The organism is Verrucomicrobiota bacterium, from assembly GCA_016871495.1.
Taxonomy (GTDB): Bacteria; Verrucomicrobiota; Verrucomicrobiia; order Limisphaerales; family VHDF01; genus VHDF01.
Genome location: VHDF01000036.1, coordinates 1 through 43,365, shown reverse-complemented (window position 1 = coordinate 43,365; position 43,365 = coordinate 1). Strand labels below are relative to the sequence as shown.

Genomic DNA, 43,365 nt, shown 5'->3' with positions numbered 1-43,365 from the left:
GTGATCGCTCCGGCGCTGAGCCTCCGCAAATTCCTCCGTCGCGGACGGGCGATTGCGCGCGCGTTGCGGGTGATCCGTCCAAACCGCCTGATGCAGATGAGTCGCATGGCAACTATCCTTGCCAGCCCTTAGGTTAATGCTTATGGCCGCGTGCCCTCACGCGGCGTACGGTCGCGGATTCAAGCTCAGTATGAAATACCCGGGCTAGAGCCCCCAGAAAGCTCACCGGGTCTGAACCTTCCTTAAAACGTCGCACCTTCATTGACGCCAACGACTTGCACGCCTAAAACGCCTCAATGGAGGTTGGGGACTCCAACCCAGCCGTTCGCGCAACACGGGCATCAGACCGTTTTCTCTCTCGCCCCGCGAGGCACCAGTGGGGCGAGAGCCGGAGAGAGGGGCATCCTCAGCCTCAGACATCCTGACCTGGGGTGGAATACCCCTTGAACCGCATTCCCGAAACGGAACTCACCACCTCCCAGTCGATCACGAAGCCCGGGGCGGGACTGTTCTGGGCGAACAGGCGGGTGATGCCTTGTTCAATGGGTGCGGCCCTTCCGGCCACGGCGATGGAATCGCGCTCGGGCGCGGGCGGGATTTGGGCGCGGAGTTGGGGTGAGGGGGTTCGGTCCAAGGATCGCCGCTGCCAAAACGCTTGCACCAGAGGGAGTTTCTCCAGTTCTTCCCGGGCGGACTCGATCTCGACGGCTTCGAAGAGAATGGTTCTGCCCTCAATATTGACCAAGCGCTTTGCAACTGGGATGGATCCCGCCAGACGAGGCGCACCCAAGGCAAACGCGCGTCCGGGTCCCATGCTCATCTCGCCAAAGTCGAGGTGTTCATCTTCCAGATCGGGTTCGACTATGGCGGCGCGTTTTTGCGCGTCTTTCTCTTCCTTCAATTTCTGCACCGTCTTCTGGACCGGCGGCAGCTCCAGCCACTCGGTCATCACCTCGATTCGGCATCCCGGTTCTTGGAAATCGATCGGAATGGAAGGCTGTTCATGGAAGATGATGTCCTGCTCAAGTCCTGAGGATTTGTAAGTGTATCTTATCGACGCGTCGATCGTATCAAAGGCGCGATGAAACTGAACTTGGTTGGGAGAGATCAATTCTCCGACGCAATCCTGGACCTCGGCGATGAGTTCACTGGCACCGGTGGTGGGGTTGTAAAGGCTGAGGCCCAGCACATGTCCGCGCAAGCGATGGCCGTCGGGCGTGAGCAGATCGACCGCGCCGGGTTGCTTGGGGTTGTTGGAAAGGATGACTTGGTGAGGGCCGGAGGCAGCCACGGCGTGGCCGTTGACGATCTGAAACTCCTCCATTGTAGGAAGCCATTGGCCTTGGCCGGTGCGAAAATTCAAGCCCGACGCGATTTCCACATAGCCACCCATGAATTCCTGCCCGGTGACAGGATCCTGGATGGGATTGGGATGGAAGCGGTGGTGAGGTCCGGCCGGAGTGCTGGCGTCGTAAGGGACTCGCTGGGGTGGAGATTCGGTGGTTGTGGGGGCGGCAAAAGCCGGTAGGGAAACGGAGAGGAAAGCGAGGAGAGCGAGGGATTTCATAGGAAGAAAGCGGGAAGGCGAGGATCCGAGGCGGAGGGGCGAAGCAGCGTAACGACCAGTCCGATCCGAGCCAGCCGGGCCGGTTAAGCACGGCCCGGGCCGGACAAATTTTGAGCGCTGCAGGCGCACGCCAGTTTTCGTCTGAAGACCTCCCTCTTCCATCTTTCCTTAAGAGTTCCTGCGGGAGGATTAGTGAATGCGGACCCCACCCCCCGCAGAGGATTGCAAGATATTTGATGAAGAAATGCAGCCATTCTCATTTTGACAGGTAGGGCGCGCACTCCGCTGCGCGCCGCTCTTGGACACAGCCGGTCTCGGCGCGCAGCGGAGTGCGCGCCAAACTTTGCTCCAGGCAAAATGAGAACGGCCGCAAAACGCATGAGTTGCGCCCTTCCCAACGGCTCCGGTAGTCTGCCGCCCATGGCTGTGCCTCCCGATTATCACATGCACACCCCGCTTTGCCATCACGCGGTGGGCGAGCCCACCGAGTACGCCGCGAGCGCCAAACGGGCCGGCCTGGAGGAAATCGGAATCTCCGACCACAGCCCCATGATGCGGGATGATTTCGACGATTGGCGCATGAGCCGGGACGATCTCGACCCCTACGTCGAAAAAGTCCGCCGCGCTCAGCGCGATCATCCCGATTTCCGGATCCGCCTCGGCCTCGAAGTCGATTATCTGCCGGGTCACGAGGATTGGATTCGCGAAATCGCCGCCCGTCATCCGTGGGATTACCTGATCGGTTCGGTCCATTACGTTTCCGATTCTTGGGACCTGGACAACCCGAAAAAGCTCTCGGAATGGAAGAAGCGCCCGCCGTTCGAGGTTTGGAGCGCCTACATCAACCGGCTGACGCAGGCCGCCGCGTCCGGCCTGTTCGACTTCATCGGCCACGCCGATTTGTGCAAAAAGTTTTGTTATTACCCGGAGCAGGATTGCACCCCGCTCTTCCGGCATTTCCTGGAAACCGCCAAGCGAGCCGGCGTGGCCATCGAAATCAACACCGCCGGCCTGCGGAAGGATTGCAAAGAGATGTACCCCAGCCCCGCCATCCTGGCCATGGCCGCCGAAATCGGGGTCGGATTGGTTTTTGGATCGGACGCCCACGCGCCCGGGGAAGTGGGCATGGATTGGGCCGCCGCGGTGGAGTTGGCCAGACGGTCGGGCTTCACCCACGCGCTTCGATTTCAGGGACGACGGTCCGAACCCTACGCCCTGTAGCGGAACGCTTGTGCAGGAGGACGCTCCATTTGACGCCGTCGTGATCGGCGGGGGGCCTGCGGGCTCGACGGCCGCTCACTACCTCTCCAAAGCGGGCAAACGAGTCGTGTTGCTGGAGAAAGACCCGTTCCCGCGCTTCCACATCGGGGAATCGCTCCTGCCCTACAACCGCCGCATTTTCGACGAACTGGGTGTTTGGGACACGCTGGTGGCCTCCGGCTTCCCCAGGAAGTGGGGCGCCCAGTTCCACACCTCCAATGGCGCCCAGAAAGCGGCTTTCGATTTTCGGGCCGGACGTTTCAACCGCTATCAGGATGCGCTTCAGGTTGAGAGGTCGCGATTCGACCATCTCCTCCTCCAGGCTTCCGAACGCGCCGGAACCTCCGTGAGACAAGGCTGGCAGGTCACTCGTCTGTCGGAGACCAAGGGTGGCTTCGGGGTCGAATGCCGCCGTCCTGATCAAACGATGGAATCCCTCCGGGCGCGCTTCGTCGTCGATGCCAGCGGCCGCTCGAATTTCTCGGGCAACCAGGAAGGCGCAAAGATTCCCCACCCCCGGCTTCGCAAGCTCTCGATCTTCGGACATTTTTGCGGTGTCCGCCTCGACGAGGGCGAGCGCGCGGGCGACACGGTGATCATCCGGCTTCCTGAGGGCTGGTTTTGGATCATTCCCATCGGCGGGGAGAAGGTCAGCGTGGGCTGTGTTTTCGAGAAGGCAGCCTTCGTCCCGGGATCCCACGCTCCGGCGGAAGCATTCTGGAAACGGGTCGAATCCAGTTCGGTGCTCAAGGAACGGCTGGCCCGCGCGGAGCTTTTAGGCGAGCTCCAGGTGACGACGGACTTTTCGTATCGCAACCGCGGCTTGGTCCGCGGCCGGCTCGTCCGGGTGGGTGACGCGGCGGGCTTCATCGATCCCATTTTTCCTCGGGAGTTTTTCTCGCCATGGATTCCGCTCGCGCCGCGGCTCTCGGCCTCCTCGAGGCGCTGGATCGACCGGATGGATCCCCGGGTCCCGTCTTGCAGCAGTACGAGAAGCGGTTGGGGCAGGCGATGGATTTCTATCTGAAGATGGTGGAGGGGTTCTACACGGTGCCGTTTATGGAAGTGCTGCTGCATCCGCATCCGCGCTGGGGTCTGGCTGCCGCGGTCAATGCGATGCTTGCAGGAGATGTCGAAGCGGGCTGGCCCATTCGCTGGCGGCTCTCGATCTTTTTGCTGCTCGTCCGGCTCCAGCGGCACATACCCATCGCTCCCAAGCTCCAGTTCTGATGGACTCGCAAATCCGTTCTTTCGCTCGTTCAAACCCTCCCGGTTTGCTGGCGATGATCTTGCTCGTTCTGATGTGTCAGACAAATGGGTGCTTCCACGCTCGCCCGTCACCGGCTCGCGCTTCGCCACAATCTTGACCCCTCCGCTTGTTTGGCCAAGCCGCCTGGATGCCGCCCGGCAACACGGAATGGTGGGCGGGCGATCTGGTGGTTTATCTCGACTCGGCAACGGACCGTTCCCTGATCGTCTTCTCGAAGGGCCCGGTAGTCCTCTTCCGTTTTGAAGGCGAGGGCTCGCAGGGACGTTATGTCGTCCCGGCGCGGGGAGTGGTGCGAAGTGCCTCCGGTGCCGCCCTGGATTCCATCCTGCCCTGCCAACTCGCCGCCGCCTGGAAGGACGGCACGCCCGCCGCCGGGTGGACTTGGAGAAAGCCTGGTCCAGACACCTTCGAGCTCGAACGCGCCGCCACGGGTGAAAAACTGCATGGCTATCTCGCTTCGCCATGAGCCGGCGCGCCTCCGCATGTTCTTTGGCGGGTTTGCTCCTGCTGTGCTGGTGGGCGTGGACTCGGGGCCGGCTGGATACCGAGGTGCTTGGGCTCTTGCCCCCGGATTTGGCTTCGGTTCAAGGATTGCGTCTTCACCAGCAACACTTTCAAGCGGACGGGGAAGTGCTGATTCTGCTGGAGCACGAGGACGCCGATCAACTGGAAGCCGCCGCCGAATCGCTCGCGAATCACTTGCGAGCCCGGCCCCGGCTCATCTCGGCCGCCTCCTGGCGTCCCGTGTGGGCTGAGTCCCCTGATCAATGGGCCTCTTGGATCGCTTACGGCTGGTACAATGGACCGCCGGAACCATTACAGACCTTGTTCGACCGGCTGCAGTCACCGCGGTTGGAGGAGTCACTGGCCACGGCACTGAACCGACTCCGCGAATCGGCTTCTCCGGAGGAACTGGCTCGTTTGGGATACGACCCATTGGGACTCGCCCCGTTGACCCGGGAGCAGACGGAGCACCGGCCACGCGGATTGGATGCGTTCTCCGCTTCCGCCGGACAAGTGCGTTGGATTCGCGTGCGAGCGCGGGACGCGTCGCGTGATTACAATTCCGCCGCGTTATGGATCCGGGAACTCCGGGCCGAGATCGAGGATTGGCGCCAGCGGACCGCGGAGTTCGGCGGCATCCGCACTTCGATGACGGGAACCCCGGTGTTCACCGCTGAGATTTCCGAAGTGATGAGGCGCGACATGGCTGGATCCGTCGCCGGCACCACGTTCATCATCGTCCTGCTCTTCGGTTTGGCGCATCGCCGTTGGAAACCCCTGTTGCGATTGGTCGCCCTGCTCGTCCTGACCATGGTGCTCGCCGGAACGGCCGGCGCGATCTGGTTTCAATCTTTGAACGTGGTCAGCCTCGGATTCGCGGCGATTTTGGCCGGCCTGGTTGTGGATTACGGAGTGGTTTTGCAACAGGATTTGGAGCGAGGTTCAACGTCCGCCGAGGCGCGCCGCCGGGTTGGGCCGGGGATCCTTTGGGGCGCGCTGACCACGGCGGTCGCATTTTTCTGCCTGCATTTGAGCGGACTGCCGGGTCTGGGCCAGTTGGGCACGCTGGTGGGCTTCGGAGTTCTCATCGGCGCCGGCGTCATGATCGGGCTCTTTCCCGAAGCCACGCCTCGATGCTTCCAGACCAACTCGAGCGTGAACTTGGCCACCGCCTCGAAGGAGACCGTGCCCGTCAAAGACGCGGGTCAGACCATGAGGGAATGGAGATGGCAAACGATTTCGACGATCCTCTCCGTCGGAGCGCTGCTGGGTTTGCTGGGCGTTCTCGTGGCGCGCGGCTGGCCGCGATTCGATCCATCCACTGACGCCCTGCGCCCATCCGAAGGCGAGGCTTATCGAACCTGGGACCGACTCCGCCAGGCCGCCGCCACGAACATGGCGGAGCCGTATCTCCTCATCGCCCGAGGCGCATCCGATGCGGAAGTTCGGGTGGCGCTGGAAAAAATGTCGGTGGCATTGAAACAAAGCGGTGCGGAAGCTCCAGCCGACACCGTGTTCCCCATCGATTTCTGGCCGAATCCAGCTCACCAAGCTGCGAATCGTGAACGCGTCCGGATGCTTGTTCAACAGAAGGAAGCCCTCGCGGATCTCATCCGCGCCGCCGGATTCACCGAGAAAGCAATTCTGCTGCAGCAGAGCGTCTTTGCCGCCTGGAGCCAGGCGCTGCAAGAGCCACGCTATCATGTGCCGCACGATTCCGTCAGTCAGGAGATCATGTCCCGATTTCGTTCGGCCCCGGACCATGAATCCGTGGCTCTGGCCGTGGCCTGGCCTGCGTCCAAGGTCCACGTGGGGGCTCGCCCCGCTTGGGTAGGCGAGCTCCTGAAGATCCCCGGCTGTCACGTCACGCGTTGGTCGATGCTCGCGGAAGATCTGGCAGGACTCCTTCGTGAAGAACTTTGGCCGGTGCTGACACCGGTCCTGATTTGCGTCCTCGCCGCATTGGGTCTGACGTTTCGTTCCGTGCTTGAGTGGATCCTGAGTGTGATGGCCCTGGCTCTCTCGGTCTTGGCCCTCTTGGGCATGATGCAGGTTGCGGGTTGGTCCTGGAACCTGATGAATTTCATGGCGATTCCTGTGCTGCTCGGTGCGGGAGTCGATTATTCCATCCACATGCTGCTGGCCTTGCGACGTGATGAGGAGCAAGCCGTTTCCGGGTCCGGGAGCCCGGGAGCGGCATCGGAGGGGCCCGATCAGGCGCACGCGCGATCTATGACGAAGGCCGTCTGGTTGTGTGCCGCGACGACCATGGCGGGTTTCGGTTCACTGGCGTGGGCGGAGAATCGCGGACTGGCCAGTCTGGGCAAGCTGTGCTCAGTCGGCATCCTCGGGGCGGCTTCAATCTCCACCCTCTTGATACCTCGCGTCCGGGTTCAGCTTCGCCGCCGCTTCCCCCTGGCCAAGCAGAAGGTCAGACCGCCTTGCTATTATTCAGGATGGGTATGGATCCAGGCCGCACGACTGGCGGCGCGGCTTCCGCGCGTCCTAACCTCGACGGTTCTGAGATCGTTTTGTCGGCTGGATCGAACATGGAACCGGCAAAGATTTGAGAGGGTCCGCCACAATCTCGAACCGCTCTGTGCCGGCGATTTGCGGGAGGCGGAACATCAGGCACGCGCGCTTTACGACCAATTCGCCGAGAAACTGGCGGACCTCCTGCGCTTGGAGGGTGGGCGGGAAAGCATTCCCGCCGCGAGTTGGCATGGCCGGGAACGTTTCGAGGCATCCCTGGCTCAGGGCCGGGGGGTGTTGTTGGTGACGATGCACCTGGGTAATTGGGAGCTGGGAGCGGCATGGCTGGCCGCGGCCGGCCGGGAGGTTTGGGTGGTCACCGCGCCCGAACCGGATCCTCTGTTGACGGCTTGGAGGGAGGCGGCCCGGGCTCGCCGCGGTGTTCGCACTTTCGTTTTAGGGCGGGGCGACTTTGCATTTCTGGAACTGATCGAGAAACTTCGACAAGGCCACTGCGTGGCGCTCTTGCTCGACCGCACGGAGGTCAAGGGCAACAGTGTCGTGACCTGCTGCGGTTCGTCCTTGGCGATTTCTCCGGCCCCAGCGTTGCTTGCGCAAGCCTCGGGATGCGTTGTGTTGCCTGTGGCCGTGGTGCGTGAGGCTTCAGGTTACGCGGTCCATCTCCTTGAATCTCCCGGGATCCATGGCGATGCGTTGGCGTCTCCCTCGGGCCGCCATGGTTTTCTCCAGCAGTTGACGCATTCGTTCGAGCCCCTGCTCAAGCGTTATGCTTCCCAATGGTTCCAATTCGTTCCCGTGTGGGAACGCCAAACTCCCTCCAGCTTGAACTCGCAGGGGGGATCGGACAACCCTTGAGGCGTCACGTGCAAGCCACAACATCACCCGTGGCGCCTTCTGCAGACAGGCGGTCTCCATGGTGGGGCGTGGGGCGGGTTCGCCAACCCAGTGCCTCGCCCACCTCCATGCTCGGCCGCGGGTTCCCGATCCTCGGCCCCCTCGCGAGAGGATTCTATCGGCAATGCATCGTGGTCGTCTTGACCGCATGGCTCGCGCCTTCGACCTTCGCGGCTGCTGCCGTCGAGGCGGCGGAGAAGGTGCGTTGGGAAGAGTGGTGGCAGGCGCAGTCTCAGATCCGCACATGGCAGGCGGAGTTCGTGCAGGTCCGAACATTGGCAACCGTGAGCGTGCCCTTGGAGACGACGGGGCGGGTATGGTACCAGGCGCCTGACTTTTTCAGATGGGAACTGGGAGAACCGGCGAAGACCATTGCCCTGCGGTCGTCCAACACGGTCTGGATCATCTATCCCAAACTGAAACGCGCCGAGCGATATGGCCTTGGTGCCGGCGGTGGATCGGCGTGGGCGCAATTGTCCGCCTTGTTTGAAGCGGGCTTCCCGCAGTCCAAAGCGGACTTGGAAAAGCGATTCCGCCCGATTTCCATGACGCGATCCAACGAACTCAGCCTACTGTTGCTGGCGCCCCGGGCCGCCAGCGCGCGCCGATTCCTGCCGGAACTGCGCTTGGGCTTGGCGGGTGATCCACCCACCCTTTTGTTGACCCTCCTGCGCTTGTCCGACGGCTCCACCATGGAAAACAGATTCCAAAGGCAAACCGTCAACACGGGCTTGCCGCCGTCCGTGCTGGAGTTTCCCTCCCTGGAAGGTTATGCCATTCGGGCCGCCGGCGCCGCGACCTCCGTCCCATGAGATCGCCCCTCGAATCTGCACTGGACGCGCTTCCTCACGGTCCTGAATTCCGATTTGTGGATCGATTGCTCGAATGGGTTCCGGGCCACTCGGGGGTTGGTGCTTACCGGATTCCTGAGACGGCTCCCTATCTGGCGGGGTATTTTCCGAACCGTCCGCTCATGCCCGGCGTGCTGCTCGTGGAATGCGGCGCGCAAGTGGCAGGCGTGGTGGCGCAGCATGATCCTCAGCAGGCTCGGATTCCCAATCTGAAGCTGGCCTCGATCCGTGCCGCCAAGTTTTTAGCCCCTGCTCGGCCCGGAGATTTGCTCCACATTCACGCGGTTGTGCGTGTTCGCATGGGATCTTTGGTGCAAGCCTCCATCCGCATCTGCGTGGGGGAACTCGCCGTGATGGAGGCCGAGTTGGTTCTTGGGGGTGAAGAGATCGGCTCGACGCCATGAGGTGGATGGGGAAGTTCTTCGCCGCTTTGACGAGGCTCACCCGTTTCAGTTCCGAGCCCGTCGCGCGCATCAAAGTCATTGTCACCGGCCCCGCGCCCCTGGGAGCATGGCGGGCGCATTGCTATGGGCCTGCGTGACACACCCGCCCCTGCCTGCACGAGACCTTGGCGAATCATCCACTCGGAAGCCTCGCTGGGCTGGGGTGGAGAGGAAAGGCGCATTTGGGCGGAGTTGGCCGGATTCCGGAAGCGCGGCCATCACGTGGGTATCCTCGCCCCGGAGCAAGCCCGGATCTTCAGCGAAGCAGCTCAGGACGCCATGACGCGTGAGCGGCTGTCCGAGAGGAAGTGGATTTTCCCGTTTGACGTGCTTCGCGCCGCGCGGTTTTTGACGCGTTTCCAAGCCGACATCGTCAATACGCACAGTTCCCGTGACGGCTGGATCGTGGGATTAGCCGCGCGATGGGCGCGCACGCCCCTCGTCATTCGTTCCCGTCACTTTGACGTGCCCGTGCGAAATCCCTGGCTCAGTCAGTATGTTTATCGCACCTTGGCCGATCATCTCATCACCACGAGCCCCAAAGTCGCCGACGATTTCCGGCGGCTTTTCCACCTCCCGCCGGATCGCGTGGATGCCTTGCCGACCGGCGTGGATTTGGCTCGATTTTCCGCGACAGGACCCAAAGCCAGCTTCGATTTCCCCACTTCCGAACGCGGCCCCACCGTGGGCATCATTGGAATCATCCGCCGGGCCAAAGGTCACACCTTTCTCTTCGACGCTTTGAAGCAACTGGCGGACAAGGGACGGGCGATGAACTGCGTGGTGGTTGGGGAAGGCCCGAACCAGCCAGCCGTCGAGGCCCGGGCGCGGGAGTTGAGATTGAGAGACCGGATTCGATTTCTGGGCACCCGGGACGATGTGCCGGAGATCTTGAGAGGGTTGGATGTGCTCGCGATCCCGTCCTTACACGAGGCGATTCCCCAAGTCGGGTTGCAAGCGCTGGCGGTGGGAACACCGGTGGTGGCGAGCCGGGTCGGCGGCCTTCCCTCGATCATTCGAGAAAACGAAACGGGCCGGCTTTGTCCTCCGGGAAACGCGACGGCCTTGGCCGAGATGTTGCAAGCCACCTTCGATCGTCCCGAAGAAACACGCACCTTCAGCGCGAAGGGTCAGCAGATGGTGATGCGCGAGCACACTGTGGAGGTCATGTTGGATCGTTTGGGGCGCATTTATCACCGCTATCTCGACGGGCCTCTCGGACGTTGAGGGTGCATTGCGCGAAGTGGCGGAGCGGACGGGTGCCGGGGATGGCGCCCCCCCAGCAGCCTTCCATACCACCGGACGTTCAGGGTCGCAGCTTGAGCCGGTTCTTGCGGATGCTTGCGGCCAAAAATGAAAATTGCCGCGCTTGCCAACGAGTCCATCCCCCGGGAGACTTCATCTCAACAACGTACTCGGGGTGTATTGAACTGAAAGCGGCGGGTTCCAAATCAAGCACGACCGGCAAGGCGCGCGACGCTCGCAAGTCGGACGCCTCCCAGTCCCCTTTCTCGGAGGTCGAAGCCTGGAGATCGGCCGGACCCGGCTGGCAGCCGATTTACGGCAGTTTCCATGGCACCGGATTCAGCTTCGAATGGCACGATTTCACCCCGAAATCCGATTTCGATTGGGCGGCGACCTTCCATCCCGGTTCGCTGGAACTTTGCCTGAACTTCTCTGGCACAGGGGTCGTTTTCACCTCCGGCGGAGAGTGCCGGTTCGATCCTCCATCCGCCGGATTCTATCGCACGGCGGGGCAGAAATCGAGAGCCACGCGGCTGGGAGGCCAGCACCATCAGTTTCTCACCATTGAATACTCGAGACCCTTCCTCAACCAATCCCTGCCAGGATTAAGCGCCTCCCTTCACCCCATCGCGAGAGATCTGATGGAGGACCGGCCCGCCGGCGAACCTTGCGTGGCAGTGACCCGGCTGGCGCAACCCGCCCGCCTGATGGTCGAATCCCTGCGGCATCCGCCCGTGTCCGCCTCGGTCCATCCGATCTGGTATCAATGCAAGGCGATCGAATTGGCGGTCACCTTTCTGGTTCAACCCCCGGAGGGAGAAGAATTCTTTTGCACCCGCCAGCAACGACTGGCCCAGGAACGCGTGGAACTCGTCGCTTTTTTGCTCAAACAGAACCTCGTGGAACCGCCGCCCCTGGAGGAACTCGGGCGCAAAATCGGATGCAGCCACTTTTACCTGAGCCGGATATTCTCGGCGCAAACCGGCCAGACCATCTCGCAGTATCTGCGCGATTTGCGTTTGGAGAAGGCGGCGGAACTGTTGCGCCAAGGGGAACACAATGTCACCGAAGCGGCGATGGAAGTCGGCTACTCAAGCCTCAGCCATTTCAGCCAGGCCTTTCACGAGAAATTCGGATGCTGCCCCGGTCTCTATCCGGTCCGCACCTCATCTCAAAAATGAACCGAGCCGCGAAGCGCGGATCGAAACCCCCGCCCCGCCCGTCTCGAACTTCCGAAATTCATCGAGTGGTGCTCAAGCGATAGACCCGGGCTGGCGAGGCCACTTGATCCACGATCACGAAATGGTTTCGAAATGGAAAGGCCGGCAGCTCGAACAAACTGAACCATGTCGCCTCCGACCGATCGGGGCGGAATCGCAGTGCGTCATCCGAATACTGCAGGGCGTAATTCAAGTCCGGGAGGGTGTCGAAGTGAATGGTCACCGCGTCCGGACCCAACCGCTCAATCTTGTCGATGCGCGGAACCTCATCCGACCCCAGGGCGAGACCCAGCACCGCAAGGCTGAGAGCTGCCGCCGCACGGAGTGACGCGCTGCGAACTCGCCAGGATCGCGTGGCGGTCTTCCCGGAGTGAGTTTGAATCTGCCTGGACTGTGGAAAATGCATGATCACCACGGAGCGGGAGCTTAGGAATCGAGCCCACGAAAAGCAAAGTCCGAAGCGTTCATTTGGGATTGGCCGCCGCGATCGCCCGGGCTTCAATGGCGGCATGAAATTCCCAGCCTGCTTCTATTCCTTTCCTTTGGCCGCATCATTGATCCTGTCAGGCCGGGCTGGGAACATGACCTTCGCCGAAGCAACGCCGGGGACCGCGACATCCGCCCCGCCTCCCGCGCGCAAGCTGCCTCCGCCGCGATTGGAACTGCCCCGGGTGGATTTGACGATCGACGGACGACCCGCCTTTCTTTTCCTTCCCCCGGAGTCCCAGCGGCGCAGCCCGCAGCCTTGGATTTTTTACGCCCCGACATTACCGGCTTATCCCGACGAAGCGGAACGTTGGATGCACGAACAATTCCTGGCCGCCGGGGTCGCCGTGGCCGGCGTGGACGTGGGCGAGGCCTACGGAAGTCCCGCCAGCCATCGCGCCTTCGACGCGCTTTACGATGAACTCACTCTCCGGCGTGGATTTGCACGCAAGTCTTGCCTCTTCGGGCGAAGCCGCGGAGGACTTTGGGTGAGCAGCTGGGCGTTGCATCGGCCCGACCGTGTGGCGGGCATCATCGGGATCTATCCGGTTTACGATTTCCGCACTTATCCGGGCGTCACGAATGCCGCACCCGCCTACGGCTTCACTCCAGCCGAACTCACGCGTCGGGTGGCGGAGTTCAATCCCATCGCCCGGGCTGGAGTGCTGGCGCGCGCCCGCATCCCTTTTGCTCTGATTCATGGCGACGATGACAAGGTGGTACCTCTGCGGGATAACTCGGAAGCCCTGCGGGAGGCTTACCAACAGCTTGGCGTGGGTGAACTGGTGCGCCTCATCGTCCTGCCCGGGCAGGGGCACAGCTTCCACGAACCTTACTTTCGCTCCCGCGAACTGGTCGATTTCGCCATCGAACGTTCGAAAGCAGGCGCTCGCTAGTGGGCTGTTCATGAATTGGGTGGGCATTTGTTGCGCCGCTTGGGCGGTTCTGGCTCGGCGCGACGAGGGAGCATACCCGCCAGCGGTCTGTGACCGAGGAGCAGCAACGCCAGAACCGCCCAAGCGGCGTGAACGCCCCGGCGCTGGTGCGCGTATCACCGGGAATCAAGGCTTCCCATTTTCCGGGCGGATACGATAAAGTCCCCCCATGAGCCCTCAACTTGGATACCGATTTTCCCGCCGCACCTTTCTGCGTGGGGTGGGCGTGACGATGGCCTTGCCGTGGATGGAGTCGCTGCCGGTGTGGGGCGACGTGACGGCAGGATCCCGCGCCGCCAGCGGGCCGCCCACGCGGCTGGCGGTCCTTTTCGCGGGGAACGGATTCCACTCCAAGGAATGGTGGGCCCGCGGCTCCGGAGAAACCATGGAACTGGGCGCGGTGTTGAAACCGCTCGAGCCGTTTAAGAGAAAATCGCTGCTCGTCACCGGCCTCTACAACGAGGAAGCGCTCAAGGGAAACATCCACAGCTCGCAAACGGGGAATCTGCTCTCTGGCGCGCCCCTGGCCTCCGGCGGAGAAATCAAGTCGGGTACGAGTTTCGACCAGGTATTGGCCCAAAAGATCGGGCATCAAACCAAGGTTCCCAGCCTCGTCCTGGCTTGTGAGAAAGCCAATTCCTCGGTTCACAAGAACTATTCGATGATTTACAGCTCCCACATTTCGTGGAGCTCGCCGACCACGCCCACGCCGCTTGAATTGTATCCCGCCCTCGCTTTTGACCGCCTGTTCCGCTCGGGATCGAGCCAGGGCGACAAAAGCGTGTTGGACGCGGTCTTGACCGAAGCTTCCAGCTTGCGCGGCAAACTGGGTTATTCCGATCGGGGCAAACTCGACGAATACCTGGCCTCCGTCCGTGAGGTGGAACAGCGCATCGAAACCGCCGGCAAGGAACGCAAATTGCAGGGATGGCGTCCCGCATCGGCCGAGCCCAACATCCCGCGTCCGCCCGATGGCATTCCCCAGGATATCGACGAGCACATGCGGTTGATGTGCGATATCCTGGTCTTGGCCTTTCAGACCGACACCACGCGGTTCTGCAGCTTGAAACTCAACAACGACCATTCCTCGCTGCGTTTCCCAAAACTGGGGGTGGACTACATGATTCACCACTTGCTTTCGCACAGCGACACGGCGGATTGGCTCAAGGTCAATCAATTCTTCGTGGAACAGATGGCCTACATCGCTCGGAAGTTGGACTCGATCCAGGAAGGGGAGCGAACCGCTCTGGACAATACGCTGCTCATGATGTGTTCCAGCATGCTCACCGGAAGCCACGACGCGACGCAACTCCCCGTCATGATGGTGGGAGGAGCGGGTGGAAGATTGCAGACCGGGCGCGTTCTCGATTACCGGGGCAAACCCAACCGCAAAATGTGCAGCCTGTTCCTATCGCTCATGGACAAATTCGAGGTTCGTCTCGATCGTTTTGGCGATTCGGAAGCGCGGCTGGCCGAGATCTGACCGATCCTGTTACCCGGGATATTGGCCCGAGATGTAGTGCTCCAACTGGTCGATGGCGCTCCCCTGCGCGTTAATCAGCCAGTTGACGAGGTCGCCGATGGAAACCACGCCGAGCACTTCGTCCCCGGCGAGAACCGGCAAGTGTCGAACCTTGTGCGCGGTCATCAAGCGCATGCATTCCTCCACAGTGTGCTCCGGCGAGGCGTGGATCACGGGCGAGCTCACGATTTCGCGCACGGACGGTTGCCGGGACGGATCACGGCGCAGTGGGTCACCTGGGTGGGCGCGAAGTGGTGTCCGTGGCCTTGATGACTCCCGTGCCCCGCAGCACGCCTCCAGTCAATTCCAGCATACCCGCGCCACTCGCACGTGTTTCCGAGTGGGAAGAGCGTCCGTGGAAAGGCTATTTCTTCTTGGAAGCCTGTTGGCTGGCGATGGCCTGGTTTTTCTTTTGCGTCGCAACGTTGGCCTTCACCTGCTTTTGCGAGGCTTTCTTCTGATTCGATTTCGGAGATTTATCGCCCAGGAGCTTGATGCGGTTTCGGAATTGTGACGCCCCGCCATGTTCGTTTCGCCGGGGCGGACCGCAACCTGACGTCTCCGGACGTTTTTGGAAATCAAAGGCTGGATCTTTCCCAAGCACGCCGGCTCCCAAAATCGCCAAGTCCTCGGCGATCCAATGCGGACGAACTTGATCCAAAAGATCCGCGCGGCGGCCATGTTCCCACGCGGCAAAAGCCGCCAGCTTGAACAAATCGCCGCGGGCTTCCCGTTGCGCCAGCAATCCGCCCGCCATGCCCGCCAGCACGTCTCCCGTGCCGCCTTGAGCCATCGAGGGCGATCCAGTTCCATTGATGCCCAGGCTGCCGGTGGTTCGCCCGATCAAAGTGTGGCGGCCTTTGAGGATCACCCAACTTTGGCCAAAAGTTTTTGAAACCTCTCGCAAAGTTTCAGGCCTCCCTCCCTGCACCTCCCCAGCCGTGATGCCGATCAACCGCCCTGCTTCACCAGGATGGGGAGTGAGAAGGCGGGGCTCGCGGCTCTCGACCCTCCCCTGCGGCAGCCAGGCAAGAGCGCTGGCATCCACCACCATGGGCAAATCAAGGCGCTGCCAACAGCGCGCAATCGCTTCCTGAAGAATCTCACACTCGGGCGCAGCCAGCCCCGGTCCCACAACCAAACTCGTCGCCGAGGCAGGGATGGAGTCCACCCCCTTCCACAGACCCACCAGCGGCGCAGCCATCTGCGCCGCCACGGCGGAGTAGACGGATGGAAGCGTCAGCACAGTCACCAACCCTGGTCGCATCGAAAGGGCACCACGCGCCGCCAACACGGCGGCACCATGGTATCCCAGGCTCCCGGCCAAGATGACCGCATGCCCGTGGCTGCCCTTGTGCGAAGAAGAGGCCCTTTGCGGAGGATATCCCGCGAAATCTCTTTCCTCCAGCCAGACGGGCGCGCCCGTCGCAGGCACGGGCGGCTCGATCAATCCCACACCATTGAGCACTTCAAGCCGTCCGACCCACGGCGAAGCAGCCTCCACGATCAAACCCGGCTTCGGCGCGCCCACCGTCAGTGTGTGCGTCGCGTGAATGGCCTCTCCCAGCGGTTGACCGCTGTCAGCATCCAATCCCGAGGGGACGTCCATCGCGGCCACCGGCCATTCGCAGGCGTTGACCGCCTCGATGATCCGCCGCCAAGCGCCGTCCAGCGGACGGTTCAACCCGATGCCGAAGAGACCATCGACAACCCAGCGGCGGGGCGAGCGCAAAGCCAAGCGGACGCAATCGAAGACCGCGGAGGGATCACGAACGGTGATGATTTCCACATCGCGATCGGCCAGCACCGGCACGGCGGCACGGACGTCGTCCCCGTTGTGGCCGGGCCCGGCCAGGAGCAGAATGGAATCTCTGGCGCGGCTGTGTTCCGCGAGCCAGCGCGCCAGGCGCCAGCCCACTCGTTGAATGACGGATTGAACGTTGCGGCCCGCGGCCCAGGAGTCGCGCTCCCATGCGCGCATCGCATCCCGGCTCAATACCGGCAGGCTCACGCCTTGGAGTACAGCTTGGCGACGTGGGAGCCGTAGCCGTTGTAAAGCTGGGTTTTTACACGGTCGCCCGAATCGATCATCCGTTCGGTGGCTTGAGACCAGCGCGGATGTGGCACCCCGGGATCGACGTTCGACTCGAACGGATACTCCTCCGGGGCCAGGGATTCCCAGAGGGTCTTGGGCTGTTGCGCGGTGAATTCGATTTTGACGATCGATTTCCCGCTCTTGAATCCATACTTCCAAGGCACCACGAGCCGAATCGGAGCTCCATGCTGTTTGGGCATCGGTTTGCCATAGATGCCGGTGGCCATGATCGTCAGAGGATGCATGGCCTCATCGAGACGCAACCCCTCGGTGTAAGGCCAAGGATACTGGGGCATGTTCAGGAACCCCGGGGCCTGATCCGGTTTCATGAAGGTCACGAACTTGACAAACTTGGCCTCCGGCTTCGGCTTGGCCTTCTCGATGAGTTTGGAAAGCTGGAACCCCGTCCAGGGCACAATCATGGCCCAGGCTTCCACGCAGCGGAACCGGTAAATTCGCTCCTCAACGCCATGCAAGCTCGCCCATTCCATGGCGTCCATTTTCATGGGGTTCTCGCAGAGCCCCGTGACTTCAAGCGGCCATGGCTCCGTGACAAACTTGCCGACCAGCCGGTGAACGCGATCCTTGGAAGTGGTGAATTCGTAGAAGTTGTTGTAGGTCGCCGCCACCTTCTCGTCGGTGAGGGTCCACTTGGGATTGAAGTCCGGATTGCGCGTCGCGGGATACTTCAACCCGCCTCCCGCCGGCTGGGCGGCCCATCCCTGGGCACCAAGGCCGAGGACCGCGAGCCCGCCCCCAGCGAAGCCGAACTGACGGAGAAACTCGCGGCGCTTGGTGTAAGTTCCTTCGGGCGTGACCAGTCTTTCCGGAAGATTAAAGGCGGAACGCTTGAGGATCTGGAACATGCCCTTAAGAAAGGCGAAGGACGCCTCACGCGCAAGGGCAATTCTTCATCCAAGCGCCTTCATGGTGTCGTCCAGCGCCGCATAAAGCGGTTCCATGGACGCGTCGGTTTCATCGCCCATGCTGGAAATGCGAAAAGTCGTGCCCTTGATCTTTCCGTATCCCCCGTCGATCAGGAATCCGCGATCCTTCACCAACTTCTGGAGTTTGGCCACGTCCACTTCGCGCCCGCCCGTTCCCGGACGCGCGCCATTGTTCACACAAGTCAGCGTCAAAGACTCGAATCCCTTTTCGGGAAACAGCGTGAAGCCATGCTTCTCCGCCCAGGAACGCGTTTTCAGCGCCAGCCTTTCGTGACGCGCGAACCGGTTGGGCACTCCCTCCGCGAAGATGTCCTCCAGTTTCGACGCCAGCGCATAGACATGCCCAATGCTGGGCGTGCTGGGCGTCATGTGTTGCTCGGCATTTTTTTGAAACTCCACAAAATCGAAGTAGTAGCCCCGATCCTTGACCGTGGCCGACTTGGCCAGGGCGGCGGGCGAGCAGGCGAAGACGGCCAGGCCAGGAGGAAGCGCGAAGGCTTTCTGGGTGCCCGCCAAAAGCACATCGATACCCAAGGCATCGAAATCGACTTTCACCGCGCTCAACGAGCTGACGGCATCCACGATAAACATGACGTCGGGATACTTTTTCTTGAGCGCCGCGATCTCGGCGAGCGGGCTCATGACGCCGGTGGAGGTTTCGTTGTGAATCAGGGTCAAGGCATCGAACTGGCCGGTGGCCAGTTTGGCGTCGATGAGCTCGGCGCGAATCGGCGATCCCCAGGGCACCTGCAGCCCTTCCGCCGACTTGCCGCAACGCTGGGAAACGTCGAGCCACTTGTCGGAGAACGCGCCGCACATGCAATTCAACACCTTGCGGGTGGTCAAATTGCGAATGGCCCCCTCCATGACGCCCCAGGCGGAAGAGGTGCTGAGATAGACGAGCTGCCGCGTGTGGAAAAGAGCCTGGAGCTGAGGCTGAATCCTGGCGTATAAATCCTTAAACCCTTGGCCGCGATGACCGATCATCGGCGATCGAAAAGCATGGAATGTCTTGTCACTGACCTCGACGGGCCCGGGGATGTGGAGCTTGACGTGTGCCATAGAGAATAAACTACAGGGCCGGGACTGTTCCACATCCACCGGCATGCGGGCAAGAATGCGTTTTGGAAGCCACATCGGAACGATGCATCCCGAAGTTGCCGGACCGCGCCTTTCACGCCGCTTCCGCTCGCGCCAGCCCGCCGCGGCGATCTTCTCCCGCTCGATGGCCCGCCAGGGATCGATGCGCCGTTGCCTTTGGAAAACATGTGAGCCTAGCCAGCATATTTCACACTCGGCTTGAATGTGAAGCGCTCACCATCGAGTTTCTGCAATGCGGGTTAGATCAAACCGCGCTCCGGCGCAGCCGCGCGCATCACCGACAACCTGTGGATGCACGGACGTCTGAACGGTTACGCCCTCGAATCCGACACACGAAATGATTAGTCCCAGCCTTTGACCTATATGAATGCTCTCCTCCATGCCAGCCTTACCGGACTCGCCGTTCTGATCCAGGCCGCGGCCGCAACCAACTACGACGAATCCAAAGTCCCGCCCTATCGTTTGCCCGAACTCCTCGCCGCGGAGGACGGCACCCGCGTCACCCATGAAGCCGATTGGCGAAACCGCCGGCGGCCCGAGCTGTTGTCGCTTTTCGAAAAGCACATCTATGGAACCGCCCCCGGACGGCCCGCCACACTCTCCTGGAAAACCGGGCTTACAGACACCAACGCACTCGGCGGCCTCGCCACACGCAAAGAAATCGCCGTCTTCCTGGACGGGCGTCCGGACGGACCGCGTCTGGATCTCTTGCTTTACCTCCCCAATGGTGCCGTCTCTCCCGCACCCGCCTTTCTCGGACTCAATTATTATGGGAATCAGAGCGTGCATTCCGACCCCCGCATCACCGCTTCCTCACGATGGATGAGGCCCGCCCGGAAAATGGGCATTGAAAATCATCGCGCGACCGAAGCCACGCGTGGAAAACACGCTTCGCGCTGGCCTCTCGAACGGGCACTCAGCCGGGGCTACGCCGTAGCCACGTACTATTATGGGGACATCGAACCGGACCACCGCGACGGGTGGAAGGACGGTATCCGCGGGTTCTATGCCAGCAAGTCGGGGCGCGATCCCGGACCGGAAGACTGGGGCGCCATCGCGGCTTGGGCCTGGGGGTTGAGTCGGTCGCTCGACGTGCTGGAATCCGAACCCCGAATCGATTCCAAGAAAGTCGTGGTTTTCGGACATTCCCGCCACGGTAAGACGGCACTTTGGGCGGGAGCGCGGGACGAGCGATTCGCGATCACGATCTCGAACGACTCGGGTGAGGGCGGCGCCTCTCTGGCCCGCCGTGAGTACGGGGAACGCGTGCGCGACTTGGTGCGCGCAGTGCCCTATTGGTTCTGCGGCAACTACGCTCGCTTCACGGATCAGGAGCACCAGATGCCGGTGGACGCGCACCAACTGATCGCGCTGACGGCGCCGCGTCCAGCCTATGTGGCCAGCGCGACGGAGGATCGCTGGGCGGATCCCTTGGGCGAGTTCCTCGCCGCCGTGCATGCTTCGCCGGCATGGCGGCTCTTCGGAAAAACGGGACTGGTGGAGACAAACCCACCCGCGCCGGACCAGTCCGTGGGGGCAAGCGTGGGCTACCACCAGCGCACGGGCGCCCATGACATCACCGCCTTCGACTGGAAACTGTTCCTCGACTTCGCCGACCGGCATTTCGGGCGAACATCGAAGTAACCGAGGGTGCGTTTCGCCGTGAACCCCGAAGTGGTCTGTCGTGTGGCGCAGGCTGCCGTATCGCCGAATGTCAGTCGGCCCGGCGGGTGAAGAACGAGGCGCTTCCATGCTCTCCACACGCCGGGTTCCCTTCGTCGCCCCGCAGGCTGGGCAGCCTGCGAAAAAGCAGACAATGCTGTCTGCATTACCACGACAACCCAGTCACCGACAATCTCTTGATGCACCGTGCGTTTCGCACCCGTGCATCCCGATGTTGTTGGTAGGGCGGGCCTGTCCCAGCCCGCCGCCCACGGGATGCAAAACATCATGCTCCGGCGGCGCGCCGGGACGGACGCGCCCTACCTGCATCACCGGCAACATCGGGATGCACCGGTTTCGCACTCCACAGCGAAAGCCTTCCATCGCATCATCACGACGCGATAGATTCGGGCGGACCCGCTCCGCGAGCATCGACCAGATCCGTCAACCTGGAATCCTCCATTCTGCAGCGTCGAGATGCGCAAAAACTTGAGCGTCAAAGGCCTGCCGAAAGGAGAGGGGTTCTTCGGTGTTTTCGGTGGAATCAAGGGAGCGCGGATGTGTCGGAGACCAGCCGCAGCGTGCGGACAGGTCGGAAGACTCCAGATTTTCAACGTGCGGCGACGGGATGTCATCACGGTCGCGGTTCGAGTGTTCGAGCCGGAGCCAGAGACTCCGCACCTTTCGCAAGCTGGACAACGACCCACCCCGCACACCAGGATCCCTCCATGGCTCGGCAAGATGGAATGAGCGCTGAGGTCCTCATGCCTCCTCTCGAAACCGCCGGGTCCCGAATCCGGGACACCGCACCAACGGCCATCCCGTGGTTCATTTACCTCGCCGCCATCGGAGTCACCGGCATACCCGTGGGAGTGCTGTGGGACATTTCGTGGCATTCCACCATCGGACGAGACACGTTCTGGACGCCAGCCCATCTCTGCATTCACGCGGGTGGACTGATTCCCGGCCTCACCTGCATCGCACTCATCCTGCGGCTGACTTTTTGGGGCACGGACCGTGAAAAGGCGGGAGCCGTTCGGATCTGGGGTTTCCACGGTCCCTTGGGAGCTTGGGTGGTAGTCTGGGGAAACCTCGCCATGCTCACTTCCGCGCCTTTCGACGACTGGTGGCACGACGCCTATGGCCTGGACGTGGAAATCATCAGTCCACCGCATTCCGTTCTCGCTTTGGGCATGTTTGGAGTCGCGCTCGGAGTTCTGCTCCTGGTTCTCGCCTGCCAAAACAACATCGAGGAGTCCAAGCAAGCACGGGCCAGTCTCCTTTTCAATGATGTCGCCGGGGTCCTCATCACCATGCTCGCCATCATGATGACCGAGGAGACTTTTCCCAATCAGCAGCATAGCGGACTCTTCTACGGGATCATCGCCAGCACCTTTCCGGTTTATCTGGCTCTCATCTCCCGCGCTTCCAAGGGGAATTGGGGTGCCACTCGCTCCGCCGCCATTTACATGGGCATCATGGCCGGCGCCCTCTGGATCCTCCCCCTCTTCCGCGGACAGCCCATGCTCGCGCCCATCTACTCGCCGGTCACTCACATGGTGCCGCCCGCGTTTCCGCTCTTGCTCATCTTGCCGGCTGCGCTGTTCGACCTCCTCATTCAACGCTTTGGTAAAGGGAGAATTCCCTGGTGGCGAGTCCTCCTGCTCGCCATTCCGCTCGGAGCACTTTTCGTGGGCACGATGCTCCCGGCCCAATGGCATTTCTCGAAATTCTTGATCTCCGATTCGGCGCAAAATCGGTTCTTTGCCGGCCGCGCGTTCTATCCCTACTTCTCCAGACCTGGTCCCTATCAGAAAGAATTCTGGTTGCGCAACCGCTCCGCTGCCCAGCCCAAAGACATCGCCCTCGCGGCAGGCCTCGGCATAGCCGCCTCCGCCGTGGGGCTCGGAATCGGAGGCTGGATGACTCGCGTCCGGCGATGAATAAAGTGCGAGACAGAGTGGCGTTGTGGTCCACCATCCTTCTCCTCGGCCTGGCTTGGCCCGCGCTCGCCCATGTCGGCAGCCCCAATGTTTTTTTTGAAGGAGAAGCCGGACCCCACCCCATCCGCGTCGTCATCCGCCCGCCCCCCGTCGTCCCCGGTTTGGCCCAGATTTCGGTCCGGGTTAAGAACACGGGACCCCATCAGGTCCAAGTCCTCCCTGTGAAGTGGGATGCCGGACGCAAGGGGGCGCCTCCTCCCGACTCAGCCACGCTCGTCCGAGGCGAAACCAACCTCTACAGCGCCGAACTCTGGTTCATGACCACCGGCGCGTACGGCGTACTCGTCCGCGTCGAATCCTCGGCTGGAAAAGGCGAAGCCATCGTGCCCATCACGGCACTGGCCACCCGGAGGCTGGTCATGACTCCTCTCATGACTGGAGTATTGTCCGGGCTCGGCCTCCTCCTCGTCGCGCTCCTGGCCTCCATTGCACGCGCGGCCTTGAGTGAAAGTCTGCTCGAACCTGGAAGCCTTCCCACCCGCCGCCGCCTCCGGGGCGGACGCCTCGCGGCCCTCGCGGCTATGATCTTCATCACGGGCGCACTCTATGGAGGCTACCGTTGGTGGGGTGCGGTGGATCGCCATTTCGTATCCAACCGGCTCTACCGGTCGCCCCAAACCACTCTCACCTTGAGCGAACGCGACGGCCACCGCGCTCTTCGCCTTGCCATCGATGATCCCCGGTGGGAAAGGCACCAGCGCTCGCCGTTGATTCCGGACCACGGCAAGCTCATGCACCTTTTCCTCGTCCGGCAACCTGGCCTCGACGTCTTCGCCCACCTGCATCCCTCCGGAAGAGATGACCGGCTCTTTGATACCGCGTTGCCGCCTCTGCCGGAGGGTGAATACCTCACTTTCGCCGACATCACCCACGAAACCGGAGCGTCCCAAACCCTCACCGGTCGAGTCCGAATCGGTCCCGGCGCCTCCCCAGCCTCGTGGCATCACAGCGAAATAAGTCCGGATCCGACTGATGCCTGGCACGCCTCTCATCCCGTTGGAACCGGCGCGGCTCCTTCCCCTTCAGTGCCCTCCCAACCCTATCAGGTGCGATGGGAGGCATTGTCTTCGGTCGTGGCGGGAGTTGATCTTAGCTTGAGCTTCCAAGTCGTCGATGCGAACGGCCAGCCCGCCCCACTGGAACTGTACATGGGCATGCCGGGACATGCCGTGATTCTGCACGAGGACAGCTCGGTGTTCACTCACTTGCACCCTCAAGGCACGGCTTCCATGGCCTCACTTATGACCTTTGCCAAACGCGAACTCGACATCAACGCCGTCCGGCGCCTCGACGATCTCATCTGCGGTGTGGACACCCAAGAATCACGGGTCCATTTCCCCTACGCGTTTCCCAAGCCGGGCCGGTATCGCGTCTGGTTCCAAGCCAAAGCCAGAGGCCAGATCGTCACGGGCGCTTTCGAAGTGACGGTCGCCGCGCCTTCTTGAAGCGGAAGGCTCCGATTTGACTCAACCTGCCAGAAGCTCCCGCGCTTTCGCCTCCATGTCGGGACTCTTGACCAAGGATTCCCCGACCAAGATCGCTCCCACTCCGGCGGCTTCCAATCGCGCCACGTCAGCCCGCGAATGGACGCCGCTTTCTCCCACCAAGAAGGTTTGCCGCATGCGACCGGACTGGACCAGGCGCGCGGACAGTCGCTCCGTCGTCGCCAGATCCACCTTGAAGGTCTTCAAGTCGCGATTGTTCACGCCGATCAACGTCGCGCCAATTCCGAGCGCGCGCTGCAGTTCCGCCTCGTCATGCACTTCCACGAGAGCGGCCAACCCCGCGCCCGTCGCCAAGCGGTGAAGTTCCCGCAAACACGCGTCATCCAGAATCGCCACAATCAACAGGATCGCGTCAGCCCCGGCCCGAATGGCTTCCGCGACTTGCCGCGGGTCGATCAGGAAATCCTTGCGCAACAACGGCAGACTCACCGCGCTCCGAATGGCTCTCAAATACTCCAGCGATCCCTGAAAAAACTGTTCATCGGTGAGAACCGAAAGACACGACGCCCCCGCCGCCTCGTAGCGCCTCGCAATGCGCACCGGATCGAAATCCGGACAAATCACCCCAGCCGATGGCGAGGCCTTCTTCACCTCCGCGATGAGGGAAACCCGGCCCATCAGTGGACGCCGCAACGCTCCCTCGAAATCACGGATCCCGCCTCGCGAATCCGCCAGTTCTTTCAAGAAAGGAACGGAGATCTTCTCCTCCGGAAGCCTCGCGATCTCCACCCTTTTCCGCTCCACGATCTGGTCGAGAATCGTGGCCGTTCCGCCAGTGCCTGAACCGCTCACTCGCCCTCCTCGTCGTCCCGGACTCCAGCCATCCGCTTGGCCGGGCCACCCGCGCGCAGCCAGGCATTCACAAAACCGTCCAAGTCACCATCCATCACGGCCTGCACGTTGCTGGATTCGTAGCCCGTGCGCAAATCCTTCACCATGCGATAAGGCTGGAACACATAGCTCCGGATCTGATTGCCCCAGGAAACACTGCCTTTTTCCCCGTAAAACCGCTCCATCTCCGCCTTTTGCGCGTCCACGCGCTGCGCGTACAATTTCGACAGCAGCATCTTCATGGCCGTGGCGCGGTTCTGATGCTGCGAGCGCTGAGTCTGGGAAGCCGCCACAATGCCGGTCGGAAGATGCGTAATCCGCACCGCCGTCTCGACCTTGTTGACGTTTTGCCCCCCCTTGCCGCCGGAACGGAAAGTGTCCACCTGAATCTCGCTCGGCGGCACCACGATGTCGCCGCCTTCCTCGATTTCCGCAATCACATCGACACTCGCGAAACTGGTGTGCCGGCGCTTGTTCGAGTCGAAGGGCGAGATGCGCACCAAACGATGCACCCCGCGCTCGGCCTTGCAAAAGCCATAGGCATTCTCCCCGCTCACCAACAACGTGGCGCTCTTGATTCCGGCCACGTCACCCGCCAGCGCGTCGGTCACTTCGACCTCCCAGCCGCGCGATTCGCTCCATCGTTGGTACATGCGCAAAAGCATGTTCGCCCAGTCGCAGGACTCCGTGCCGCCCGCGCCCGCATTGATGCTCAAGATGCAGTTGCGTTTATCGTGCGGCCCCGTCAGCAAGACCCTCAACTCCAGAACTTCGAGGCCCGCCTGAAACCGCGCGGCCTCCGCCTCGACTTCCGGCAACTGCCGGGCCTGCTCCTCCAATGATTCCGCCTGGCAGAGTTCCACCAGCACTTTCAAATCTTCAAACTGCTTCTCGATTTGAGCCAGCGGCTCGATCTTCTTCCGCAGCCCGTTCGCCTCTTCGATCAGTTTCTGAGCCTGTTCCCGATGGTTCCAAAACTGGTCGCCCCCCATGACGGTTTCCAACTCGCCCAACCGCTGTTGCAATCCGGGCACGTCAAAGAAACCTCCGCAAATGCCTCAGTTTGTCGCCGGCCGCATTCAGGGTCTCCAGGGTCGCTTCGAACATGGACCCAGCGTAGAAACTTCCCCGCCCGGTTGCACAGGAAAAAGACACACCCGTTCCACGGCATGACGATCCCGCCCCGCCGGATTCTAAGCTGGCTCAAGATCTGATTCCTCCTAATCTCTCTCCATGAAACAACACCTTCTGGTGGTCGATGATGAGGAATCCATCCGGGAACTCCTCTCCTCCTACTTCAAGAAGCACGGATACAACGTCACCACCGCCGCCACTCCGGCCGAAGCCATCGAGATCGCCAACCAACGCCAAATCCATCTCATTGTGCTCGACCTCGCGCTCGCCGACGCGGACGGACTTGAACTGCTGGAGTTACTCAAGAAGAACCATCCGAACCTGCCCATCGTCATCCTGACCGGCATGGGCTTCGATGAGGAATTGTTTCAAGAGGCCCGCGAAAAAGGGGCCAGCGCTTACATCAGCAAGAATCTTCCCATCGACCAACTGCTGATGGAAGTGGTCCGGAATCTCAAATACCAGGGCAAACAACCCCAGTCTTGACCAAGCTACCGACGTCCGCCCGCCGCGCCACGGCGGCGTAACAGCCGCACGCGGTGGTTTTCGCTGTCCCCAATCACCACTCTTCCCTCGATTTCCGCAAACACGCCGTGGGGCCGATCCAAACGGCACGCCAGCGGTTCCCCGTCCACCCCAGCCCCGCGCTGACCATCACCCACCACACATTCGATCCGCCCGGATTCCCGGCGGATGACCCGGATGGTGTGGCTTTCCGTGTCAGCCAAAAAGACATCCCCGGCGGGACTCACGCTGAGGCCCTTGGGTCCGGAGAGCTCGGCCAGGCGGGCTTCTCCTCCGTTCCCCCAAAATCCCTTCTTCCCCGTTCCGGCCGCGTGTTTCCAGGTCCAGAAGGGCGCCGAACCTTCGGCCCGATAAACCGCATTACCTTCCCGCAAGGCCAGCCACAAATTTCCGCGCCGGTCGAAATCCACCGCCCGCGGACCATGCAGCGGAGAGGCCGCCAGGGGGGTGCCCTCCAAAGTCGGCCCGCGAGTTCCGTCTCCCGAAACCGTGGTTATCACCCCATCCAACCCCACGCGCCGGAGACGGTGATTGCCGATGTCGCAGATAAACAACTGCCCTGCCGGATCGAACTGAATGCTGTGCGGCTGTCGTAGTTCGGCCCTGGTCGCCGGACCTCCGTCCCCGCCAAATCCTTCACGCCCCGTCCCTGCCACCAAGGAGATCATTCCAGTCTCGCGATCCACTCGTCGGACCACCGCACCCCGCATTTCGACGAACACCAAGTTGCCGGAACGGTCGAACCGCACCTCGTAGGGTTCGTTGAGGTCCGCCTGCACAGCCGGCCCGCCCAACCCGGAAAAACCACGCCGACCCGTTCCCGCCACGGTCGTAATCATCCCGCGCCGGTCCACTCTGCGAATCACGTGATTGTCCATGTCACAGAAGTAAAGGTCGCCGTCCGCGTTCTCCAACACTCCATAGGGATTGTTGATGCGAGCCTTGGTCGCCGGACCACCATCCCCCGAATATCCCTTCTCCCCCGTGCCCGCCACCGTCACCACTTCCCAAACACCCTCCGCCCTCGCGCTCAAAACCAATGCGATGGCCGCCACCCATCCCCAAACGATGAACCACCGTTTCAAGCGCATGACTCGCAGGCTCTCACCGGTAAGGTTGGTGCAACTCCACCGGCTTGGCCTTCTTGCTCCTCAACTTCAAATTCAACACTTCGACCCCCAGAGAGAAGGCCATGGCAAAATAAATGTAACCTTTCGGGATCTGCTTGTGGAAGCCCTCGGCCACCAATGCGCATCCGATCAAGAGCAGAAAACTCAAGGCCAGCACTTTGACCGTCGGATGCTTGTCGATGAAACGGCTGATGTGCCCGGCAAACACGAGCATGAAAATCATCGCCAGAATCACCGCTGCAATCATGACCCCGATCTGATTCGCCATCCCCACCGCCGTGATCACCGAATCCAGCGAGAACACCACGTCCAACATCAGGATCTGCGCAATGATCCCCGCGAAACTCACCTGCATCTTATTCGTCACCGAGCCGTCCTCGCCCTCGAGTTTGTCATGGATTTCATGGGTCGCTTTCGCAAGCAAGAACAACCCGCCACAAATCAAAATCAGGTCCCGGCCCGACACCCCATGCCCTCCCCAGAGCGTAAACAGCGGACTCGTCAACTTGACCAGCCAAGCCAGCGCGCACAGGAGGATCACCCGCGTGATCAAGGCCAGGCTCAATCCAATCTGGCGGGCCTTGGCCTGTTGCTCCTGAGGCAGCTTGGCCGCCAGAATGGAAATAAAAACGATGTTGTCCACTCCCAGGACAATCTCGAGCAAGGTCAGCGTCGCCAAACTAATCCACGTGTCGGGTTGTGTCAGCCATTCCATGTCGCCGCGATCCTGCGCGAGCATGGCGCTGATGTCCAGACGCCCCAGCGATCAGACCGTCCGATCACCCCGGTTTCTCGCGCCTTTTCAACTCCCTCCCCCCTCATTCGCCCACGAGACGTTCGATGTCTTCCCGGGACACCGTGAACACATCCATGTCCTTCTTCACCGCGCCCAAGCTCACCAGGCATTCGGTAAATAATTCCCGGGTCCGCAATTCCAGCTCCTTGGATCCCAGGTCCGTCATGACCCGGAGAACTCCCTGCCCTTTGCGCACATGGGTCCGCTCATCCGATCGAATAAAGTCGGCGACATGCCGGAGCAACTCGTCATTCCGCTCTGCGGCTTTGTCGATCAATTGGTTGATGGTCTTCAAAACCCCGACCTCGCCGAAGAGATTGATTTCCGCCATGGCAAACGCCGGCTCCATCGGACCACGGCACGTGGAACCCGTCAGCCGGTTTCTCAATTCGAAGGGATCGTAACCGCAGATCTGCAGGGCCCGATGCCCGATCTCGGTATGCCGGGCCTCATCCCAGGTGATCCGCGCCAAATCATACTCCGCCTGAAAATCCTTGAACCGGATGTCCCAAATGAAAGTTCCAAAAGCTTCAATCGCATCCACCTCATCCCGTTGAGTTCGGATAAACCTCAATCGCAAGGACTCATACGAATCCGCCGGAAACCGCACCTGGCCATCCGCCACGTCGTAGTCCCCCGTGTTCTTGAATGAATCAAAACGCGCGTCTCGCAAAGGAACGGTTCCCCGCTCAAAGGGCTTCGCGTCCAGCCGGAGCGACCCTGGAGGCTCTCCCCTCGCTTCCGCTCCCGTAACCCCTCCGATGGAAGCGAGCAAGCGATCCAGGTGCCATCGCCATCCCGCCAGCGAGGCTTCTTCAACCCCGCCATCCACGAAAACACACACGGCGTCCTCCGCCCAACCCAGCATGCCTTCGTAATCCACCAGGATGCGGCGCAAACACCGGATCGTGGGCGCGTCGGCGATGGGGTCGGTCAAGTCGATGTGATGACGATAAGCGGTCTCCAACGCTCGTCCCGCCACCTGATGCATGCCCACGATCAACTCGGCGCTCGATCGCGCGCTCAACAACTCCTCGATAAACCGGTCAATCTCCGCGTCGCGAAAGTCGTCCACCGCTTTTGGCTTCATCTCTTGTTCCGTCAACCGCTCCCGCAGCAAGCGCGCCGCGTCCGCGTGGTAAAAGAGATGCCGGCCGGTCTCGAGTTTCACCTCGAATTCAGGAATGGACAGCGTCCATGCCCCCAGCGCCTGCATCAATCGACGCTCGAAATAAAAGAACCGCAGCAGTCGCCGGGAGTTCTCCGCCACCGAATACCGCCCGCCCAGCCGCCTTCGATCCCTGGGAAAACGATAGGGGAACGTCTTGGCTCGATCCTGCGCTGCTTGGCGCTGATCACTCCAGGAACGGGGACTCAGTTCGTTGGGTCGTTGCAGGCCGTTCGGGTCGGCTCCAGAGAAAGGAACGGTGCTCATAGGGAATATCCGTGAGGAGAAATCGATTCCATCGTCCATACCCAACTGAATTCACACGCCGCCGTCAAGGGGCAGTCTCGGATGGACCACCGATCTGAATCGTTACGCTGCCGGCAAGTCGTGCAAATCCGTGCCCCATCCCATTCCATGAATAAACCTTGATCCTCGCGCATCCTCCAGCCACAAATCCGCATGCCACCGACGGATCGATCCCCTTCCAAATCGACTTCGCCGGCCCTGCCGCAAGGACGGCTCGATCCTGATCATCAAAGCGCAACGCACTTGCACTCGAACCGTCCATGGGCTGGACCAAGGTGCCTGACGCCCCGCGACAACGGGTTCACCTTAATCGAGCTTCTGATCGTCATCGCTATCGTCGCCATCTTGGCCGGGATGCTCCTGCCCGCACTGAGCAAAGCCAAAGACAAAGCGCGCGCCACGGCCTGCCTCAACAATTCTCGGCAAATCGGCCTCGCGATGCTCATGTATGCGGACGATTTCAACGATTCCATTGTCCCGCTGGAGATGCTCGGGACGCCCCCCTCCGATGCCTATGTCCCGCGTGGCGGCACCATTTGGTGGCCGGATTTGCTCCGCCAACACTTGCCCAACAAGAATGCCTCCGACTGTCCCAGCGTTGTCGGCACCAATCAGACCGGAGTGCCGACGGGTCCGCCGTCGACCCGGGGCAGAGGCCGATTTGGCATCGGAATGAACCATATCGAATTTAGCTATTCTCCTTGGGCGGCTGACCGCATTGCCTCGATCAAATTGGCCAGCGTGAAAAACCCTTCGCAGTCCGTGGTCTTCGGCGACGCCAACAAGGTGCGGAATCCGAGCCAGAAAGATCCGGACCTATGGCAGGAGATCAGGGGCGCGCAGTTGCTTTATTTCCTCACGCCGAGCCATCCGGACTACGCGATCAACAACCCCCATCGCCTCGTCAATCGTCACGGGGGGAGAGCCATGAGCACGTGGGCGGACGGTCACGGCGAAGGGATCCGCGTCAGCCGCATCGGCTTCCAGTTCTATCCGGGCCTCACTGCCGAAGGTGCGTCAGCCAAAGGCGATTCCATCATTGGCGTGGGCAACGGCAAGTACGATCCCCGCTGGCTGTGGGACCGCGAATAAATTCCCCTGTAGGGTGTAGAAATTCATCCGCCGATTTCAACCCTATTGGAGCTGATTCAATGGCAAGCGGTTTCGCTTGCTGCCATCTGATTTCCACGCAGTCGGTCAGTTTCGCCGATGCGCAGAGGTCTGTCTCGATCGAAACCCGGAGAGGAGTCTGGCCTCGCGTCCCACCGGACGCAGCGCATTGAAGCTCGCGCATTGGCGATGCACTTCTCAGTCAACCCAATCGCGACCTCCAAATGATCGCATTCGCCCACTTCGGCAACCCGCCATCATCAGCAGCAGGACCGGAGCCGCAATCCACGACGGCGTCCGCCACCAGCCTGGGCCATCCTCAAACCGCCGTTCGAAGGCGAACCCTTCAGCCGTCGCTACTTTTTCTGCCGTCGCTTGACGTGCAACTGCGCCAGCGAATGCGCCAAGGCGGCGGTCACCGCCGCTGATTCTTCATCGGACAATTTCTCTTGCAACCGGGCTTCGGCGCGCTTGCGCGCTTCCTCGGCCTTGGTTTCGTCAATGTCGTCCGCCTTCACCGCCATGTCCGTCAAAATCGCCACGCGCTCCCCGGTGACCTCGACGAAGCCTTCTCCCACCGCCAGCAAACTTTCCTGCCCGTTCTTTCGCACCGCGACTTCTCCCGCGATAACCTGCGTCATCAACGGAACGTGCATCGGGTAAATGCCCATCTCCCCCTCGACTCCCGGGAGCGTCACCATCTCGACGTCCTCAGAATAAATCTTCGCCTCGGGGGTGACGATTTCGAGCCTTAATGTGCTCATACGGAATGCACGCTGGAATGAAGAGCGATGAGGATGGCGTCCATCACGATTTAGCCTTCCTTGATCTCCTCAATCGAGCCCTTCATGTAGAAGTCGTTCTCGCCCACGTCGTCGTGCTTGCCATCCAGAATCTCCTTAAATCCCCGCACGGTGTCCGCAACCGGCACCTGTTTGCCGGGGCGTCCCGTGAACACTTCGGCGACGGAGAATGGCTGGCTCAGGAATTTCTGAATCTTGCGCGCCCGGAACACCGTCAGCTTGTCGTCCGGCGAAAGCTCGTCCATGCCCAGAATGGCGATGATGTCCTGCAAGTCCTTGTAACGCTGCAACACCTTCTGCACACCGCGAGCCACCGCGTAATGCTCCTCCCCGACGATATCCGGCGACAAAGCCCGGCTGGTCGAAGACAACGGATCGACCGCGGGATAAATCCCCAACTCGGCGATGGAACGCTCCAAAACGATGGTCGCATCCAGATGCGCGAACGTCGTCGCCGGCGCGGGATCGGTCAAGTCGTCAGCCGGCACGTACACCGCCTGAAACGACGTGATGGAACCCTTCTTGGTGGAGGTAATGCGTTCCTGGAGATTGCCCATCTCCGCCGCCAGCGTGGGCTGGTAGCCGACGGCGCTCGGAGTGCGGCCCAGCAGCGCGGACACCTCGGAACCCGCCTGGGAGAACCGAAAGATGTTGTCCACGAAGAGCAGCACATCCTGGTTGTGTTCATCGCGGAAATACTCGGTCACCGCCAAAGCGGACAACGCCACGCGCAAACGCGCTCCAGGCGGCTCGTTCATCTGGCCGTAAACCAAGCCGATCTTCGAGCCTTCCTTGATGATGGGAAGGCCGTTGGAACCCTTCTTCGGATGCCCCTTCTCGTCCTTCTCCACCTTGATCACGCCGGCCTCGATCATTTCATTGTAAAGATCGTTCCCTTCGCGCGTTCGCTCGCCGACGCCGGCGAACATCGAAATACCCCCGTGCAGCTTCGCGATGTTGTTGATCAATTCCATGATCACCACCGTCTTGCCGACACCGGCGCCTCCGAAAGCGCCGACCTTGCCGCCCTTCAAGAAAGGGCAGATCAGATCGATCACCTTGATCCCCGTGGTCAATATCTGCGGGCTGGTCGATTGATCGACCAGCGGAGGGGCCTGGCGGTGAATCGGATTGTATGCGTCCGCCTTCACCGGACCCTGTTCGTCCACCGCGTCACCCGTCACATTGAACACGCGGCCCATGACGCCGTTGCCGACTGGCATGGAAATCGGCTTGCCCGTGTCGATCAAGTCCATGCCGCGCTTCAGGCCTTCCGTGGTGCTCATGGCCACCGCGCGAATCCAGTGGTCACCCAGATGCTGCTGCACCTCGAGCGTCAGCTTGTTCCTGCCAGATCCGGGAACGTCGAATTCCACGGTCAAAGCGTTGTAAATGGCCGGCAGCTTGTCGGTGAACTCCGCGTCCACGACGGGGCCGATGATCTGAACGATTTTGCCTTTGTTCATGCGTGCAATTGAAAAAGTTTAGCCCATCGCCATCTGGGCCGTCGTGATCTCGAGCAATTCCTTCGTAATGCTCGCCTGGCGCAGCTTGTTGTACTCCAAGGTCAAATCCTTGATCATCTGCTTCGCATTGTCGGTGGCGTTCTTCATGGCCACCATCCGCGAGCTATGCTCGGAAGCCTTGGCTTCCAGCAGGTATTGATAAACCTGAAAATTGAGATAATGCGGCAGCAGATTGCCCAGCACCGTGCCGGCGCCGGGCTCGAACAAATACTCGCGCTCGTTGCGCGAAAGGCTCGTCCCGAGGTTCTCTCCGCCCAGGCCCGCCTCCACCGCCGTGATCTCCCCGATCGGAAGCAGGGTCCGTAGATCCGGCTTCTGGGTCAGCGTGGAAATGAAATTGGTGTAAAGCACATCGACCCGGTCCACTTCTCCCTTCAAAAACAAATCCTGGGCGAACTTGGAAATCGCGCGGGCTTCCGCAAATTGCGGGGAATCCTTGTAGGTAAACTCCGCCGCCAGCGCGCGCTTCGTGCGCGCCACGAACTGCGACGCCTTCCTGCCCGCGGCAATATAAACAGTCGTGTCCTTGTCAAACCGGGCAGCCTCCCGCAGCAGGTTGGAATTCAAAGCGCCGCACAACCCCTTGTCGGTGCTGACGATCACCACCGCCCGCTTCCGCACCGTCCGGTTCTCCATCAAGGGATGACTGAATTCACCCGCGCCCTCCGAAACCGCCGCCAGCACGTCATTCATCAACGCCGCATAAGGGCGGCCCGCGACGGCCGCCAACTGGGCTTTCCTCATCTTCGAGGAAGCCACCATCTGCATCGCCTTCGTGATCTGCGACGTGTTCTTGATCGACTTGATGCGTCGGCGAATGTCACGCGTGCTCGGCATGGTCGTGCGTTGGAGCCTGGGTTGATGGAAGCGTCCCGCCTACCGGTAGGTCTGCTTGAACTCGGCGTAAGCCGACTTCAATTCCGCCGCGAGCGCGTCGTTGATGGCCGCCTCCTTGCGCACTCGATCGAGCAGAGCGCTCTTCCGAGTCGTCAGGAAGTCGGTCAGTTTGGCTTGAAAATCCTTCACCTTATCCACCGCCACATCGTCGAAAAGGTTGTTCTGCATGCCCCACAAAATCGTCGCCTGCACTTCCACGGCAATGGGGTTGTATTGAATCTGCTTGAACAACTCGACGATGCGCTTGCCGCGCTCCAGGGTCGCCTGGGTCTTCGCGTCCAAATCGGAACCGAACTGGGCAAACGCCGCCAACTCGCGAAACTGAGCCAGGTCCAGCTTGATGCGCCCGGCGACCTGCTTCATCGCCTTGATCTGCGCCGCCGAACCGACACGGCTCACCGACAAACCCACGGAAATCGCCGGACGAATGCCCTGATAGAACAGGTCCGTTTCCAGATAGATCTGACCATCCGTAATCGAAATCACGTTGGTTGGAATGTAAGCCGAAACGTCGCCGGCCTGCGTCTCAATGATCGGCAGCGCCGTCAAAGAGCCGTTGCCGCTGTTCTCATTGACGCGGGCGCTTCGCTCCAACAACCGGCTGTGCAAATAAAAGACGTCGCCCGGATACGCCTCGCGCCCCGACGGACGCTTCAACACCAGCGACACCTGGCGGTAAGCCACCGCCTGCTTGGACAAATCATCATAAATGATCAGCGAATCCATGCCGTTGTCCATGAACCATTCGCCCATCGACGCGCCCGAAAACGGAGCCAGATACTGGTTGGCAGCGGAATCCGAGGCCGCGGCCACCACGATGATCGTGTCTTCCAAGGCCCCGGCTTTTTCCAATTCCGCGATCACTCGCGCGATGTTCGACTGCTTCTGTCCAACCGCCACATAAATGTTGTAGACCGGCCGAAACGTCGCCTCGCCCGAAGCACGGCCCACCTTGTTGATCCGGGCCTGGTTGATCATGGTGTCCACCCCAATCGTCGTCTTCCCCGTGGAACGGTCGCCAATGATCAACTCGCGCTGGCCGCGTCCGATCGGAATCATCGCGTCCACCGCCATGATGCCCGTCTGCAACGGCTGGCTGACCGACTTCCGCTTGATGATGCCCGGCGCAATCTTCTCGACCGGATAAAACGCGGTCTCCTTGATCGGACCCTTGCCGTCAAGCGGGCGGCCCAGCACATCCACCACGCGTCCCAAGAGGCCCTTGCCCACCGGCACCGAGAGCAGCTTGCCTGTCGTCCGCACCGCGTTGCCCTCCTGGACCCCGAGATAATCACCGAGAATGATCGCGCCGACCTCGGTCTCCTCCAGGTTCAACGCCAGGCCGATCACGCCGTTGCCAAAGTCCAGCATTTCGTTGGCCATGCAATCGGTGAGGCCTTCGATCTTGGCCACACCGTCCGAGATTTCGCGGACGACGCCGACATTCTGTTTGGCCACCGCCGACTTCACGCCGGCGATTTGAGCTTCGATGTCCTGGAGAAGAGAACTCATAGCAAATTCTGGGTCTGAAAAAAGCGGTTAAAAACTTTCGGAAAGGGCCGTTAATCGAGCCGCCACGGAGCCGTCATACACATCGCTCCCAACCTGCACCCTCAACCCACCCACCAGGGAGGCATTGACGCTGAACTGCAGGTTGAGCCCGGGACCATACCTGCGGGTCAGGTTGCCGCGCACAGACTGCTGCAACTCGGGCGAGAGCGGCGTCGCGCTTTCCACCCGGGCGGTCCGTCGCTCTATTTCTAATCGAACAAGCCGTTGAAAATGATGCAAGACCGACACATAACCGCGCGGCTTCCTCGTCACCACTTCCCGGACCGCCGCCGAAACGCGCCCCTCGTCCAGCAGTCCGTTGGCACGGCAGGCCACGAACAGGGACTTGGCGTCCCGCCGGGCTTGTTTCGAAATCTTCATGAAGCTGGGGATCGAGGCTTCGGTCCGATCAGGCGGCGAGCTCGCGGTTGGTCTGTTCCACCAGCCGCTGCTGATCTTCGGCCGTCAAAATCTTGCCGGTGACTTGCATGGCGGCTTGGACCGCCAGCCGCCCGATTTCCCGGCGCAGTTCGGCTTTCATCCGCGTCAACTCGGCGTCATTGGATTGCCGGGCCTTGTTGATGATGTCCTGGGCGGCCGCCACGGCCTTCTGAGTCTCCTGTTCGGTCACCTTGGCGGCGGCGGAACGCGCCTCCTCGATGATTTTGTTGGCCTGGATCCCGGCACCGTTCAACAACTCCTGCGCCTTGGCTTGCGCCTGAGCCAGTTCGGTCTTGATCCGGTCGGCGTTGGCCAGACTGTCGGCGATTTTTTGGCGGCGCTCCTCCAGCAAGCCCAGAATCGGCTTGTAGGCAAATTTATGGAGCAGAAAAGCCACCACGCAAAAGCTGATCACCTGGGAGATGAACAACTCGGCGTTCCAGCCAAACGTTTCGGCGATCTGGGCGGGGATGCTCTTGTCGCCCGCAGCGGCGGCCAGCAAGGGGAAGGTGCTCATGGGCAATTGAAAAAAGGGGCTTCCAGCCCGTCCAACGGCCTGGAAGCGTTGCGGAGGTCTTTACTTCACAAGGAAGATGGCGAAAAAGATAATGCCTTCCGCCAGGGCCGAGCTGATGATGGCCTGGGTCAGGATCTTTCCGGAAGCGCCGGGATTGCGTCCCACGGCTTCCGACGCCTTCATGCCAATGAGTCCCACGCCGATGGCCGATCCAACCGCGGCCAATCCGACGTGCAAGCTTCCGCTGAGTTCTGCAAGCAATGGCATCATGTCTAACTTTACCTTTCTTTGTTTTCTCGTCCGCCCCGGCTGTCTCGCACCGTCTGACGCACGAAATTCGAAATCATCCTAGTGACCGTGGGACTTGTGCTCATGCCCCTCATGACTGTCGCCATGCGAGCAAATCAAACTGGTGAAAATCGCCGTCAACAGCATGAACACCAGCGCCTGCACCAAGCCCACAATCAATTCCAGAAAATAAAACGGGATCGGCACCAGCCAGCCGAAATACTTGCCCCCCATGTGCGCCATGGATTCGAGCAGGTTTTCCCCAGCAAAAATATTGCCGTAGAGACGAAAACTGAGCGAAACCGGCCGAAACGCAATGGAAATGACCTCCAAAACCCCAACCGCCAAAAAAACCAAAACCAGAAACGCCTTCAACCCTCCCGTCGCATCCCCCGAGTAACCGAAAATGTGCTTGAGGAATCCACCCGGCCCGTTGGCCTGCAAAGCCCACACCAGCCACAACACGCAGAAGGTCACCGCCATGGCCGAGGTCATGTTGAGATCCGCGTTCGCACCCCGAAGCAACGGCCGATCCAAATGGTGCAGGTGGCCGCTCGCGTCCGGCACCCCCCAACCCACCGTGCCCACCCCCGGAATCAACCCAAACCAGTTCGTAAACAGAATGAAAATGAAAAGGGTGGCGAAAAACCAAAAACCCTTCTTCACCAAATCATGCCCGATAATCCCCTCCAGAAAATCATGCAACGACTCCACCATCCATTCCCAAAAATTCTGCGCCCCCGCCGGAACAGCCTGAATATTTCGCGTGGCCATCTGCGCAAAAACGATCAGAAACACCGCCACAACCCACGTCAGGATCATGGAATTGGTCACCGTGAACGGACCAAGCTTGATTCGAGGCGCATCAGGCGGCAAACCCTTCGCCGGCTCATGGGACCCCTCACCCGCGGCCGCGGCGGCCGCTGCCTCCAAGCCGGGCGCCGAGGCCGCCAGCGCTGCGGACCGCTCCGCGCCCCAGCCAGCCACCGGCAAGAATGCCAGCAAGAATAAACAGAACCATTTCATGCAATTCAGATCGCTCAACCAGAAGACCCGGCCCGGTAGAACATCGGCCGGAACGAACAAGCGAGCGGGAAAACTGCCTGGATGTGAAAAATTTCACAAGGGTTTTTTGGGAATCCTCCGGTTGTTCAATAGCTCACCATCTTGGTCATGAGCGACGCTTATGCACTGGCCCGAATATCAGGAACTTATCCAACTCGCCCGGCAGGAAGTGGACCACATCCTGGCCCGTTTGCCCGCCCCTCTCAGCACGCCCGCACGCCAACTCCCGCTGGTCTTCGAACCCGAACCAGGCGCCGACTTGGTCGCCGACGGCATCGACCCCGATACGCTCGGCTTGTTTGTGGGCGTGCCCCACAATGAAGGCCCCAGCAACGATACCGGACTCCCTCCTCAAATCATTCTCTACCTGGATAACCTCTGGGCGGAAAGCGAGGGAAATGCATCCCGATTCCAGGAAGAGGTGCGCACCACCTTTCTCCACGAGCTGGGACATTACCTCGGTCTCGATGAATCCGACCTCGACGAGCGCGGCTTGGGATAACCCTCCCGCGATCCCACGCCCCTGTTACGGCATGGCTCAAAGCCAGTCGTTTTCTTGAATCCCCCGGTCCAAGTCCCGGCGCGAATTCGGATCAGGATCCCCGCTTTCTCGCCACCAAAAAGGCGTTGAACATCAAGTAACGCCAAGGACCCCAATTCAAAACCCACTCCACAAGCCTCGGCACGGGGCGATCAGTGCAGGCAACCGAAACGGACTCGCACCCCGAACGTTCGAGGAAGAATCGCATCTCGAACGGATTCGTGGCAATTATGGCATCGTCGTCAGGTTGAAAGGACGCGCGAACGATCGGCACCATCCGATCGAATCGCACCCGGTCTGGTGCGCATCGAATCTGCCGTTGCTTGTCCAGAATCCGCCTCCAATTCTCCCACTTTTTCCCGACCCCTCTCATCCGGGGATGATAATCCCGGAATCCGAGCACTCTGAAAAAATTCGGGCTCGAGAGCACCACGCACCCGCCCGGCTTCACCACGCGTACCAATTCGGGAATGAACAATTCAGGTTCATCAACGTGCTCCAAAACATTCAACGCACCCACCGCGTCGAAATACCCAGGCTCGAAGGGAAGTGACTTGCCATCGTAAAGCCGGGCGCGATCAGTGATCTGCCGGGCGCGATCAATGTTCGGCTCCGAAACATCCACCCCGTGAGCCTCGCAACCTCCCGCTTGCAGCCTTCCAAGGACCTGTCCTACCCCGCAACCCACATCCAAAACCCGCCCTCCGGGGCCAGCCCCTTCCGCCAATGCCTCGGCGTATTTGCCGTAGAAGGCCGGATCCCAGCCCGCCAGGAAACGGGCGTAATCCTCGTTTTGCCGGTACGATTCCTGATGCCCCATCGCGAGAGACGCCTTGTCTCTAGGAACGTTCGTTCTCCCTCAGGGGTGCCGTGAAGTTTCTGCCTTCCCCGCCCAAAGCCAAAAATCCGCAGAGCACCACCCCCAAAACAATCGCGCCCAGGCTGACGTAGAGGGCGGTATGGCCCGGCTCGAACCGGAACTCGACTTCATGCTCCCCGGGCGGCAGATGCACGCCGCGCATGATGTAATTGCATCGCAAAAGCTTTTCCGGCTTGCCGTTCACCCAGACTTTCCATTCCGGCGCGTAGCGGTCATTCAGGAGAAAAACAGACGGAGCCTCGGCCTTAGCCTGATAGACAAGCCTCTTCGGAGCATGGACCTTCAACGACACCTTCCCCGCGGCTGCAGCCTGGTCCAACGCCCTCGACGCCGGCACTTCGGGGTCGCTCACCAAGACAGAAGCCGCAGGATCAAAAGCAGGATCCATCAGGCGCCGCAGAACCTCCGCTTCGTTCGTCACCGTGTCCCACTGGGTGTAAAGAGCCGCCCGGGGCAACGCGCCCGTGAACTCGATCAAGCCCAGCGCCCCGTTCGTCGCCGCCACCGCCTGCACCAACCCGCCAGGACGATCCTGCGCCAAGTCAAACGAGGTGTGCAGCCGGAATCGTTTCTTCTCCGGATCAAGCTGCTGATTGATCTGCTCCGCAAAATCCCCGCCCAGGCCAAAATGATAACGCGTGTTCGTCAACTGCCAGTATCGAACCATGGATTGCAGAGGGGTTCCCGTAAACGCCGCCCGGTAGGCCACCTTGTCCTCGCTGACGCGAGGTTCCTGGATCACATCCAGGGAACGAATGTTGAAATACTGAAACAAATTCTGCAGCCACGTCACATAGTAATACTGCTGCTGGAAAAACTGGAACTGCGGTTGGGGGAGCTGGAAAGGCAAGACCTGCACCCGATGCTCGGGAGATTCCTTGCTCAGAAATTCCAGCACCGGGCTGGCTACGTATTTGGATTGGTAATCGTAATAAACCAGCCAGGGGGCGTTCGCATGCGCCAAATCGACGGCCACCACCCCCGCCAGCAACGGTGCCGCCCAACGTCGCCGAGGCCCCGAAAAATAACCGCTCAGGAGCCAAGCCACCGAGACGCCGCTCACGACGAGAAAGAGCACCGACCACCCCACGTTACCAATGCTGAATCGGGCCATCTGCTCCGCCTGGCCCTCGTAACTCAAAGGCATGATTTGATTGAAATGCTTCACGAGACGAGGCTTCGATTCCGCGTAAATCAGCCAACCCACGAAACCCGCCACCATCGCCGCCCCCGAACCGTAAACCCACTTGCGCTCGAAGGCTCCAGCCTTCCCCAACCAAGCCTTGAAGTGCGTCCAAGGCCCTGACGCACCACCCGCAGCGACCCCTTCCGTCACATAAGCCCTCCAGCATCCCTTCAATCCATGCGCGCAAAGAATCAGCAGCGAGATTTGAAAGGGATTCATGAACTTGATCGGATTCCGAATCGTCGAAAAGTAAGGCATCGCGTAGAGAATCTGATAAAACGGGGCGTGCCTCCCCCAGGCCAGAACCAGAGACACCCCCGCCGCCCCCATCCAAAACCATACCGACCGCCGCTCTTCCTCAGTCAACTTCGACTGGACCCCGCGGAACGATTGCAAGACCGCCCATAACGCCAGCAAAACCACCGCATAACCCGCGTAAATCCCCGCCCCTGATAACCGGCTCTTTTCATTGCCCGGTGCTTGACCTACCCCCCCCCAATAGTGTGCACCGCCGTAATCCTGCGGCCGAATCGAATACATTTCGGGCATCCCGTAACCGAAAACCCCCGGCAGCAACACGCGGATCGTCTCCACCTTGGGCAAACTCCACTGCGTCGCAAAATCCCACTTCATGCGCGCGGCTTGAGGATCCGCAGGTTCCGTGGCTCCCGCTCCCGCCACCCCCTTGACTTGTGTCGCAATCAAAGTCAGCACCGCCGCGGCGGACATCCAGGCCGCAAACGCCGCGACCAACACCACCCGCACCGCCCCCGTCGCCAGCCGCTTCCCAGCCGAACCCGGCTTGTGCCAAGCCATGAAAACCACCAGCGCCGCCACGTACAAACTGAAAATGGCCCCCACGTCGTAACCCTCCATCACCACCATCCCCACTGCCAATCCCGCCAGCGGAATCTTCGCCCAATGCGGTCGGCGCGCATGACTGTAAACCGCCGCCACCGCGAGAAACACAAACGCGGCGCTCAATCCACGCGACCCAAGGCCCCAGGCCACGTTCGAAAAGAACTCCATATTCAGCGCCGCTGCCAGAGCGCCCACCACCGCCGCGCCCGCAGTCAATCCCATCTCGCGAAACAACATCCAGGCGCCAAACCCCAGGATCAACAGTGCCGCCGGCGCCATGAATTTCGCGTACCAAACCGGGCCCAACAGCGTCAGCAGCGCGAAAGAAACGTTTGGCACCGCACTGGGCGCCTGCGACCCCAGCCAGTTCAAATCAACCCAAAAACCCTTGAACGGCGCCGGCATTTTGCACCACTCGGAACTGATCAATCCCAAGGGCGCATCGTTGGAAAATAATACAAACCGCGATGAAAAACTTTCGCGAAACACCACCGCCAGCACCCCGCCGACCACCAGCAGAAACAACAACAGATTCATCCACGGCTTTGCCCACAAACCCGTCTCGGAGCCGGAAGAACGCTTCATCGCTCGCCTCGTCCATTCGCCCCCGCCGACTTCCTGCGAAGGTATCCATTCGGATTGAACGTCACCATGAACTTCTCCCGCTCCAAATCGACCTCGAAGTCCCGTGTCTCCTTCAGGAACTCCGCCACCGCTTCATACGGACCAGGACCATGTTCCCTGAACACCGGATGCCCGTAAACATTCGAATCCTCCACGATCATGTAACTTCCCGGCGTCACGAACTTCTGGAAGATCCGCAATTCCTCCAACACATGCGCTCGGCTGTGATCCGAATCCAGGACCACCAACACCGTCTTCGCCTGCCGGGCCTCTGCCTCCACAATCGACACGAACTCGGAACCGATCGAGGAACCCGTCACGTAACGCACACGGGGATGCGCCAGACGCTCCTGCGCCGCAATGTCCACCGTCACAATCCGGCCCCGGCCCAGCAGGTCGCATAAGGCCGCCATGAACAGCGCGCTCCCCCCGGTGGCCGTTCCGGTTTCAATAATCAAGTCCGGCCGCAACTCATGCAAAATCTCCTGGTAAACCCATAGGTCAAACGGACATTTCGCCACCAGGGTTCCCATCCAGCGCGTGTTCGTCCAAGTCCGCCCGGCCGCTCCTAGATCGTAATACAATTGATGAAAATCATCGATGACTTGACGCCGCCTTTCCTCGGTCATGCTGCCCGAACGAAGCTTGGCCTTCGTCTGCCAAAAAAGACTTCCCAACAATTGCAATAATTTCATGTCGCGCGGTTCGCGGCACTGATTACAGAAAAGGCCGGTCACATGCGAGAGGAGAATCAACCAGGGGCCACCGGACCCCACCGCCGGGTCCGATGGGACCAGCCGCAGCCATGCCGCACGGAACCGTTCTTGGCGCTGTGATAGGTGTAGGTCGATGCGATGGCGGGCGAAGCGGTGGGCAAGGACTGGATACTGCTCAGCCGATTGAGCCCGTCGCGGGTCTTGGTCGTCGTCATCATTACCGTCCTGATTTTCTTGAACTCAATCGACTGAACCAAGCCCGAACCGGGAATCCAAAGCCCTCTCGGGATCGGACGTCGCACATCGATCTGACTTCGCCTCTGAATCGCAATTCGAAACTCGAAATTCCCAAATCTCCTGCCCCCTCACCCACCTTCATCCCGTTCCGGCACTCGCACCACCTTTAACCTCAAATCCCTCAGCGCAAACAACTCCTCTGCCACTCCCTTCATTCGCCTCGCTCCCG

39 protein-coding genes are annotated in these 43,365 nt (G+C 60.9%); 16 read left to right on the top strand and 23 right to left on the bottom strand.

The window, feature by feature from the left end:
• Window positions 1-412 precede the first annotated feature (412 nt).
• Window positions 413-1,567 carry a hypothetical protein gene (locus FJ404_09990; GenBank protein ID MBM3823199.1) on the bottom strand — a complete coding sequence of 385 codons (1,155 nt, stop codon included), beginning with the start codon at window positions 1,565-1,567 and terminating at the stop codon, window positions 413-415.
• 420 nt (window positions 1,568-1,987) lie between these two features.
• Here FJ404_09990 and FJ404_09985 point away from each other — a divergent pair, with 420 nt between their 5' ends.
• The 8 genes from FJ404_09985 (at window position 1,988) to FJ404_09950 (ending at window position 11,708) form a co-directional block, all read left to right on the top strand.
• A complete protein-coding gene (locus tag FJ404_09985) occupies window positions 1,988-2,788 on the top strand; it encodes a histidinol-phosphatase HisJ family protein (GenBank protein ID MBM3823198.1) in 801 nt (266 codons plus the stop codon).
• The gene (locus FJ404_09980; protein ID MBM3823197.1) at window positions 2,658-3,854 is read left to right on the top strand and encodes an NAD(P)/FAD-dependent oxidoreductase; all 1,197 of its coding nucleotides are present in this window, start codon (window positions 2,658-2,660) and stop codon (window positions 3,852-3,854) included. Before FJ404_09985 ends, FJ404_09980 begins: the two co-directional genes overlap by 131 nt.
• A gap of 349 nt (window positions 3,855-4,203) precedes the next feature.
• Window positions 4,204-4,563 carry a hypothetical protein gene (locus FJ404_09975; GenBank protein ID MBM3823196.1) on the top strand — a complete coding sequence of 120 codons (360 nt, stop codon included), beginning with the start codon at window positions 4,204-4,206 and terminating at the stop codon, window positions 4,561-4,563.
• Window positions 4,560-7,949, top strand: a complete 3,390-nt coding sequence (locus FJ404_09970; protein MBM3823195.1) for a hypothetical protein — start codon at window positions 4,560-4,562, stop codon at window positions 7,947-7,949. Before FJ404_09975 ends, FJ404_09970 begins: the two co-directional genes overlap by 4 nt.
• A complete protein-coding gene (locus tag FJ404_09965; protein ID MBM3823194.1) occupies window positions 7,871-8,800 on the top strand; it encodes an outer membrane lipoprotein carrier protein LolA in 930 nt (309 codons plus the stop codon). The genes FJ404_09970 and FJ404_09965 overlap by 79 nt, the downstream gene beginning before the upstream one ends.
• Window positions 8,797-9,243 (top strand): beta-hydroxyacyl-ACP dehydratase, encoded by a 447-nt coding sequence (locus FJ404_09960; protein MBM3823193.1) that lies wholly within the window; start codon window positions 8,797-8,799, stop codon window positions 9,241-9,243. Before FJ404_09965 ends, FJ404_09960 begins: the two co-directional genes overlap by 4 nt.
• A gap of 123 nt (window positions 9,244-9,366) precedes the next feature.
• Window positions 9,367-10,509 carry a glycosyltransferase family 4 protein gene (locus tag FJ404_09955; protein MBM3823192.1) on the top strand — a complete coding sequence of 381 codons (1,143 nt, stop codon included), beginning with the start codon at window positions 9,367-9,369 and terminating at the stop codon, window positions 10,507-10,509.
• Window positions 10,510-10,550: 41 nt separating this feature from the next.
• Window positions 10,551-11,708, top strand: a complete 1,158-nt coding sequence (locus FJ404_09950) for a helix-turn-helix transcriptional regulator (protein MBM3823191.1) — start codon at window positions 10,551-10,553, stop codon at window positions 11,706-11,708.
• Between the two features lie 58 nt (window positions 11,709-11,766).
• Here the strand turns inward: FJ404_09950 and FJ404_09945 are convergent, their stop codons facing one another.
• The gene (locus FJ404_09945; protein ID MBM3823190.1) at window positions 11,767-12,153 is read right to left on the bottom strand and encodes a hypothetical protein; all 387 of its coding nucleotides are present in this window, start codon (window positions 12,151-12,153) and stop codon (window positions 11,767-11,769) included.
• 103 nt (window positions 12,154-12,256) lie between these two features.
• Between FJ404_09945 and FJ404_09940 the strand changes: the two genes are divergently transcribed.
• Complete coding sequence (locus FJ404_09940; GenBank protein MBM3823189.1) at window positions 12,257-13,129, top strand: alpha/beta hydrolase; 873 nt, start codon at window positions 12,257-12,259, stop codon at window positions 13,127-13,129.
• Between the two features lie 208 nt (window positions 13,130-13,337).
• The gene (locus FJ404_09935) at window positions 13,338-14,651 is read left to right on the top strand and encodes a DUF1552 domain-containing protein (protein ID MBM3823188.1); all 1,314 of its coding nucleotides are present in this window, start codon (window positions 13,338-13,340) and stop codon (window positions 14,649-14,651) included.
• Between the two features lie 9 nt (window positions 14,652-14,660).
• Here the strand turns inward: FJ404_09935 and FJ404_09930 are convergent, their stop codons facing one another.
• The 4 genes from FJ404_09930 to FJ404_09915 form a co-directional block, all read right to left on the bottom strand.
• Window positions 14,661-14,990: a CBS domain-containing protein gene (locus FJ404_09930; GenBank protein ID MBM3823187.1), complete on the bottom strand. Its 330-nt coding sequence runs from the start codon at window positions 14,988-14,990 to the stop codon at window positions 14,661-14,663.
• A 64-nt stretch (window positions 14,991-15,054) separates the two neighbouring features.
• Entirely contained in the window at window positions 15,055-16,701 is a 1,647-nt protein-coding gene (locus FJ404_09925; protein MBM3823186.1) for an NAD(P)H-hydrate dehydratase, read from the bottom strand.
• Window positions 16,698-17,651 carry a protein-methionine-sulfoxide reductase catalytic subunit MsrP gene (gene msrP / locus FJ404_09920; GenBank protein ID MBM3823185.1) on the bottom strand — a complete coding sequence of 318 codons (954 nt, stop codon included), beginning with the start codon at window positions 17,649-17,651 and terminating at the stop codon, window positions 16,698-16,700. Before msrP ends, FJ404_09925 begins: the two co-directional genes overlap by 4 nt.
• A gap of 45 nt (window positions 17,652-17,696) precedes the next feature.
• A complete protein-coding gene (locus FJ404_09915; protein ID MBM3823184.1) occupies window positions 17,697-18,794 on the bottom strand; it encodes an alanine--glyoxylate aminotransferase family protein in 1,098 nt (365 codons plus the stop codon).
• 402 nt (window positions 18,795-19,196) lie between these two features.
• Here FJ404_09915 and FJ404_09910 point away from each other — a divergent pair, with 402 nt between their 5' ends.
• From FJ404_09910 to FJ404_09900, 3 genes are all read left to right on the top strand, one after another.
• Window positions 19,197-20,477: an acetylxylan esterase gene (locus FJ404_09910; protein MBM3823183.1), complete on the top strand. Its 1,281-nt coding sequence runs from the start codon at window positions 19,197-19,199 to the stop codon at window positions 20,475-20,477.
• A gap of 782 nt (window positions 20,478-21,259) precedes the next feature.
• Window positions 21,260-22,438 (top strand): hypothetical protein, encoded by a 1,179-nt coding sequence (locus tag FJ404_09905; protein ID MBM3823182.1) that lies wholly within the window; start codon window positions 21,260-21,262, stop codon window positions 22,436-22,438.
• On the top strand, window positions 22,435-23,943 hold the full coding sequence (locus tag FJ404_09900; GenBank protein MBM3823181.1) for a hypothetical protein: 1,509 nt from the start codon (window positions 22,435-22,437) through the stop codon (window positions 23,941-23,943). The genes FJ404_09905 and FJ404_09900 overlap by 4 nt, the downstream gene beginning before the upstream one ends.
• A 21-nt stretch (window positions 23,944-23,964) precedes the next feature.
• Here FJ404_09900 and trpC read toward each other — a convergent pair whose 3' ends face one another.
• On the bottom strand, window positions 23,965-24,762 hold the full coding sequence (gene trpC, locus FJ404_09895) for an indole-3-glycerol phosphate synthase TrpC (protein ID MBM3823180.1): 798 nt from the start codon (window positions 24,760-24,762) through the stop codon (window positions 23,965-23,967).
• A 29-nt stretch (window positions 24,763-24,791) separates the two neighbouring features.
• Window positions 24,792-25,889: a peptide chain release factor 2 gene (locus FJ404_09890; protein ID MBM3823179.1), complete on the bottom strand. Its 1,098-nt coding sequence runs from the start codon at window positions 25,887-25,889 to the stop codon at window positions 24,792-24,794.
• A 178-nt stretch (window positions 25,890-26,067) separates the two neighbouring features.
• Between FJ404_09890 and FJ404_09885 the strand changes: the two genes are divergently transcribed.
• A complete protein-coding gene (locus tag FJ404_09885) occupies window positions 26,068-26,454 on the top strand; it encodes a response regulator (GenBank protein MBM3823178.1) in 387 nt (128 codons plus the stop codon).
• 5 nt (window positions 26,455-26,459) lie between these two features.
• On the opposite strand, the gene FJ404_09880 is transcribed toward FJ404_09885, so the two are convergent.
• The 3 genes from FJ404_09880 to FJ404_09870 form a co-directional block, all read right to left on the bottom strand.
• Window positions 26,460-27,584, bottom strand: coding sequence for a hypothetical protein (locus FJ404_09880; GenBank protein ID MBM3823177.1), 1,125 nt, complete (start codon window positions 27,582-27,584; stop codon window positions 26,460-26,462).
• Between the two features lie 13 nt (window positions 27,585-27,597).
• Window positions 27,598-28,338 carry a TerC family protein gene (locus tag FJ404_09875; GenBank protein ID MBM3823176.1) on the bottom strand — a complete coding sequence of 247 codons (741 nt, stop codon included), beginning with the start codon at window positions 28,336-28,338 and terminating at the stop codon, window positions 27,598-27,600.
• A 103-nt stretch (window positions 28,339-28,441) separates the two neighbouring features.
• Window positions 28,442-29,854 carry a ferritin-like domain-containing protein gene (locus FJ404_09870; protein ID MBM3823175.1) on the bottom strand — a complete coding sequence of 471 codons (1,413 nt, stop codon included), beginning with the start codon at window positions 29,852-29,854 and terminating at the stop codon, window positions 28,442-28,444.
• 192 nt (window positions 29,855-30,046) lie between these two features.
• Here FJ404_09870 and FJ404_09865 point away from each other — a divergent pair, with 192 nt between their 5' ends.
• Entirely contained in the window at window positions 30,047-30,985 is a 939-nt protein-coding gene (locus FJ404_09865) for a type II secretion system protein (GenBank protein ID MBM3823174.1), read from the top strand.
• Between the two features lie 374 nt (window positions 30,986-31,359).
• Here FJ404_09865 and FJ404_09860 read toward each other — a convergent pair whose 3' ends face one another.
• From FJ404_09860 to atpB, 8 genes are all read right to left on the bottom strand, one after another.
• The gene (locus FJ404_09860; GenBank protein ID MBM3823173.1) at window positions 31,360-31,767 is read right to left on the bottom strand and encodes a F0F1 ATP synthase subunit epsilon; all 408 of its coding nucleotides are present in this window, start codon (window positions 31,765-31,767) and stop codon (window positions 31,360-31,362) included.
• A 50-nt stretch (window positions 31,768-31,817) separates the two neighbouring features.
• The gene (gene atpD / locus FJ404_09855) at window positions 31,818-33,272 is read right to left on the bottom strand and encodes a F0F1 ATP synthase subunit beta (GenBank protein MBM3823172.1); all 1,455 of its coding nucleotides are present in this window, start codon (window positions 33,270-33,272) and stop codon (window positions 31,818-31,820) included.
• 18 nt (window positions 33,273-33,290) lie between these two features.
• Complete coding sequence (gene atpG / locus FJ404_09850; GenBank protein ID MBM3823171.1) at window positions 33,291-34,169, bottom strand: ATP synthase F1 subunit gamma; 879 nt, start codon at window positions 34,167-34,169, stop codon at window positions 33,291-33,293.
• A gap of 39 nt (window positions 34,170-34,208) precedes the next feature.
• Window positions 34,209-35,741: a F0F1 ATP synthase subunit alpha gene (locus tag FJ404_09845; GenBank protein MBM3823170.1), complete on the bottom strand. Its 1,533-nt coding sequence runs from the start codon at window positions 35,739-35,741 to the stop codon at window positions 34,209-34,211.
• 27 nt (window positions 35,742-35,768) lie between these two features.
• Window positions 35,769-36,161: a F0F1 ATP synthase subunit delta gene (locus tag FJ404_09840; GenBank protein ID MBM3823169.1), complete on the bottom strand. Its 393-nt coding sequence runs from the start codon at window positions 36,159-36,161 to the stop codon at window positions 35,769-35,771.
• Between the two features lie 28 nt (window positions 36,162-36,189).
• Window positions 36,190-36,738: a F0F1 ATP synthase subunit B gene (atpF, locus tag FJ404_09835; GenBank protein MBM3823168.1), complete on the bottom strand. Its 549-nt coding sequence runs from the start codon at window positions 36,736-36,738 to the stop codon at window positions 36,190-36,192.
• Window positions 36,739-36,798: 60 nt separating this feature from the next.
• Window positions 36,799-37,008: an ATP synthase F0 subunit C gene (locus FJ404_09830; GenBank protein MBM3823167.1), complete on the bottom strand. Its 210-nt coding sequence runs from the start codon at window positions 37,006-37,008 to the stop codon at window positions 36,799-36,801.
• Window positions 37,009-37,086: 78 nt separating this feature from the next.
• Window positions 37,087-38,052, bottom strand: a complete 966-nt coding sequence (atpB, locus tag FJ404_09825) for a F0F1 ATP synthase subunit A (protein MBM3823166.1) — start codon at window positions 38,050-38,052, stop codon at window positions 37,087-37,089.
• A gap of 160 nt (window positions 38,053-38,212) precedes the next feature.
• On the opposite strand from atpB, the gene FJ404_09820 reads away from it, so the two are divergent.
• Window positions 38,213-38,593: a metallopeptidase family protein gene (locus FJ404_09820; protein ID MBM3823165.1), complete on the top strand. Its 381-nt coding sequence runs from the start codon at window positions 38,213-38,215 to the stop codon at window positions 38,591-38,593.
• Between the two features lie 91 nt (window positions 38,594-38,684).
• Here the strand turns inward: FJ404_09820 and FJ404_09815 are convergent, their stop codons facing one another.
• From FJ404_09815 to FJ404_09800, 4 genes are all read right to left on the bottom strand, one after another.
• On the bottom strand, window positions 38,685-39,452 hold the full coding sequence (locus tag FJ404_09815; GenBank protein MBM3823164.1) for a class I SAM-dependent methyltransferase: 768 nt from the start codon (window positions 39,450-39,452) through the stop codon (window positions 38,685-38,687).
• 19 nt (window positions 39,453-39,471) lie between these two features.
• Entirely contained in the window at window positions 39,472-42,144 is a 2,673-nt protein-coding gene (locus tag FJ404_09810) for a YfhO family protein (protein MBM3823163.1), read from the bottom strand.
• Window positions 42,141-42,812 (bottom strand): cephalosporin hydroxylase, encoded by a 672-nt coding sequence (locus FJ404_09805; protein MBM3823162.1) that lies wholly within the window; start codon window positions 42,810-42,812, stop codon window positions 42,141-42,143. The genes FJ404_09810 and FJ404_09805 overlap by 4 nt, the downstream gene beginning before the upstream one ends.
• 122 nt (window positions 42,813-42,934) lie before the next feature.
• Window positions 42,935-43,201 (bottom strand): hypothetical protein, encoded by a 267-nt coding sequence (locus FJ404_09800; protein ID MBM3823161.1) that lies wholly within the window; start codon window positions 43,199-43,201, stop codon window positions 42,935-42,937.
• Between the last annotated feature and the right edge of the window lie 164 nt (window positions 43,202-43,365).

Excerpts from the sequence above, each read along its gene's own strand:
- FJ404_09830 (MBM3823167.1), bottom strand. The coding sequence starts at position 37,008 with ATGATGCCATTGCTTGCAGAACTCAGCGGAAGCTTGCACGTCGGATTG.
- FJ404_09970 (MBM3823195.1), top strand. The coding sequence starts at position 4,560 with ATGAGCCGGCGCGCCTCCGCATGTTCTTTGGCGGGTTTGCTCCTGCTG.
- FJ404_09860 (MBM3823173.1), bottom strand. The coding sequence starts at position 31,767 with ATGAGCACATTAAGGCTCGAAATCGTCACCCCCGAGGCGAAGATTTAT.
- FJ404_09905 (MBM3823182.1), top strand. The coding sequence starts at position 21,260 with ATGCCTCCTCTCGAAACCGCCGGGTCCCGAATCCGGGACACCGCACCA.
- FJ404_09870 (MBM3823175.1), bottom strand. The coding sequence starts at position 29,854 with ATGAGCACCGTTCCTTTCTCTGGAGCCGACCCGAACGGCCTGCAACGA.
- FJ404_09985 (MBM3823198.1), top strand. The coding sequence starts at position 1,988 with ATGGCTGTGCCTCCCGATTATCACATGCACACCCCGCTTTGCCATCAC.
- msrP (MBM3823185.1), bottom strand. The coding sequence starts at position 17,651 with ATGTTCCAGATCCTCAAGCGTTCCGCCTTTAATCTTCCGGAAAGACTG.
- FJ404_09965 (MBM3823194.1), top strand. The coding sequence starts at position 7,871 with ATGGTTCCAATTCGTTCCCGTGTGGGAACGCCAAACTCCCTCCAGCTT.
- atpG (MBM3823171.1), bottom strand. The coding sequence starts at position 34,169 with ATGCCGAGCACGCGTGACATTCGCCGACGCATCAAGTCGATCAAGAAC.
- FJ404_09950 (MBM3823191.1), top strand. The coding sequence starts at position 10,551 with ATGGCGCCCCCCCAGCAGCCTTCCATACCACCGGACGTTCAGGGTCGC.
- FJ404_09960 (MBM3823193.1), top strand. The coding sequence starts at position 8,797 with ATGAGATCGCCCCTCGAATCTGCACTGGACGCGCTTCCTCACGGTCCT.
- FJ404_09935 (MBM3823188.1), top strand. The coding sequence starts at position 13,338 with ATGAGCCCTCAACTTGGATACCGATTTTCCCGCCGCACCTTTCTGCGT.
- atpD (MBM3823172.1), bottom strand. The coding sequence starts at position 33,272 with ATGAACAAAGGCAAAATCGTTCAGATCATCGGCCCCGTCGTGGACGCG.
- FJ404_09910 (MBM3823183.1), top strand. The coding sequence starts at position 19,197 with ATGAATGCTCTCCTCCATGCCAGCCTTACCGGACTCGCCGTTCTGATC.
- atpF (MBM3823168.1), bottom strand. The coding sequence starts at position 36,738 with ATGAGCACCTTCCCCTTGCTGGCCGCCGCTGCGGGCGACAAGAGCATC.
- atpB (MBM3823166.1), bottom strand. The coding sequence starts at position 38,052 with ATGAAATGGTTCTGTTTATTCTTGCTGGCATTCTTGCCGGTGGCTGGC.
- FJ404_09865 (MBM3823174.1), top strand. The coding sequence starts at position 30,047 with ATGCCACCGACGGATCGATCCCCTTCCAAATCGACTTCGCCGGCCCTG.
- FJ404_09940 (MBM3823189.1), top strand. The coding sequence starts at position 12,257 with ATGAAATTCCCAGCCTGCTTCTATTCCTTTCCTTTGGCCGCATCATTG.
- FJ404_09955 (MBM3823192.1), top strand. The coding sequence starts at position 9,367 with ATGGGCCTGCGTGACACACCCGCCCCTGCCTGCACGAGACCTTGGCGA.
- FJ404_09945 (MBM3823190.1), bottom strand. The coding sequence starts at position 12,153 with ATGCATTTTCCACAGTCCAGGCAGATTCAAACTCACTCCGGGAAGACC.
- FJ404_09875 (MBM3823176.1), bottom strand. The coding sequence starts at position 28,338 with ATGGAATGGCTGACACAACCCGACACGTGGATTAGTTTGGCGACGCTG.
- FJ404_09900 (MBM3823181.1), top strand. The coding sequence starts at position 22,435 with ATGAATAAAGTGCGAGACAGAGTGGCGTTGTGGTCCACCATCCTTCTC.
- FJ404_09805 (MBM3823162.1), bottom strand. The coding sequence starts at position 42,812 with ATGACCGAGGAAAGGCGGCGTCAAGTCATCGATGATTTTCATCAATTG.
- FJ404_09815 (MBM3823164.1), bottom strand. The coding sequence starts at position 39,452 with ATGGGGCATCAGGAATCGTACCGGCAAAACGAGGATTACGCCCGTTTC.
- FJ404_09990 (MBM3823199.1), bottom strand. The coding sequence starts at position 1,567 with ATGAAATCCCTCGCTCTCCTCGCTTTCCTCTCCGTTTCCCTACCGGCT.
- FJ404_09845 (MBM3823170.1), bottom strand. The coding sequence starts at position 35,741 with ATGAGTTCTCTTCTCCAGGACATCGAAGCTCAAATCGCCGGCGTGAAG.
- FJ404_09885 (MBM3823178.1), top strand. The coding sequence starts at position 26,068 with ATGAAACAACACCTTCTGGTGGTCGATGATGAGGAATCCATCCGGGAA.
- FJ404_09915 (MBM3823184.1), bottom strand. The coding sequence starts at position 18,794 with ATGGCACACGTCAAGCTCCACATCCCCGGGCCCGTCGAGGTCAGTGAC.
- FJ404_09810 (MBM3823163.1), bottom strand. The coding sequence starts at position 42,144 with ATGAAGCGTTCTTCCGGCTCCGAGACGGGTTTGTGGGCAAAGCCGTGG.
- FJ404_09840 (MBM3823169.1), bottom strand. The coding sequence starts at position 36,161 with ATGAAGATTTCGAAACAAGCCCGGCGGGACGCCAAGTCCCTGTTCGTG.
- FJ404_09880 (MBM3823177.1), bottom strand. The coding sequence starts at position 27,584 with ATGCGCTTGAAACGGTGGTTCATCGTTTGGGGATGGGTGGCGGCCATC.
- FJ404_09820 (MBM3823165.1), top strand. The coding sequence starts at position 38,213 with ATGCACTGGCCCGAATATCAGGAACTTATCCAACTCGCCCGGCAGGAA.